Below are 57,671 nucleotides of genomic sequence, written 5' to 3'. Positions count from 1 at the left end.
TCCTGGTCGGGCCACTCGCCCTGGTCGCCGGGGTCTACGCCGCGGTCCGCCTGTCAGGCGGCCGCCCGATCGTCGCCGCCTGCGCGGCGCTCGCCCCCACCTTCCTCGGCCCGCTCTGGTACTCCGTGTCCACCGGGCGGATCCCGCAGCAGACGGGCCCGTGCATCGGCGTGGGTATCGCGGTGCTCGGCGCCCTCGCGCTGCGCGGCCCCCACCCGGTCCGGCTCGGCCTGCTCGCCGGGCTGGCCGGCGCCGGACTGGTGATGTCCCACACCTACGACGTGGTGGTCACGGCGGTGCTCACCGTCGGCCTGCTGGTGGTGATACGGCACTCGATGTCGCTCCGCGCCGCGGTCGGCGGCGCGGCCGCGGCCCTGGTCGGCGGAATCGCTGCGCTCATTCCGTTCCTCGGCCCGCTCACCAGCGCCAACGGCGAACGCGCGTCGAACGGGCCGGCTCTGCCCGGCCAGTGGAGCGAGGCGTTCGACTACTGGGTCACCGACCCGCAGCGGTACGTCCTGCTGGGCTTTCCCCCGCCGGGCGCGGCGCACCACGACGTCAGCCTGCCGACCATCCGGATCGGCCTGGCGATCACGGTCGTCTGCCTGATCGCGTCTCCCCTGTGCCTGCTCTTCCGCCAGCTGCGCTGGGCCCGGCCGTGGCTGTTGACCGGGGTCCTCTTCACGGCGATCGGTATCTGGACCACCAGCTCCGACTCCGCCGGGGCCATGCTGCTCTCGAGCCTCTGGTACGGCGTCCGGGAACGACTGCGGTCGATGATCCTGCCGGTCTACGGCCTGCTCGCGGTCGCCGGCGCGGTGGCGATCGGACTCGCCGTGCAGTGGCTCGCCGCCAGGCTGATGGCCCGAGCACGTACCCTGCGCGACTCGACCGTGCCAGCGGCGGTCGCCGCGTCCGTCCTGCTGCTGGTCCTCGGCGGGCTCGCCGCGGCGCCGGCGACCTGGCATCCGCTCCGGGGCGAGTTCAAGCGTCGCGCGCCCGTCGGGGCGCAGTACACCGACACGTACCGGTGGCTGGCCGCGAACACCCCGATCGGCAAGGTCGTCGCGTACGACCGGCACCGACAGTTCATGACCTGGTCCTACGTGGATCACGGTCCGCCAGCCCTGTTCGGCGTGCCCCCGCTGCCCGCCTTCGACCTCGACAACTACAAGCGCCGTTGGGCCGCGTGGAACTGGCTGGTGAACAACCCCGAGGCCCGGCCCGCCGGCTGCGAGGTCGCCCGGTTCGGCGTCGAGTACGTGGTGGTCGGGGGCGGACGCGCGATGCCCGGTGGCTGGCAGCAGCACTATTCGCAGGCGCGGCTCGACGCCACCGACCGGGTACGCCTCGTCCAGCAGTTCGACAGGGTCAGGATCTACCGGGTCACCGAGACGGGTCGCGCCTGCGGCACCCCGGGCGACTGAGCCGACCCGGGGCGGTGCTCCCGGTCAGCCGGTGGGACGGAAGCAGCGCATCGCGCCAGGTGCCTTGTGCCTCGCGAACTCCTCGAAGCCGAGCTCCACCGCGGCGGAGCGGGCCTTCCGGTTACCGGAGTAGACGCAGATGGTCGTGACGTCCAGCCGCTGCACGGCCGCCGCCACCTCCGGCAGCGGCACGTCCCTCGTACCGTCGGCGAACGCACCGAGCGTCAGTCGATCCTTGACGAAGTCGGAGTTGGGGTCGTACTCCACCAGGTAGCCGTCGCGGGGCATCACGACCCGGAGCCTGCTGCTGATGATGGGCGAGATCCGCATCAGGGTGGTGGGGGCGAGCAGCAGTCCGGACGGCCGATCCAGCCTTTCCATCCAGAGGACCAACTTCTGACGCTGCTGGGGCAGTTTCCAGATCGGATACGGCCGCACCTCGACGAAGCTTCCCGCCGACCACATCGGCACGCCGAAGAAGGCGAACGAGCCGACGAGAACTGCCGCGATCACCCCGCTGGCGAGCCGGCGCAGCGGCGGCACCTGAACGGTGCAGAGGATGCCGATCAGGCCGGGCAGGGCCAGGATCCAGGGCACCCGCCACAGCACCGCGGAGACGCCGCTGACCGTGCCGAGCAGCTCCAGCACACCGGGGACGAACAGGACGCTCATGGTCAGCGCGGCGCTGGCCGCGAGCAGCTGCGGGGTCCGCCGCCGGATCACCATCGGCCCGCACCAGAGGGCGAGCCCGCCGATGATGCCGAGCACGCCCACCAGCAGGGTACGCCGGTAGGTCCCCTCGGCATCGAAGAACTGCGTCTCGCCGCCGGCGCTGGAGACCGACCCGAGCAGCAGGCGCGCCACCACCACCGCGCCGACCGGGTAGGTCAGCGCCACCGCTGCCGCGAGCAGGGCGTCCCGCCAGCGACCCACCAGCAGCATCGCCAGCGCCGCCGCGCCCACCAGGATCGGCAGGATGATCGCGGAGGTCGAGCTGAGCCCGGTCGCGACCACCGAGAGCGCGCCGATGAGAAAGAGCTTCGCGCGGGAGCGGGACTCGAACCAGTCGGTCAGGTAGACCCACATCAGCGGGACCACCGCGGAGACGAACATGCCCTTGCCCTCGTAGAGCCGGGGCAGGTGGAAGGTGCCCAGCGCGGCGTCGCCGCCGACCACCAGGTACAGGTAGGCGATGGCGACCGTGAACGCCAGGACCGGCCGGCGCGGCGCCCAGCGGTGCACCAGTCGCCACAGGGCGAGGACCGCGAGGACGGCCAGGACGGGCAGCAGGACGTACCAGGTGGCCGAGGCGCCGTGGATGCCCAGGAGCCGACCGAGCGAACCGGCGAAGACCTCGATCGACGAGATCGGCGGCTGGGTGGTCAGCCCCGGGGCGACGCCCTCGGTGAAGAGGAAGTCCCGCACCGGGACGAGGTCGCGTTCCGCGACCCACACCGACTTGCCGACGTAGAAGACGTCGTCCCTCGAGTTGCGGGCCATGAAGAGCGAGGAGACGGCGACCAGCACCGAGAGGACCAGGGCGTAGACCGCCTGCGCGGCGCTCATGCCCCGGTACGTCGCCTCCCGCGCGACCAGCCAGGCCTGCCGGGTGAGCAGCACCGCCACGGCGGAGGCGACAAGGCCGAGAACGGCCGGCACCCACCACGGCACCGGGCCGTCCAGTCCGGCGGTGACCGCGGCCGGCACGGCCGCGGCCAACGCGACCCACCACCACCGTCGTGACCGGCCCCACCCCGTCGTTCCCTGCTCGACCGTGGTCGCGTGCTCGACCGCGTCCTGCTCCGGTCGCGACGCGGCCCGTGTCCGCCGGATGGCGATCGCCAGCCACAGTGCCCCGAGGACGACGCAGCACACCAGCCAGATCAGGAACGTCGCCGACGGCCGCAGGGCGAACAGGAACGCCGCGTGGTACAGGACCGTGTACAGCGCGAACGCCACCACCGCGGCATCCGTGAGCAGCCGCGGGAGGGCCGCGACGGCCGACCGCAGGCGATGCGTCACCCCGGCGGGACGTTCGGGCAGCGGGTCGGTGCGCTGCTCGTTCGCCACCACCGCGGAGTTTCCGGCTTTCGACACAGGGCTACCTTGCTCTCAGGTCCGACTGGAACAGGTCGGCGGAGGTGACCGGTCGGCGTCCGGCCACTCGCACCACGCAAGCTCTTCGCCGCGTCCGGCCCGCGGACGGCCGGGGAGGGACCCGCCCTCCTCGGCCGCCCCCGCGCCTCAGCGCTGGTTGTCCTCGATGACGCCCGCGACCGCGCGGTGCGCGGGCAGGATCCGCTGCCGCTCCTCGTCCAGGTCGATCCGCCCGGCGAGGATGTCGAGGAAGTGGTCGAGCTGGGCGGCCAACGGCTCGCGGTTGGAGACCAGCTCCGGCACCTCCATGATGCTCTGCTGCCGGTAGCCGCGACCGTCCGGCGTGGCGGCGTCCAGCGAGACGTGCCGGTAGATCGTCACGTCCTTGCGGATCAGGTCCGCCTCGATCAGCCGGTCCACCTCGCTGATCACCAGCGTACGGACCTTGCGCTGCCCGATCCGGCTCGCCGACACGTTGGCCAGCCCGCCGTCGCCGAAGGTCAGCACCGCCTCGGCGACGTCCTCCGCGCCGGGCAGCGAATCCGGGTGGAAGTGCCCCAGTGAGCCGCGCACCGTGGCCGGCTCCTGCCCGCCGAACACCTGGATCGCCAGGTCCACGTCGTGCACCAGCAGGTCCCAGGCGACACCGGTCTTGATCCGGGGCGCGTACGGCGAGTGCCGGGTGACGGTCAGGTGCACCGGCTTGTGGGCCAGCGCCAGCGCGGTGAGCACGGCCGGGTTGAAGCGCTCGAGCAGGCCGCAGAGCAGCGGCAGGCGCCGCTTCTCGGCGTTGGCCACGATCTCCTCGGTCTCGCTGAGGCTGCCGCAGACCGGCTTCTCGATCAGCAGCGGCTTGTCGGCGGCGAGCACCTCCTCGGCGAGCCCGTGGTGGAACTCCGTGGGCGCGGCGATGACCACGGCGTCCACGTCGGACAGGTCGTTGAGGTCGGGCGCCCAGGCGGCGCCGTACCGGTCGGCGATCTCCCGTCCCACCGTCTCCCGCGGCTCGACCACCAGCGCCAGCCGGGCGCGGGGCGACTGGGAGATCACCCGGGCGTGCAGCGAGCCCATGGCGCCGGTGCCGACCAGGGCGAAGCGCACCGGGGCGGTCATGCGCCGACCGCCTTGCGGACGGCCTCGATCACGCGCTCGACGTCGCCGTCGGCGAGGTGGTGGTGCACCGGCAGCGAGACGCACTGCCGGACCACCCGGTCGGCGACGGGCGCCGGGTCGGCGACCACCCGGGGGTGCTGCCGGTAGCAGTCGTAGTCGTAGACCGTCCTGGGGTAGTAGATGCCGCAGCCCACACCCTGCTCGGTGAGGCGGGCGATCACCTCGTCGCGCGAGACCGGGGCCTCGTCGGTGACCAGCACCGTGTACTGGTGCCAGACGTGCGAGCGGCCGGGCAGCTCGGTGGGGAGCCGCAGACCGGGCACGTCGGCCAGGCCGGCGGAGAGCCGGGCGGCGTTGTCCTTGCGCCGCTTGACGTTCTCGCCGTAGTTGGCGAGCTGCGGGATGCCGAGCGCGGCCTGGAGGTCGGTCAGCCGGTAGTTGTGCCCGGCGACCTCGTACTGGTAGCGCTGGCGCATGCCCTGGTTGCGCAGCACCCGGAGCCGATCGGCGAGAACCGCGTCGTTGGTCGTGATCATGCCGCCCTCACCGGTGGTGAGGTTCTTGGTGGCGTAGAGGGAGAAGGTGCCGAGACCGAAGCTGCCGGCGCCACGCCCCTCGACGGTGGCGCCCAGCGACTGGGCGGTGTCCTCCACCAGGCCCAGGCCGTGCCGCTGCACCAGCGGGACGATGGCGCCCATGTCGGCCGGCTGGCCGTACAGGTGCACCGGCATGACCACCCTGGTGCGCGGGCCGATGGCGGCGGCGAGCGCCTCCGGGTCGAGGCAGAAGTCGTCCTCACGGATGTCGGCGAACCGGGCGGTCGCGCCGGCCTCCAGGATCGCGTTCAGCGTCGCGACGAAGGTGAAGGGGCTGGTGATGACCTCGTCGCCGGGCTGCAGGTCGAGCACCTCGAGGGCCGCGACCAGGGCGGTCGTGCCGTTGTTGACCGCCACCGCATGGTCCACCCCGACCGTGTCGGCGAACTCTCGCTCCAGCCGGGCGACCATCGGGCCCTGGGCCAGCACTCCGGAGCGGATCACCTCGACCGCGAGCTGTTCGGCCGCCTCGTCCAGCTTGACGACGGAAATGGGGATCACAGCGTCTCTCCTCGGGGGTCGGTGGCAGCGGGGCAGACGTTAACAGCGGCGGACGCGGGGGTGTGAGAAGGTCGCCGCTCGGGGTGTCCGGCGCGGGCGCGCCGGGGTACGTACGGGCGCGGGGCCTCGGCTAGTGTAGTGCCTTGCTCTGTCAAGCCCATCCCCTGCATCAGATGAAACGCGACGCGGAGGCAGGTAACCCGTGGTAGATACGGCGGCCCGCGAGGGTGTCGACCAGACCTCCGGTGCCGACCCGGCATCCACCCCTGCCTCCGGGACCCGCCGGTGGTTGTCCCTCGGCGTCCGGGTCGTGGTCATCGCCGCCATCGTGGCCGGGATGACGTGGAGTGTGGTCGACCAGTGGCCGCAGGTCCGCTCGACGTGGGTCGGGCTGGCCTGGCAGTCCGTCGCGCTCTCCGTGCTCGCCGCCCTGCTCGGCATGGTCGCCAACACGATGGCCTGGCGGGCCGCGGTGGACGACCTCGAACACCGGGTGTCCGTCGCCGCCGCGCTGCGGATCTGCCTCGTCGGCCAGCTCGGCAAGTACATTCCGGGCAGTGTCTGGGCCTACGTGCTCCAGATCGAGCTGAGCAAGCGCGCCGGCCTGCCACGGGCTCGGGCCTTCCTCGCCTCGCTGGTCACCGTCGGACTGGGGGTCACCGCCGCGCTCGGCCTGGGCCTGCTGAGCCTGCCCTCCCTGCGCGAGGCCGCCGGGGGCGACGACTCGACCTATGCGGCGTCGGTCCGGGTGGCGCTCTGGATCGTGGCGCTGCTCTTCCCGATCGCACTCATCTGCGCCGTCCCCCGGGTGCTGACCGCCCTCGTCCAGCTCGCGCTTCGGCTGCTCCGCCGACCGCCGCTGGAGCACCGGCTGACCTGGCCGGGCGTGCTGCGGGTGGTCGGCTGGAGCGCGGTGGGCTACAGCCTGTTCGGCGTGCACCTCTGGCTGCTGGCGAACGCCCAGGCCGCGCCGGGCGCCGAGGGGCTGCTGCGCTGCGTCGGCTCGTTCGCCATCGCCATGACGGTCGGCATGTTCGCCTTCCTCTCCCCCTCCGGGCTGGGGGTGCGCGAGGCGGTGCTGGTCGCCGCGCTCGCCCCGTTCCTGCTCGACAGCGGCGGCGTCGGCGCGGCGATGGGCATCGCCCTGGCGTCCCGCCTCATCTTCACGATCGCGGACGTGATCGCCGCCGGCCTCGCGGCCCTCTCCGGCGTGCGCCAGCTGCGCGGCAGCGGGCCGGAGGTGGTCCGGGTCGCCTCCGGCGAGTCCGTCCCGGGCTGAGCGCCGGAACGACACGACAGGGCCGGTCACGCGATGGCGTGACCGGCCCTGTGCGCGTACGGGTCAGCGGGTGACGATGCTGGTGATCCTGGTGAACTCCCGCATCAGGTCGTAGCCGTCCCAGGTGGCGGCGAAGTTCAGCGCGTCGCCGATCGGGACGATCCGGTCCACGCCGCGCCCGGCGATCGCCCGGGCGAAGGAGGTGAGCTCCTGCGGCGTGAAGCCGAAGTGGGTGACCGTCTGGTCCCGCCGGACCACCAACGGGGCGAGGTCGGCCAGGGCGTCCACCCGCGACTGCGGGAAGGTGCCCACGCCGAGCCAGCGCCGCGGGATGTCGCCGGGGGCGGTCAGCTCCACGGTGGCGAGATCGTTGCCGTCGAACCGGATACCGGTCGCCGCTCCCTCGATCGCCAGCCCGTAGGTGGCCACCCGTTTCTCCACGGCCATCGCCGCGTCGATCTCCGGGCGCTTGCCGTCGAGGACCGTGCGCAACCGGCCGAGCAGGTCGGCGCGGGCCGTTTCGACCCCGTCCGCGTCGCCGACCCAGTAGACCGTCCGGGGTGAGGAGCAGGCGGCCTGGTCGAACCAGTAGGCGTCGTTGTAGAGGCCGAGCGCCGCGGCGTCCCGCTCCGCGGTGGAGGCGGCCAGCCAGCCGGCGACGCTGATCACGCTGAACGACGAGCGGTCCGGGAAGGTCACGTCCCGGGCGTGCGGCGCCAGCGGGTGCCGGCGGATCTCGGTGACCGACCGGTCGCCGCCCCAGATGACGCGCAGGTCGGCGGCGGCGGAGAGCGCCGCGGTGACCGCGTCGTCCCGGCCGTAGGTGACCATCCGCTGGGTCTGCCGGACCGCAGGATGCGCGTCGGCAAGCGTGTCGTTCAGAGCGTCGAGCACCGCGTCCGCCGCCCCCGCGGAGCGGGACGAGATGCGTACGACGTTGCTGTTGCCGGCGAGCGCCGCGAGAGCCCACGAGTAGACGAAGATGGTGTCGACGTTGGCCGGCGGCACGTGGAACACCAGTCCGCGCGGGAAGCGCAGCTGGCCCGGCTCGTCAGCGATCCGGGCGAGTGCCTTGCCGATCTCGCCGCGCCGCAGGAAGAAGCCCAGCGAGGCGAGTTCGGGGTGCCGGCGGGCCACGGCGGGCCGCAGCAGCCGGCGGGCGAACGCCACGAGGAACTCCACCACCCGCTCGTCCCCGACCGTGAGGGGCCCGTCGGTGGGGTCGGCCCGCAGGGCGGCGACCAGGTCGTCGACGGCGATGGCGCCGCCGGCCGGGAAACGTTCGATGGCCTTGCTCATGCCGCCTCCGCGAAGGTGTCGCTGCAGCCGCGCGCCTCGGCGCGCGGCAGCCGGCCGAGGATGGAGAACCGCTTGCCCGGCCAGACGCCGTCGTCGACGCCGTGCACGACGCCACGGTCCTCGGTGAGCAGTAGGTGCCCGGGGTACGACCGGGGCAGCGTGCTGATCACCTGGACCACGCCCGGGGTGCCGACCGGCACCTCCTCCCAGGTGCGCGGGTCGCGGATGATGATGTCGGAGAAGTCGGGGCAGTAGAGCCCGCCGCCGTCCGGGCCCTCCAGGAAGGTCAGTCCGATCTGCTCGACCATCCCGTAGAAGTTGTGGATGCGGGTGAGCCCGGTGTCCTCGGTGAAGCGGCGGCGGAACTCGGCGTTGTCGACCGCGCGGTCGACCAGCTTCTTCCAGCCGCCGCTGTGGATGAGGATGCCGTTGCTCAGGTCGAGCTTGTTGTCCCGAGCCAGCTCGTAGAGGTAGAGCCAGGTCATGAAGGTGAAGCCGAAGATGAGAAAGGGCTGCCCGCCGTGCTTGTCCAGGAAGGCGCGCACGGCCTCCAGGTCGGGCTGGTCGTGCTCGTCGAGCACGAAGGTGTGGTCCCGGCCGAAGTTCATCAGGCCGAGCACGCCCGCGCCGCGCGCGGAGAACGACTTCCGGTTCTTGAACAGGGCCCGGGTGTCGACCAGCAGCATCGGCAGCCGCTGTGGGCCGATCACCGTGCGCAGCGTCGCGGAGAGCATCTTCTGCTGCACCGACGCGGCGTCCTTGTCCAGGTAGATGCGGCTGACGTCGCCGGTGGTACCGGACGAGGTCAGCACCTTGAACACCTCGTCCTCGGGGATGCTCTTGAGCACATGGTGCTTGAAGAGCCGCACCGGCAGCCACGGCAGGTCGGCGACGCGCTCGTAGCGGCGGCCGGGCAGGTGCCCCAGCGAGGCGAGCAACCGGGCGTACTCCGGGCTGTTGGCCCGGTGGTGCTCGGTCAGCTCCACCAGCTCGGGCAGCAGGCGGGATTCCCGTTCGGCCTGGTCGAGGGTGAAGAGAGTCATACCTGCGCCTCCAGGGAGCGGTAATCGATCTTGCCGTTGGGCAACTGCGGCAACCGCTCGACGGCACGGACGTCGAAGCCGGACCGGTGCAGCTTGAGCCGCTCCGCCAGCCGGCCGGCCAGCGCCCTGCCGCCCTCGTCGTCGATCCCCTCGGCGAAGAGGACGACCTTGTCCGGACCGGAGACCGCGACGACCGGCCCCTGGTCACGGGCCATCTCCTCGATGTCGTGCAGGTTGACCCGGATGCCGAAGACCTTGCCGAAGCGCTTGAGCCGGCCGCGTAGCCAGACGAAACCGTCCTCGTCGAGCTGGCCGAGGTCACCGGTGCGCAGCACACCGCCCTGATCGTCGCCGCGGCTCAGGTCCGCCGCGCTCTCGGCGTAGCCCATCATCACGTTCGGGCCGCGGTAGACCAGCTCGCCCACCACGCCGGGCCGGTCGGTCTCGGCGCCGTCCTCGCCGAGCACCGTGAACGACCCGCCGTCCAGCGCCGGGCCGACGGAACCGACCCGCTCCGGCAGCGCGTCGGCCGGCAGCGTGCTCATCCGGGGCGCCGCCTCGGTGCAGCCCCACATCACGTGGAACCGGCCGCCGACGGCGGCGATCTTCTCGTGGAAGGCGAGGATCATCTCGTCGCGCAGCTTGCCGCCGGCCTGGGTCAGGGTCCGCAGGGACGGGTACTTCGCCGGGCTCCACCGGATCCGGTGCAGCATCTCGTAGTTGTACGGCACCCCGGCCAGCGAGGTGGCGCCGTGCTCCTGCACCGCCTGCCAGAACTCCCGGGCCAGCACGCCGCCGTCGACCACGAGCACGGTGGCGCCGGCGGCCAGGTGGCTGTTCAGCACGGACATGCCGAAGCTGTAGTACAGCGGCAGGCTGGTGGGGGCGATCTCGTCCGGGCCGATGGCCAGCGCGGCGCCGATCGCCGTCGCGTTGGCCAGCACCGCTTCACGGGAGAGCCGGACGAACTTCGGGTCCCCGGTGGAGCCGGAGGTGGCGAGCAGGACGGCGAGGTCCGGGTGCGGTTGGTCGGCCGAGGCGTGCTCGCGGACCCAGACCGGCCCCATCGTCGGGTCGTCGACCGCGCGGTACTGCTTGGGGCACTCGCCGGGGCTGGCGCCGGCACCGCCCTCGGCCAGGCCGACCACGGCGGCCGGCTCGAACCGGCGGACGAAGTCCGCCAGCACCGCCGGATCCAGCGCCGGGTCGAGCAGCGCCACCGGGCGCTCGGCGCGCAGCGCGCCGGTGTAGCGCAGGACCGCGGCGACCGAGGTGCCGCTGCGGGCGAAGACCACCCCGGGCGGGAACCCGGCGTACGCGGCGGCGTGTCGCTGCACCTCAGCCGCGAGGTCGGCGCCGCCGAGGACAGCCCCGGTGGTGGCGTCGATCAGGCGGGCGGACGGGGCGACCAGGTTCATGGGACGAGCCCTCCGTCGACACCGAGCACCTGACCCGTCACGTACCGGGCGGCGTCACCGGCGAGGAACCGGATCACGTCGGCCACCTCGTCGGGGTCGCCGAGGCGGCCGAGCGCGGCCGCCGACGCCTGCTTGGCCAGCACCTCGGCGGGCAGCGACGCGGTGAGGTCGGTCCGGATCACCCCGGGGGCGACCGCGTTGACCCGGATGCCCCGACTGCCCAACTCCCGCGCGGCGGACCGGGCGAGTGCGGCCACGGCTGCCTTCGAGGCGGCGTACACGGACTGGCCGGCCGCGCCGTACGTGCCGACCACCGAGGCGAGCAGCACGATGGACCCACCCCGCCGCTCGGTGCCGTCGGCGCCCTTGCGCTTGCGGGCCATCGCCCGACCGGCCGCCTGGACGGCCGCGACCGTCCCCGTGACGTTGACGTCGAGGATGCGGCGTACGTCGTCCGCGCGCATCATGCCGAGCAGGCCGCTCTCCATGATGCCGGCGTTGGCGACCAGCACGTCCAGGCCGCCGTGTTCGGCGGCGATCTGCTTGATCGTGGCGCCGACGGCGTCGAAGTCCGCCACGTCCAGGCCCATGCCGTGCGCGTGGAACCCCTTGGCGACCACCTTGGCCCGCTCGGCGTCGCGGCCGGTGATCACCACGGTGGCGCCGGCCTCGGCCAGGGCGCGGGCGGTGGCCAGACCGATACCGCGGGTGCCGCCGGTGACCACCGCCACCCGGCCGGTCAGCTCACTCATCGACGCCGAGGCCCCGCAGCATGTCCAGGGCGACCTTGAAGCTGCTCATGTCGATGACCTGCTCGGTCTCCAACTGGACGTCGAACTCGTCCTCGATCGCGGCGACGAGGGTCATGTGGCCGAGGGAGTCCCACTGCTCGATGCCGCGGTAGTTCAGGCTCTCCACGTCGGTGCCCTCGGGCAGCTCCAAGGCGTCCACGAAGACGCTACGCAGGCGGTCGTTGAGGGTCATGATCGCATTTTCTCCGTTGGTCGCTAAGGGTGGTCACTGCCCGTCGCGGCGCCTCGCGGGCGAGCCCCAGGCCGGGGCCTCCCCGCGCGCCTGCGCCTCGGCCCGCCGGGCGGCGTTCTCGGCGCGGACCCGCTCCGCCTCGGCCTTGATGTGCTCCTGGTCATAGCGTTGGAACACCCGGGCCGGGTTGCCCGACACCAGACTGTAGGCCGGAACGTCCTTGGTCACCACCGACAGGGGGCTGACCGTCGCGCAGTCACCGATGGTGACGCCCATCATGATCACGCTGTTGCCGCCGATGAAGCAACCCTTGCCGATCCGCACCGGCTTGCGCTCGATTAGGTCGCTGCCCGAGTGGTTCTCCAGCATCATGTTCGCCAGCCAGCTGGAGTGGGTGAACACCAGGCAGTTCAGCCCGATGCTGGTGTGGTCACCGATCTCCAGGCCGCCGCTGGCGTCCAGGACGGTGTTCTCCCCGATCCAGCAGTGCTCCCCCATCACCAGGTTCTCCGGGCTGACGATCTTAGTCCGCTCACGGATCCGGGTGGTGTCGGGCAGGCCGAGGTAGCGGGCCCGCTCCACGTCGTTGAGGAAATTGCCGACGAAGTCGTTGAGGATGCCGGTGCGCAGCCGGTTGCTGCGCTCGTCCTCGGCGAACATGCTCACGCCCGCTCACCGACCATCCGGGCGAAGACGTCCAGGTGCTTGCGGGTGACCACGTCCATGGTGAAGTGCGAGTGCACAAGGTCCCGCTGGCGCTTGGCGATCCACTCCCGCTCCTCCGGGTCGTCCAGCAACCGGATCACGGCGTCGGCCAGGTCGGCCGGGTCGTTCGGCCGGACCAGCACGAAGTTCTCCCAGTTGCGCAGGTGCACGGCGGGGAAGTTGGTCTCGGTGACCGTGCCGATGGTGGTCCGACCGGCGGCCATCGCCTCCAGGCTGGCCGTGCCGAAGCCGCCGCCCTGCAGGTCGTGGGCCACCACGTCGGCAGCGGCGAAGTACGCCGGCACGTCGGCCGGCGGCACCGCGCCGGTGGTGATGATCGCGTCGCTGACCCCGAGTTCGGCGGCCCGCTTGGCGAACGCGTCGTAGTAGACCCGACCGATGATCATCACCTTCGTGTCCGGGTGCTTGGCCAGGATGCTCGGCAACGCCTCGACCAGGGCGATCCGGTCCCGCAGCGGGATCACATGTCCCAGCGAGACGATCAGCGGGACGTCGCCGATGCCGTGCCGGGCGCGTACGTCGGTCTCCGGGGTCCCCTCGAACCGGCTCGGCTCGACCGCGACCGGGATGTACTCGAAGTCGTCCGTGGTCGCGCCGTACCGCTCGGCGCAGTAGCGGGCGGCCAGCTCGTCCATGATGACGTAGCGGGGACGGAACCGCCGGACGATCGGCTTGACCATGAGCCAGTCCAGCGTACGGAACAACGCCGCGTACTTCGGGTCCGGGCTCTCCAGGCGGGTGTGGATCGACAGCAGCACCGGCACCTTGTGGCGGCGCGCGTACCAGCCCGAGATCCAGCTCAGGTCGAAGAACTGACCGTGCTGGTGGATCACGTCCGGGGCGAACTCGGCCAGCAGCCGGGAGACCCGACGCAGATTGCCCGGCCGGGCCAGGGCGAAGGCCATGTCGAAGTCGATGGAGAGACCGAGCTTGGGCATCGCCATGGCGGGCAGTCGGACGACCCGGTACCCGTTTCGCTCCTCCTCCGCCGGCGCGCCCCGGTAGGCGGCCGTCAGGACCAGAACCTCGTGGCCTTCGGCGGCGTAGCGTTCCGCCAACGCGGCGGCGAGGTGGGAACTCCCGCCGGGCCGCGGCGGGAAGAAGTTGTTGACGACCGCGATCCGCACAGCGGTAACTCCTGTCGAGATCGGTGTGGGGGGCGGGGGTGGTGGACAGGCCCACCGGTCGATGGTACGGGCGCGCCGGAACATCCACCGGGAGGCGACGCCGGCCTACGCTACCGCAGCACGGCGGGGACAGGGGAATCCCTACCTGCGGTGTCGCCACCGCTACGGCACGCTCAGGTGGCCTGCGGCGGAACGGCCGACGGACCGTCGCGGGTCATCCGCCCGCCCGGAGCGTACCCCCCTATCCGGTAGGCTCTCCGACCGACGCCGGCCCGGGACGGTCGGCGGCCACCAGCCGGACACACGTTTCAGAGCGGACAAGCATGGCGAACAACATCCATCCGACCGCCGTCGTCGGGGCCGATGTGGAGCTCGGCGACGACAACACCATCGGACCGTACAGCGTGATCGTGGGGCCGACCCGGATCGGCAGCGGCAACTGGTTCGGCCCGCACGTGGTCATCGGTACGCCGGCCGAATACCGCGGCGGTCCGCACCCGACCGCGTGGGATCCCGAGGGCGGACGCGAGGGTGCTGGTGTCGTGATCGGCGACGGCAACGTCATCCGGGAGTTCGTCACGGTGAACCAGGGCACCCAGGAGACGACCCGGATCGGCGACGACTGCTACCTGCTCACCAGCAGCCACATCGGGCACGACTGCGTGCTCGGCAACGCGGTGACCATCACCGACGCGGTGCAGCTCGGGGGGCACACCCACGTCTGGTCCTGGGCCAACATCGGCTTGGGCACCGTGGTGCACCAGCGCGGTAACATCGGCCCCGGCGCGATGATCGGCATGGGCTCGGCGGTGCGTCGCACGGTGGACCCGTTCACCATCAGCCTGGGCAACCCGGCCCGGGTCAGCGGCGTGAACCGGGTCGGCCTGTCCCGGCGCGGCTGCGCCGACGAGGTGGTCGACGCCTTCGAGCAGTTCCTCAAGGGCCGCGCCGAACTGCCGGCGGGCCTGCCCGCCGAGGTCGCCGACGAGCTGGCCGCCTGGACCAAGTCCATTGCCTCGGAGAAGGAGTGACGATGTCACTGTCGGACCGCCTGCGTAGCGTCTTCGTGGACGCCTTGGAGCTGCCCGAGGGCACCGACGTGGAGAGCCTGAACTACCGCGGCATCGAGCAGTGGGACTCCCTCGGCCACATGACCCTCGTCGCCGCGATCGAGGACGAGTTCGACGTCCAGTTGGAGACCGAGCAGGTCATCGACATGAGCAGCTTCAAGGTCGCCCTGGACATGCTGCGGGGCCTCGGCGTCGACGAGTGAGCTGACCGGCCGGGTGGCGGTGGTCACCGTCAGCACCGGCCGCGACGCCGAACGGACCAAGCTGGGCGTCGCCGAGCTGGGCGCGACCGACCACCAGCTCGACGTGCCGAGTCGGCGTGGACGGCGGTCTCGTGCGCTGAACCAGGCGGACAACGCCTTTTCGCGGCCCCCGGCGGCACCACCGCCGGGGGCCGCGTCGTATCCGGGGGCGGACAGCCGACGGCGGGCACCGGCCGTGGCCGGGCCCGCCGTCGGGTCGTCGTCGGTGCTCAGGCGGCCGGGGTCGAGTTCCGCACCAGCTCGTTCATGCCCTCTTCGACCGTGATCCGGGGCTCCCAGCCGAGCACCTCGCGGGCCCGGGTGATGTCGGCGGCCCGCCGGCTGACCAGCACGTCGCGCGGGTTGAAGATGGGCTCCACGTCGGTGCCCACCGCCTGGATCAGGATCTTGGTCAGCTGGGCGATCGAGGTGTCCACGCCGGTGCCGATGTTGACCGGCATGTTGTCCCGCTCGGACTCGAGCGCGGCGACCACGCCCCGGGCCAGGTCGGTGACGTGGATGAAGTCCATCGACTGCTCGCCCTTGCCGTCGATGACCGGGGCCTGGCCGGCACGCAGCCGCTGGATGAAGGTGTTGATGACGCTGGTGTAGTACGCCTCGATCTTCTGACCCGGGCCGTAGACGTTGAAGAAGCGCAGCGCCATCCAGGACAGCCCCTTGCTGCGCTGGTAGAAGCCGAGCAGGTCCTCGCCGGCGCGCTTGGAGATGCAGTACGGGGTGAGCGGGTTCAGCTCGTCGTCCTCGTGCATCGGCAGCTTCTTCGGGTCGCCGTAGACCGACGCCGAGGAGGCGAAGACCAGCCGCTCCACCCCGTGGTCGGCGGCGGCGGCGAAGACGTTGTTGTTGCCGACCATGTTGATGTCGATCGACTCGTACGGGTCGGCCTGGCTCTTGTTGATCGAGACGGTCGCGAAGTGGATGACGTGGGTGCATCCCTTCATCGCGTTGTGCACCGCGCCGCCGTAGCGTACGTCCTGCTCGACCAGCTCCACCTTGCCGGTCTTGATCAGCTCGTTGACCCGGGCCCGGTCACCACGGGCCATGTTGTCGAAGATGCGGACCTCGTAGCCCTTCTCCAACAGCAGCGGGATGACGTGCAGACCGATGAAACCGGCACCGCCGGTGATGAAGACCTTCTTCGACATTCGGATAGTTCCCTTCTCAGGCTGTTCAGCGACTGGTGGCGACCGCGGTGACGACCTCGCGCACGGTCGCGGCGACCCGGTCGACCTGCTCGTCGGTCAGGTTGGCGTGCATCGGGATGGCGAGGTGCCGGGCGAAGACGTCCGCCGACACCGGGCAGCGGTGCGCCGGCTCGCCGTAGAGCGGCTGGACGTGCGAGGCGTACGTGCCGAAGTTGCACTGCACACCGCGCTCGCGCAGCCCCATCGCCACCGCGCCGCGGTCCACCGCCGGGTCGAGGGTGAGGATGTACGCCTGCCAGGGGTGCTCCCGGTCCGGCAGTTCGGTCGGCACGGTGACCAGCTCGAAGTCCTTGAGCAGCTCGCCGTAGCGGGCGGCGATGCGCCGCTTGGTGGCCATCAGGTCCGGCAGCCGGTCGAGCTGGGCCAGCATGATCGCGGCGGCGACGTCGGAGAGCCGGTAGTTGTAGCCCAGCTCGTCGAAGGTCGGGATCGGCAGGTCGGTGGAGGCGGCCCGGGTCAGCGCGCCCTCGATGCCGTACGTGTGCAACTTGCGGGCGTGGGAGATGAGGTCCTCCCGGTTCGAGGTGAGCGCGCCCCCCTCACCGGCGGTGATGCCCTTGCGGCCGTGGAAGCTGAACGCGGCGACATCGGCCAGGCTGCCGGCCGGGCGGCCCTTGTAGGTGGCACCCGCCGCGCACGCGGCGTCCTCGATCAGGAACAGCTTGTGCCGGTCGGCGATGGCCCGCAGTTCGTCGTAGTCGGCCGGCTGACCCGCGACGTCGACGGCGATGATGCCGGCGGTGCGGGGGGTGATCGCGGCCTCGACGGCGGCCGGGTCGACGGTCCAGATGTCCGGCCGGACGTCGGCGAAGACCGGCTTCGCGCCCGCCCACATCACCGAGTGGCCGGTCGCCGGGAAGGTGTAGTCACCCACGATGACCTCGTCGCCGGCACCCGCCCCCAGCGTGATCAGGGCCAGGTGCAGGGCGGAGCCGCAGTTGTTGGTGGCCAGCGCGTGGCCGGTGCCGGTGGCGGCGGCGAAGCGCTCCTCGAACTTCCGGCAGGTCGGTCCGGCGCCCGCGAGCCAGCCCGAGGCGAAGACCTCGGCGATGGCCGCCAGTTCCGCTTCACCGACCGTGGGCTGACCGAGCGCGATGACGTCTGACATGAGACTCCCTAGAAGACGGACCCGGTGCAGTGTAGGCCACCCGAGGTCGGCGGGGACGAATCGGGCGCGTCGGGGCTTGGCTACCATCACCCCGGACGCCGCCGGCAGGGGAGATGAAATGACAAGGTTCGTGGTCGTGGGTGGCGGCATCGTCGGTCTGGCGGTGGCGCACCGGCTGATGACCGACCGTCCCGGCGACTCCGTCACGGTGCTGGAGAAGGAGTCCGGCTGGGCCGCGCACCAGACCGGGCACAACTCGGGTGTCATCCACGCCGGCGTCTACTACAAGCCGGGTAGCCTCAAGGCCACTCTCTGCAAGGCCGGCAGCGCCTCGATGGTCGAGTTCTGCGCCGAGCACGGGCTGTCGTACGACATCTGCGGCAAGCTCATCGTCGCCACCGACGAGGCCGAGCTGCCCCGGCTGCACGCCCTGCACGAGCGGGCCGCGGCCAACGGCCTGCCGGTGCGGCTGATCGGGGCGGCCGAGGCCGCCGAGCACGAGCCGCACGTGGCGGCCGTCGCCGCGCTGCACGTCGCCTCCACCGGCATCGTCGACTTCGGCGCGGTCTGCCGCAAGCTCGCCGAACTGCTCGCCGCGGGCGGGGCGGACCTGCGCACCGGCACGGAGGTGACCGCGGTCGCCAACCGACCCGAGGGGGTGGTGGTCGGCACCACCGCCGGCGAGGTGGTCGGCGACATCCTGATCAACTGCGCCGGCCTGCACGCCGACCGGATCTCCCGGCTGGCCGGGGTGCCCACCCCGGTGCGGATCGTGCCGTTCCGGGGCGAGTACTACGAGCTCGTCCCCCAGCGACGCGACCTGGTCCGCGGGCTGATCTATCCGGTGCCGGACCCGCAGTTCCCGTTCCTCGGGGTGCACCTGACCAAGATGATCGACGGCAGCGTGCACGCCGGGCCGAACGCGGTGCTGGCCACCGCCCGGGAGGGCTACTCGTGGGGCCGGGTCAGCCCGCGCGACATCTGGGACGAGCTGTCCTACCGGGGCCTGTGGGCGCTGGGTCGCCGGCACTACCGGTACGGCCTGACCGAGGTGGCCCGGTCGCTGTCGAAGAAGAGGTTCGCCGCGAGCCTGGCCCGGCTGGTGCCGGAGCTGACCCCGACCGACATCGTCCGGGCCGGCGCCGGGGTGCGCGCCCAGGCGATCCTGCCCGACGGCGGCCTGGTCGACGACTTCCTGATCGTCGAGGCGGACCGGCAGGTGCACGTGCTCAACGCACCCTCCCCCGCCGCGACCAGCTCGCTGGAGATCGCCCGGCACATCGTCTCCCGGCTTCCGCTGGACGCCGCCCGCTGACCACCGGCCCGCCGGCCGCCTGCGACCGGGTCGCCCCCGCCGGACCGACGGCTCAGGCGGGGGCGGCCGGTAGGGCCGTGTCCCGCTGCCGGGGGACGGCCGGTACCGCGCCGAGGCCGGTCGCCACGGCCTCGACCAGCGCGTCGAGGTACGCCTCGGTCGGTGCGGTCCGGGCGATGGCGAACCGCCAGTAGAGCGGTCCGACGATCAGATCCACGGCCGCGTCGGCGTCGATGTCGGCGGGCAGTTCGCCGCGCTGCACGGCCCGGTCGACCAGCGACCCGCCGATCTCCTGCTGCTTGGCGCGGAGCAGTCGTTGCAGGGTCTGGTCGATGGTCGGGTTGCGGGCGGCCTCGGCGAGCAGATCGGGGATGATCTGCGAGGCCAGCGGGTGGCTCAGCGCGTGCGCCACCACCTGGAACAGGAGCGTCAGGTCACCGCGCAGGCTGCCGGTGTCCAGCGCGGGCAGCTTGTTGCCGGCGGCCGCGCTCACCGTCTCCAGGACCAGGTCCAGCTTCGCGCTCCAGCGACGGTAGATGGCCGTCTTGCTGACGCCGGCCCGGCGGGCCACCGCCTCGATGGAGAGCCGGCCGTAGCCGACCGCGGCGAGTTCCTGCATCAGCGCCCGCCGGATCGCCTTGGTGATGTCGCCCCGGAGCACCGCGGCGCCGGCCGGCGTACGCCTCTTTTCGCTGGTCATCGGGGACTCTCTGCACCTGTCACGGAAGCCAGGGTAGCGCAACGACGGTACGGTTGCGTCCCGACGTGTTTTGCACTACCGTCCACGCAGCGACGGGGGCGGCCGTCCGAGCCCAGCGCCCTCTAGGATTCCATCGTCGCGAGCATCCCCGACGGCACGAAAGATCGGAGCGCCCTTCCCATGGCCACCACCGCGCTGGTCGACCCCGAAACGGGCCTGACCCAGGCGCAGCTGGCCGCTCGGCACGGACTGCGGGTCGCCGGCGAGCGACCCTCTCTCGCCGAGTACAGCCGCCGACTGTGGGCCTACCGGCATTTCATCGCCGCGTACGCCAACGCCAAACTGGTCGCCTCGTACAGCAACGCCAAGCTGGGCCAGATCTGGCAGGTGCTCACCCCGCTGACCAACGCCGCGGTCTACTACCTGATCTTCGGCGTCGTGCTGGCGCAGAACAGCATGCCGAACTTCATCGCGTACCTGACCACCGGCTTGTTCATCTTCAACTTCACCCAGAGCGCGGTGCTGGCCGGCACCCAGTCGATCAGCAGCAACCTGGGGTTGATCCGGGCGCTGCACTTCCCCCGGGCCAGCCTGCCGCTGGCCGCCACCGTCACTCAGTTCCAGCAGCTGCTGGCCTCGATGGTGGTGCTGATCGGCATCGTGCTGGCCACCGGCGAGCCGATCACGTGGAAGTGGCTGATGCTGGTGCCGGCGCTGCTGCTCCAGGCGGTGTTCAACGCCGGCGTGGTGATGCTGGTGGCCCGGATGGGCTCGAAGGCCAGCGACCTGAAGCAGGTCATGCCGTTCATCCTGCGTACCTGGATGTACGGCTCCGGCGTCCTCTACAGCGTCACCCTCTTCGAGCGGCTGCCCGGCTGGGCGACCACCCTGGTCCAGTTCAACCCGCTGCTGGTCTACATCGAGCTGGCCCGGTACGCGCTGGTGGAGCAGGCGCCACTGCTCAACGAGTCGCTGACCCGGCTCTGGCTGGTCGGCGCGGCCTGGGCGCTGGTCGCCGGGATCGGCGGCTTCATCTACTTCTGGCGCGGCGAACAGGAGTACGGCCGTGGTTGATCACTGGGACACCTCGAACGACGCGACGGTGACGCTGCCCCGGATCACCGAGCGCGTCCCGACCGTGGTGGTGGACGACGCGCACATCATCTACCGGGTGCACAAGGGCGCCGCCGGGGGCAGCAGCCCGGTGGCGGCGCTGCGCCGGCTGGTCAAGCGCACCTCCGCGCCGAACGTCCGGGAGGTGCACGCGGTCAAGGGGATCTCCTTCACCGCGTACCGGGGCGAGGCGATCGGGCTGATCGGCACCAACGGCTCCGGCAAGTCCACCATCCTGCGGGCCATCGCCGGCCTGCTGCCGGTCAACCGCGGCGCGATCTACACCCAGGGGCAGCCCTCGCTGCTCGGCGTCAACGCAGCCCTGCTCAACGACCTGTCCGGGGAACGGAACGTCACCCTGGGCTGCCTGGCCATGGGCATGCACCCGGACGACGTGGCCCGACAGGCCCCGGAGATCATCGAGTTCTCCGGGATCAACGAGCGGGGTGACTTCGCCAGCCTGCCGATGCGCACGTACTCCTCCGGGATGGCGGCCCGGCTGCGGTTCTCCATCGCCGCCGCCAAGAAGCACGACGTGCTGCTGATCGACGAGGCGCTCGCCACCGGCGACAAGGGTTTCCGCAAGCGCAGCGAGGCGCGGGTCCGCGAACTGCGGGAGGGCGCCGGCACGGTGTTCCTGGTGAGCCACCAGCTCTCCTCGGTGCGGGACACCTGCGAGCGGACGATCTGGCTGGAGTCGGGCGTCCTGCGGATGGACGGGCCGACCGACGAGGTCATCCGGGCATACGAGGCGTACGCGAACAGCAAGTAGGATTCCGGCCAACGCGGGGCACGGACACGACGCCCGCGGACCGCGCCGTCCCGTTCGGACGGCGCGGTCCGCGCGTTAAGGTTCATCCCGTCGCCACGCGGGCGCCATCTTTCGTTCAGGCATTCCTGACCGTGCATCCCTGAGAGTGAGGATCGGCAATGACGCAGGACCACACCACTGCCCCGGACGCCACACCGGAGACCCCGGCCCCGTGGCGGCCCTCGCGGACGGTGGCGGTGGTGCTGGCCGGCGGCACCGGGACCCGGCTCGGCCTGGGCATCCCGAAGCAGCTGCTGAAGATCGCCGGCAAGCCGATCATCGAGCACACCCTGGCCGTCTTCGACGCCGCCCCGGAGATCGACGAGATCATCGTGCTGATGGCCACCGGGCACGTCGCCGACGCCCAGCAGATCGTCGACAAGGCCGGCTTCCGCAAGGTCAGCAAGGTGATCGAGGGCGGCGACACCCGCAACGCCACCACCCGCATCGCGCTCGACGCGGTCGGCGAGGGCGATGTCAACATCCTCTTCCACGACGCGGTCCGCCCGCTGGTCAGCGCCCGGATCGTCCGCGAGTGCGTCAACGCGCTCTGGACGTACGCCGCGGTCGACGTGGCGATCCCCTCGGCCGACACGATCATCCAGGTCGACGAGAACGAGTGCATCACCGACATCCCGGTGCGGGCCACGCTGCGCCGCGGCCAGACCCCGCAGGCGTTCCGGTCGGGCACCATCCGCGAGGCGTACCGGCGGGCCGAGGGCGACCCCAACTTCGCCGCCACCGACGACTGCGGCGTGGTGCTGCGCTACCTGCCCGGCACGCCGATCAAGGTGATCGACGGCTCGGACGAGAACATCAAGGTCACCCACCCGGTCGACGTGCACCTGGCGGACAAGCTCTTCCAGCTCGCCGCCGCCCAGGCGCCCCGGCTCACCGACCACCGCAGCTACACCGAGGAACTGGCCGGCCGGACGATCGTGATCTTCGGCGGCAGCTACGGCATCGGCCACGACCTGGCCGAGCTGGCCCGCCGCTACGGCGCCCAGGTCTTCCCGTTCAGCCGCTCCAGCACCGGCACCCACGTCGAGCGCGCCGGGGACGTCGAGGCGGCGCTGAAGACCGCCTTCGAGGCCACCGGCCGGATCGACCACGTGGTGGTCACCGCCGGCATCCTGGAGAAGGGCTCGCTGGCCGAGATGGACCAGGAGACCATGGACCGGGTGCTCCAGGTCAACTTCGTCGGCCCGGTCATCGCCGCCCGGCAGTCCCTGCCGTACCTCCAGCAGACCAAGGGTCAGCTGCTGCTCTACACCTCCAGCTCCTACACCCGGGGCCGGGCCCAGTACGCCCTCTACTCCTCCACCAAGGCCGCCCTGGTCAACCTGACGCAGGCGCTGGCCGACGAGTGGGCCGAGTTCGGGGTACGGGTCAACTGCATCAACCCGGAGCGCACCGCCACCCCGATGCGGACGAAGGCCTTCGGCGAGGAGCCGGAGCACACCCTGCTCGCCGCCGAGACGGTCGCCCAGTCCTCGCTCGACGTGCTCATCTCCGACCTCACCGGTCAGGTGATCGACGTGCGGCGGGCGCCGGGCGAGCCGGTCCCGGTGCCGGCGCAGCCGACGGCGGCCGGGCAGGGCCGGCTCGGTACCGGCGTCGACGCGGGCTGATCCGGGGCGGGGACAGCGACTCATGCGTGGTGACCTGGTCAGGAAGCTGATCGCGCGGTGCTTGACCACCGGGCTGGCCGTCCTGGCGTTCCTCGTGGTGGCGCTGACCGGCGCCACCGGCTGGGGGTTGGCGCTGGCGGTCGCCGCGCTGGTCGCGGCCGCCGTCGAGCGCCGGGTCCGGCCCGGCGCCGACATCATCGCCGAGTCGGTGCTGCTCGCGGCCGGGATCCTGGTGGGGTACGCCCGCCGGCTCGACGCCGGCTTCGACCCCGCGCTGACCCTCACCGCCCTGGTGCTGCTCGGCCTGGTGCTGCTGGTCGGCCCGCTGCGCGACGCCGGCAACCTGGAGCTGCGGGCGGCGAACCTGCCGGTCCGTTCCTGGACCCCGCTGGTCGCCGCCCAGCTCGGCAACGCGCTGCTGGTGCTGCTCGGACTGGTCGCGGTGGCCGCCGCGCTCACCCTGCCCGCCCTCGTCGCGCTGGCCGCCGCCCTGGTGGTGGCCGGCGCGTGCGGGGCGGTCGGGCTGGACCTGGCCCGCCGGCGGTTCCGTCCGCCGACCGGTGGCGGGGCGGTGGCCCGGGCGCTGCGCGCGCACCAGCCGGAGTTCCTGCTCTACTTCTCCGCCCCGCCCGGGTCGGAGTACCAGGTCACCATGTGGCTGCCGTACCTGGAGCGGATCGGCCGGCCGTTCCTGGTGCTGCTGCGGGAGCCGGAGTTCCTGCCCGCCGTCGCGGCCGCCACGAGCGCCCCGGTGGTCTACTGCCCGACGCTCAAGGCCATGGACGAGGCGCTGGTGCCGAGCCTGCGGGTGGCGTTCTACGTCAACCACGGCGCGAAGAACAGCCACTGCATCCGCTTCAACCAGCTCACCCACGTGCAGCTGCACCACGGCGACAGCGACAAGGCGCCCAGCGCCAACCCGGTCTCGGCGATCTTCGACCGGATCTTCGTGGCCGGTCCCGCCGCGATCGAGCGGTACGCCCGGGCCGGTGTGGAGATCCCGGCGGAGAAGTTCGTGGTGGTCGGCCGCCCCCAGGTCGAGTCGATCGAGGTGCGTACCGCACCGACCCGGGGCCTGCCGAACCCGACGGTGCTGTACACCCCGACCTGGACCGGGCACCACGCCGACGCCAACTACTGCTCGTTGCCGGTGGCCGAGACGCTGCTGCGTCGGCTGCTGGAGCGGGGCGCCACGGTCATCCTGCGGGCGCACCCGTACACCTCGCAGAACCCGACCTCGGCTCGGCAGCTGGCGCGGCTGACCGACCTGCTGGCTGCGGAGAAGGCGCGGACCGGGCGGCCGCACCTGTGGGGCGCGGCGGCGAGCCGTGAGCTCAGCCTGACCGAGTGCGTCAACCGGTCCGACGCGCTGATCTCCGACGTCTCCGGGGTCATCTCCGACTACCTGTACTCGGGCAAGCCGTACGCGGTGACCGACATGGGCGTCGACGGCGACGACTTCGTGGCCCGGTTCCCCCTCGCCGGCTCCGGTTACGTGCTGCGGCGGGACATGGCCGACGTGGACGAGGTGCTGGACCGGCTGCTGGTCACCGATCCGCTGGCCTCGGCCCGGTGGGAGACCCGCCGCCGCTACCTGGGCGACTTCCCGGCCGACGCCTACGCCGACGGCTTCCTCGACGCCGCGCGGTGGGAGCTGGACCGGGGCTGGAACCCGCCCGCGCCGCGCGCCTCGGAGGCCGTCGCACCCGCGGACGCCCCCGCCTGACCGACACCGCTCCCCCGCCCCGCACCGGCCTCGGCAGGTGCGGGGCGGAGCTGTCTCCCGGGACCGGCGACGGGGCACGGGAACGGGCCGCGCGGCGGTCCGGCACGGCGAAACTTCTTTACAAGTTCTCACCATTGTAAATATTTATCTTCATCAGCATACTGGCTGCCGGACGCGCGATCGACCGGCGGCGGCACCGCCACCGGCGCCCGCGCGCCGGCGACGCGGCGCGCCCCGACGCCGCTCGCCTCCCTCCGTCCCCCGGGAGTGCGCCATGCATCCAACAGTCCGCCGGGCCGTCAGCTGGCTCGGCGCGGCGTCCCTCGCCGTCCTCGCCGTGCTCGCCGCACCGGTCGCGGCCCACGCGGCCACCCCCAACTGGCCGACGCTGGGCACCGGCACCAGCGGCGCCAACGTCGCCACCGCCCAGTTCCTGCTCCGCCACCACGGCCGGACCCTCACCGTCGACGGCTGGTACAGCTCCGGCACCGCGACGGCGGTCAGCTCCTTCCAGTCCGCCAACGGGCTGGCCGCCGACGGCGTGGTCGGACCGCTGACCTGGGCGAAGCTGGTGGTCACCCTGGACCCCGGCGCGAACAGCAACGCCGTGCGGGCCCTGCAGACCTCGCTCAACAAGTACGGCTACGGCCTCACCGTCGACGGCGTCTGGGGCGGCTCCACCACCACCGCGGTGACCAACTTCAAGACCGGCCGCGGGCTCACCGGCGGGAGCACGGTCGGCGCCACCACCTGGCAGTGGCTGGTCGGCGCCGGCGGGGGCGGGGGCGGCGGCAACTACGCCCCGGTCATCGACCGCTCGGTGCTGCCTCGCAGCGAGTACGACGACCCGCACCACGACTACCCCGCGATCGACCTGCCCACGGTCACCGGCGTCACCACGTACGCGATCACCGCCGGCACGGTCGGCCACGCCGGGGGCGGCTGCGGCACCGGCATCGGCATCACCGCCGACGACGGCGCGTACTACCTGTTCTGCCACCTGTCGTCGCGCTCGGTCGCCGCCGGAGCCCGGGTCTCCGCCGGCCAGGTGATCGGCTACACCGGCGCCACCGGCAACGTCACCGGCCCACACCTGCACATCGAGATCCGGGTCAACGGCGTCAACCGCTGCCCGCAGCGGCTGCTGCTGGCGATCTACGACGGCGCCACCGTGCCGGCCCCGGCGTCGCTGCCCACCACCGGCTGCGCCTACTGACCGTCCGGCCCATCCGCAGGCGGCGGACGGCCGGGCCGGAGCCCGACCGTCCGCCGCGCTCACAGGTACGGGTCGAGCAGCCCCAGCACCGCCGCCGGGTCCTCCACGTGCGCGTTGTGACCGAGGCCGGGCAGCGTCACCACCGGCGCCCCGTACGCGGCGAGCTGGGTCTCGCTGACCATCGGGTCGTGCTCGCCCCGGGCCAGCACCACGGGCACGTCGGTTGCCGCCAGCAGGGCCGCCAGGTCCGGGGCGCCGACGGCGAACGCGGCCGGGTCCATGGCGAGTCGCCAGCGGCCGTCCTCGACGCGCAGGCCGGCGTCGACGACCGGGTGGTCCGGGGCGAAGAGCCCGGTGAGGCCGGCGACCTTCAGGTAGCGCCGCGCCGCCTCGTCCCGGCCGGCGAACCAGGTCACCGGGCGCTGCGCCAGCTCGCCCGACTTCACCAGCTCGGCCGGCGACCAGACCGCCTTGATGCCGAGGCCGACCACGGCGTCGACCGGCAGCCCGGCGTCGCGGGCGGCGAGGGCCAGGGCGACCACGCCGCCGAGGGAGTGCCCGAGGATCACCAACCGGTCGCCGGGGCGGGAGCCGTCCGCGGCCGGCCCGAGCCCCTCGGCGACCCGGCCGGCGAGCCCGGCGAAGGAGTAGCCGGACAGCGGCGGGGAGAAGCCGTGCCCGGCCAGGTCCGGTGCCAGCCAGCGCCCCGGCCAACGGTGCTCGAGCAGCGGCGCCCAGGGCAGCCAGACGTCGCCGGTGGCGCCCATCCCGTGCAGCAGCAGGAGGTGCCGGGTACCCGTGTGGTCGGTCATGGGGCGCAGTCTCCCACCGTCGGCGCCGGCACCGCGAGACCCACGGACGGCGACGGGCGCCGGCCCCCCCCGAGGGGAGCCGGCGCCCGTTCGCGTACGAGGTGGATCAGGCGGAGTAGCCGCGGGTGGCGATCCAGTTCGCCAGCTCGATCGTGCTCATCCAGTACTGCGGCAGGCTCGGGTCCGCCGAGTCGGCGATCTGGACGGTCCGGCCGTCGTTCTTGTAGCCGACCACGGCGACGTAGTGCCCACCCGGGAAGGAGTGCCAGCCCCCGGCGGTGTCGGTGGCGCTGCCGGCCACGTTGACCACCACGCCGCGCTTGTCGGTGATCGCCTCGACCACGTCGGCCTGGAGCTGGTCGATCTGCTTCCGGCTCGGGGTGCTGTCGAACAGCCGGGTCCGGTACGGGTCGCCCTTGACCATCCGGTTGAGCACCCGGGTGGTGTCGCGGACCGAGTTGGTGCCCACCTCGGTGGTGCCGAGCGGGCCGGCCAGCTCGTCCTGGGTGCTCTCCACGCCGGCCGCGCTGAGCGCGTTGCGCACCGCCGCCGGACCGCAGTTGTAGTAGGTGGTCTGGGCCTGGTAGTCGTACGAGAGGACCTTGGTCGACGGCGGCTTCGGTGCCGCCCTGCGGGTCAGGTCCGGGTCCGGCTTGCCCCTGGTGCGCTCGCCGGAGTTGTGGTCGGTCATGGGGGCGGCGAGGCGGGCCTGGCCGCGGGTGGCGACCTCGTTGAGGCGCGGTGCCGACTCGGCCACGGCGGCCGAGGCCTGCTGCGGCGCCGGAACGTGCCGTTCGTTGCCGGCCAGGGCGACGGTCCCCGTGGCGAACACGAGGGCCGCGGCCGAACCGACGACGACCTGGTACGGCCGCTCGGTGACCAGTCGGCGCAGCTGCCGCTTCAGGTGGTACGGGAACAACCGGGAAGTGGGATCGTGCTGCACGAAGTGGAGCTCCTTCCGACACCGCCGACCGGGTTAGCTGACGGATTCGGGCGGGAAGAACGCCCTACCACGGGCCGTGGCCCGCGGATTCACCCCACAACACAAATTGGGTCCCCGGTTCGTGGTCACCCACGATTGAGCGGGTCGGCGCGGCGTCGCCTTATGCGATCGGAAACCGCACCGGACGGGGGCGACACTACTGGCCGGGCGCCGACCTCGCCAAGCGCTCTCACCTGCTCAAACATGACCGGGCCCACAAATTTCCCGTGCATTGCGGCACTGACGTCACTCAATGGGACGTGAGGCTTTGGCTGTTCCTTTCGGGCAACAACCGGACAGCTCGGCGACAATCGCCAGGCACCGTCGCGACGGCTGTCACCACCCGTGGCCGGATGACCGATTCCCCATTGAAGTGACGCAGCTCACCGGGATTTGGTAACGATTCCGTCGCGTTCCGGCCGGTCAACCCACCCGAGCCGGACGCCAGCGGGCCGCAGGCGCGGTCCGCGCCGCCACGGCCACCGCCCGGGGCGCGGGGACCCGGCCCGGCCGCAGCCGCTGCGCCGCCGCGTACGCCTCGGCCGCCAGCGACCGGGCCGCCTCGGCGGCCAGCTCGGCGTCCCGCCACGCCGTCCGCTCCCGCTCGGCGGCCGAGGTGTACGCGTCCCGCCGGCCGTCCCGTACCGCGCGGGCGAGCAGCACCTCCTGCTCCACCGGGTGCCGGCGGGGATCCCAGCCGTCCCGGTGGGCGAAGACGTCCCGCAGCCGCTCCACCGGCAACTCGCCCCGCCAGTGCGCCGCCACCGCGGCCTGGTGCAGCCAGCGCTCCCGGCCGGCGTACTCGGCGGGGGTACGGGGGGTGCGCGGGGTGGGCAGCGCCGCGGCGCCGGCGAAGCGGCGGGCCGCCGTCTCCGCCTCGTCGTAAGCCGCCCAGGCCCGGTCGACCTCTTCGTGGGCGGCCTCCCACGCCGCCCGCCGGCGCTGCGCGGTACGGGCCGCCCGGGCGGCGGCGACCGCCACCTCCTCGGCGTACCGGCGCAGGTCGGCCAGCTCGACGGCCGGGGACGGCTCGGCGGGCGTCGCCTCGTCGACGGGGCGGTCCCGCTCGGGGCGGGCCACCAGGACGGTGAGCACGGTGAGGGCGAGCACCAGCAGGGCGGACCAGATGGCGGCGGCGGTGGGGACCTCGGTCAGGAACTCGTGGAGCACGGTGTTCATGAGCGGCACCTCCCGGGAGCGGGATGCGGAAGAGGGATCCGGCACGGGCCGGACGGGCGCGCGCGGCACAGGCGGCGGCGGGCCTTCGTCAGGCGGGTGCGGCGGTGAGGTTCGACGAGACGGTGGTCGCGGGACGCCCCCGCGCGGCGGTCAGCCGGCCGGCGGCGCGCGGGGCCCGGTGACGGTCGGGGCGAGCCCCGTGAACGTCGCTGCCGCGGCGACGAGCGCGCCGGCGGGGCGGGCGGAGCCGTCCGCGACAGCCGGCCGGGCCGGCCGGCCGACCGGGTCGTGCGCGTCGGCGCCGTACCCGGCGGTGTCCCGGCCGGCCGCGGCGTACCCGGTGAGGTCGCCGGCGACGGTGTCGGCGCGGCCGGTCGGCGCGGCGCCGGCGGCGCGTCGGCCGGCGACCGCCGCCGAGGCGGCGGGAGCGGTGACGGCGGGAAAGAACTGCGACGGCGCGGCGGTCACCGCCAGCGGCGCGGTGCTCGGCAGCTCCACCGCGCCGCTCGGCGCGGAGCCGCCGAGCGAGAGGGCGACCGCCACGGCGACGCCGGTCAGCAGGCGGGAACTCCAGCGCGCCACCCACCACAGGGGACTGGTGAGCGCGACCGGGAGCACAGGGCCACGCTACCGCCGACGGCGGGCGGACCGCAGCGTGGCCGGGCGTGTCGCCGCGCCCGGCCGGTCCACCGTGGTCCGATCCGCCGCGCCGCCCGGAGCGGTCCCCGCCCGGCGGTCGACGCGGGCGGTCCCGGCGGGCCGGTACGGCCGGTTCAGCGGGTGGCGGTCCCGACCGACGGCCGCGCGTCGTCGTGGGCGTCGGCCGGCGACCCGGGTGCCACCGGGGGCGTCGACGGGCGGCCCGCGCCGGCGCGGCGGCGGGGGCTGAGGCGGCGCATCATCGGCGTCTCCACCCAACGGTGCAGCAGGGCGGCCAGCGCCAGGTTCACCGCCAGGAAGCCGACCACGACCAGCGGGCCCCACCAGCCGGGCAGCCCGACCCCGAGCTGCCCGGCCAGCCGGAGCACCGTCACCATCACCAGCACGTGCACCAGGTAGAAGGCGAACGAGACCTCGCCGAGCCAGACCAGCGTGCGGTGCCGCCACGGCGACGGGCGGCCGTGCACGTCCGCGCCGGCCGCGGCGGTGATGACCAGGATGTACGCCGCCGACAGGATCGCCGCCCAGAGCTCGGCGCGGATCCACTGCGCGGCGACCACCCAGGTCACCACGAAGATCAGGCTGGCCAGGGGCAGGCCCGGCCCGCGCCACCGGCCGCGCCGCATCAGCTCGGCGGCGGCCACGCCCAGCCAGAACTCGGTGGAGCGGACCACCGGGAAGATCTGGTTGAACCACCAGGTGCTCCCCTCAGGCAGCAGCGACTGGCCGGGCCAGAGGGCCACGATGAGCAGCGGCACCGCGACCACCACCGCCCAGAGGACGCCGGCGCGGGCCCGCCGGATAGCGGGCAGCACCAGCGGCAGGCAGAGGTAGAAGAACAGCTCGCAGGAGAGCGACCAGCTCACCGAGTTGATGCTGTAGAAGTAGCCGGGCGTGGGGTCCCACGCCTGGACCAGCAGCAGGCTCTCCAGCGCCGCGCGCGGCACCACCGGGTCGGCGAACCACCACATCACCAGCAGCGCCGCGGCCCAGGTCAGCACGTGGTTCGGGTAGATCTTCGCCAGCCGCCGCCGCCAGAAGTCCCGACGGCGGTCGGTGTCCCGGGCCGACCAGACCAGCACGAATCCACTGAGGATGAAGAAGAACTGCACCCCGGACAGGCCCAGCGTGAAGGTCCAGTTCAGGACGGCCTTGACGTCCGGTTGGCCGACGATCCCCATCGTGCCGGCGTGATAGCCGAAGACCAGCATCGCGGCGACCCAGCGCAGGCCGGTCAGCGACGGCAGCCGGCGCGTCCGCGCGGCGGTGGTCTCCGGTGCGCTCGTCATGCCGGGCACCCGACCGTCGCCACGCTGACCCGCACGTACCTCTCCTCCCGGCCGGGACGCCGGTGCCCTCCGGCAGCGGCACCGGTCGGTCCCGCCGCCGGGCACCCTACCGGCTGCCCCGGCCGCCGCGTCCCGGCCGGGGCGTGGCGGGTGACATGCGCGTGTGCGGACGGCATCGGTTGTCCTAATATTCCGGGGCCCCGGTCGAGTCGTGCCCGGTCCGGGCGCGCAGCGGGCGTCGCCCCGGCACGGACGAACGAGGGATGGAGCGGACATGCACCAGCGGATCCTGATGCGAGCGAAGAAGGGCCCGTTCGACGTCCGTTCCCCGGAGGAGGCCTTCGAAGGGGACTGGATCGGGGTCAACAACGGCAACCTGGTCTTCAGCCACGCCGCGCACAAGCTGCTCAGCACCGCGACCGCGGAGATCACCCCGACCGAGTTCAAGGTCAACCCGCGGGACGCCGACGAGATCAACGAGCGGTACGACGTCTACGTCATCCCGCTCGCCAACGCCTTCCGGCGCAGCTACGCCCACCGCATCGAGCTGATGACGCGGCTGGTCGAGCGGCTGCGGATCCCGGTGGTCGTCCTCGGGGTGGGTGCCCAGACCAACCTGGCCGGCGACCGGGAGTACCTGCGCCCGATCGACGACGTGGTGAGCCGTTTCGTCCGGGCGGTGCTCGACCGCTCCCCCAGCATCGGCGTCCGGGGCGAGATCACCGAGGGCTACCTGCGTTCCCTGGGCTTCTCGGCGGTCGACGTGATCGGCTGCCCGTCGATGTTCCTGCACGGCGACCGGCTCGGGGTGGAGAAGGGCAAGCCGACCCTGGAGCCGGACGCCCGGGTGGCGCTGACCATCTCGCCGTACGTCAAGTCGATGGCGAAGATCATCGAGTCGCACCACCGGCGCTACCCGAACCTGCGCTACCTGCCGCAGGACCTGAAGACCCTGGGCGTCCTGCTGCACGGCGACGACCCCGCCGACCGGGGAAAGCGCAGCGACATCCCGATCCACACCTCCCACCCGCTGTTCACCGAGGACAAGGTGCGGATGTTCCTGGACCCGTGGACCTGGATGGAGTACCTCTCCGGCTTCGACTTCGCCTTCGGCACCCGGATCCACGGCACCATCACGGCGCTGGTCTCCGGCACGCCCGGCTACCTCTTCGCGCACGACTCCCGCACCCTCGAACTGGCCCGCTACTTCGACATCCCGCACCGGGCGATGCCGGAGGTGCCGGCCGACGTCGACGCGGCGCAGCTCTACGCCGAGGCGGACTACACCGCCCTCAACGCCGGCCACCGGGCCCGCTACGAGGTGATGAGCGCGTTCCTCGCCCGGCACGACCTCGGCAACGCCTTCACCGACGGTGACAGCGCGGCCCGCTTCGACGAGCGGGTCCGGGCCACCACCTTCCCGCCCGCGGTCCGGGCCGCCACCGCCACCGACCGGGAGGAGCTGCTGACCCGGATCCAGTGGCTGCGCGACCAGAACGCCGAGCTGCGCGCCCGGGTGACGGCGCTGGAGGAGCAGCGGTTGCGGACCCGGGTCAGGCGCGCCGTCGGGGCGCCGGTGCGGCGGCTGCTGAGCCGTTAACCCGCCGCTGGGCCGCTGTTCAGGAACTTCATCTCCGCCGGATACGTGAGGTTCCGGGGCCGTCCATCCGGATGGATCAGGGTGACGGCGTGGTCAATCAGCCCGCGCACCCCCCGCTGCTGAGCGTCGTCGTACCCGTGCACCGGGTGGAGTCGTACCTGCACCAGTGCCTCGACTCGATCCGGACGGACGTCCCGGCCGGCGACGAGGCCGCCGTCGAGATCATCGCCGTCGACGACGCCTCGCCGGACCGGTGCGGGGAGCTGCTGCGGGCGTACGCCGCCGCCCACCCCGCGGTGCGGACGGTGCACCTGACCCGCAACGTCGGCCTGGGCCCGGCCCGCAACGCCGGCCTGGACGTGGCGACCGGCACGTACGTCTGGTTCGTCGACAGCGACGACTGGCTGCCCCCGGGCACCGTCCCCGCCGTGCTGGACCGGCTCCGCGCCCACCGCCCCGACGTGCTGGTCCTCGACCACCTGCGGGTGCGGGAGGACGGCGGGCGGGAGGTCGACGCCAGCAGCCCGCTGCTGCGCGGAGTGCCCGGCGTGGTCCGGCTGGCCGACCGGCCGCAGCTGCTGCGGGTGCAGCACACCGCCTGGAACAAGGTGGTCCGGCGGGCCTTCCTGGACGAGCTGGGGCTGCGCTTCCACGCCGGCTGGTACGAGGACATCCCGTTCAGCCACCCGCTGCTGATCGGCGCCGAGCGGATCTCGGTGCTCGACCGGGTCTGCTACCTCTACCGGCAGGGCCGGCAGGGCGCGATCACCTCGACCCGCAGCGGCCGGCACTTCGACGCCTTCGACCAGTACGAGCGGCTCTTCGACTGGGTGGCGCGGAGATCGTCGGACGAGCGGCTGCGCGCCGACCTGTTCGCGCTGATGGTCGGTCACCTGCTGGTGGTGGTGGGCAACGACCACCGGATGGACCCGCGACTGCGCCACGCCTTCTTCCGCCGGGTGGCCCGGCACTACCGCCGGTACCTGCCCGCCGGCGGCTACCCCCGGCCCGCCGGGGCGGCCGGGCTCAAGCACCGCCTGGTGGCCGGGGACGCCTACCTGGCGTACACCCTGCTGCGCACGGCGCACCGGGCGGCCGGCCGGCTGCGGGGCGCCCGTCCGGTCGCACCGGCCGCGACGGCGGCGGCCACCCCCGCCGCTCCGGTGCCGGCCGCCGACCTGCCCTCGGACCAGCCCACGGCGCTCACGGGTCGCGGATGACGGGGCTGCTGCGCCCGGCCGGGGAGGCCGACCTCGACCGGATCCGGCGCTGGCGCAACCATCCCCGGGTACGCGCGGTCAGCCTGACCCGGCACGAGATCGGCGCCGCCGAGCATCTCGCCTGGTGGACGGCGGTACGCGCCGACCCGGACCGCCGGGTGCTCGTCCACCTGCACGACGGCACCCCGGCCGGGGTGGTCACCTTCGCCGGCGTCGCCTCGCCGGATCGGGCCCTCACCTGGGGGTTCTTTCTCGACGTCGCCAGGTTGGACGCCTCCGGCGGGCTGTTGCCGGCCTGGATGTCCCTGGAACGGGCGGCGATCGCGTACGCGTTCGAGGTGCTCGGCGCGCGGACCCTCGGCGGGGAGACGCTCGCCGACAACACGCCGGTGCTGGCCCTGCACCGGCGCTTCGGATTTCGGGTGGTCCGCCGGTACGAGCGGACCATCGACGGTGAGCCGCACCAGGTGGTGTGGACGGAGATGAGCAGAGGAACATGACGGCGACAGTGAAGATCGGGCCGCACGCGGTCGGCACCGGTGAGCGACCCTTCGTGGTCGCGGAGATGTCCGGCAACCACAACGGCAGCCTGGACCGGGCGCTGGCCATCGTGGACGCGGTGGCCGCCAGCGGGGCGCACGCGCTCAAGCTCCAGACGTACACCCCGGACACCATCACCATCGACGTCGACACGCCCGCCTTCCGCATCTCCGACGGCCACGGGCTGTGGGGTGGCGAGAACCTCTACCGGCTCTTCGCGCGGGCGCACACCCCGTACGAGTGGCACGAGCCGATCTTCGAGCGGGCCCGGCGGCACGGCCTGACGGTCTTCTCGTCGCCCTTCGACGCCACCGCGGTGACGCTGCTGGAGGAGTTGGACGCGCCGGCGTACAAGATCGCCTCGTCGGAGCTGGTGGACCTGCCGCTGATCCGGCTGGTGGCCGGCACCGGGAAGCCGATGATCATCTCGACCGGGATGGCGACGGTCGGCGAGATCGACGCCGCGGTCCGGGCCGCCCGGGACGGTGGTGCGGCCGGCATCGTGCTGCTGGCCTGCACGGCGTCCTACCCGGCGCCGCCGCGGGACAGCAACCTGCGCCGCCTGCCGGTGCTGGCCGACGTCTTCGACGTGCCGGTCGGGCTCTCCGACCACACTCCCGGGATCGGCGTACCGGTCGCCGCGGTCGCGCTGGGCGCCTGCCTCATCGAGAAGCACGTGACGCTGCGGCGCTCCGACGGCGGGGTCGACGCGGACTTCTCACTGGAGCCGGCGGAACTGGCCGCGCTCCGCGTCGAGACCGAGCGGGCGTGGGCGGCGCTGGGCGAACCGGCCATCGGCCCCACCCCGACGGAGCGGGAGGGGCTGCGGTTCCGTCGCTCCCTGCACGTGGTGGCCGACGTCCGCGCCGGCGACCCGGTGACCGAGGCCAACGTCCGCTCGATCCGGCCGGCCGGGGGCCTGCCCCCGGCCGACCTGGACCGGGTGCGCGGGCGCGTCTTCACCCGGGACGTGCCGCGCGGCACCCCGCTCGACTGGGACCTGGTCTGAGCCGACCGACGCGACCGGCGCCGGTCGGAACGGCCGGCCGTCCACCCGGAATTCGTCCGGCATTCCCCGGGCCGCCCGGAACACTTCCCAGACTCTTCGCAATTCGCAAAGCAGGGACTCGACCTGCCCAAATGCGTTTCCTCGATGGGCGTGGGGCATTCACCCGACCAGTGACCCGCGTTCACCGCCGGGCGTCGGGACGTTAACCAGCCGGGCCTAGCGTCTCGATCCGGCCGACCGGCTTGCAGGCCGCGACCGATCAACGACGACCATGGGAGCACCAGTTGAGTGAATTGAATGGTTCGTCCATTCTCATCACCGGGGGGACGGGTTCCTTCGGAAAGACCTTCCTCCGGCACGTTCTCACCGAGGCCGACCCGGCCCGGGTGGTGGTGTTCTCCAGGGACGAACTCAAGCAGTACGAACTGCGCCAGCAGTTCGGCGACGACCCCCGGCTGCGCTGGTTCATCGGCGACGTCCGGGACCGGCACCGGCTCACCCGGGCGATGCACGGGGTGGACCACGTGGTGCACGCCGCGGCGCTCAAGCAGGTGGACACCGCCGAGTACAACCCTTCGGAGTTCATCGCCACCAACATCACCGGTTGCCAGCACGTGGTGGACGCCGCGATCGAGGCCGGCGTCCGGAAGGTCATCGCGCTCTCGACCGACAAGGCGTCCAGCCCGATCAACCTGTACGGGGCGACCAAGCTGGTCGGCGACAAGCTGTTCATCTCCGCCAACCACTACGCCGCCCACCACCCGACCCGGTTCGCCGTGGTGCGCTACGGCAACGTGGTGGGCAGCCGCGGCTCCGTCGTCCCGCTGTTCCGCCGGCTCGCCGCCGAGGGGAGGAGCCTGCCCGTCACCGACAAGCGGATGACCCGGTTCTGGATCACCCTCGACCAGGCGGTGCGGTTCGTCATGGACTCGTTCGACCAGATGCAGGGCGGGGAGCTGTTCGTCCCGCGGATCCCCAGCATGCGGATCCTGGACCTGGTCGAGGCGGTCGCCCCGGACGCCACCACGCACGAGGTGGGCATCCGACCGGGCGAGAAGCTGCACGAGGAGATGATCGCCCCCGACGACAGCCGACGGACGCTGCGCGCGGCGGACCGGTTCATCGTCCAGCCGACCATCGCCACCTGGGGCTACCAGCCGCCGGCCGGCTGCGAGCCGGTCCCCGACGGCTTCGCCTACCAGTCGGACGGCAACGACCAGTGGCTCGGCGTGCAGGAGCTGCGCGACATGCTCGAGGTCTCCGCGTGACGGCGCTGCTGCCGTACGGCCGGCATTCGGTGACCGAGGACGACGTGGCCGCCGTGGCCGCCGCGCTGCGCAGCGACTGGCTGACCACCGGCCCCCAGGTGGACGCCTTCGAGGCCGACCTCGCCGGCTGGACCGGCGGGGTCGGCTGCGCGGCGGTCGCCAACGGCACGGCCGCCCTGCACGTGGCGTACGCGGCGGCCGGCATCGGCCCCGGCGACGAGGTCGTGGTGCCGCCGATGACCTTCGCCGCCACCGCCAGCACCGCCGTCGCGCTGGGCGCCCGGGTGGTCTTCGCCGACGTCGAGGAGGAGACGTACACCCTCGACCCGGCGGCGGTGGCCGCGGCCGTCACCAGCCGGACCCGGGTGGTGTCGGCGGTGGACTACGCGGGACACCCGGCCGACCACGACGCCCTGCGCGGCGTGCTCGCCGGCACCGGCGCGCTGCTGCTCGCCGACGCCGCACACTCCATCGGCGCCACCTACCACGGCCGGCCGGTCGGCTCGCTGGCCGACCTGACCACGTTCTCGTTCTTCCCCACCAAGAACCTCACCACCGCCGAGGGCGGCGCGGTCGCCGCCCTCGATCCGGCGCTGCTGGAGCGGGCCCGCCGGTTCCGCAACCACGGCCTGGTCCGCGACCGCGCCGAGCAACGGTGGCCGGACGAGGGCGGCTGGCACCAGGAGGTGCACGAGTTCGGGCTCAACTACCGACTGCCCGACGTGCTCTGCGCGCTGGGCCGCAGCCAGCTGCGCCGGCTCGGCGACTTCCTCGCCGCCCGGGAACGGCTGGTGCGACGGTACGACGAGGCCCTGGCCGACCTGCCCGGGGTGCGCACGCCCGGACGCCGGTCCTGGGCCCGACCCGCCTGGCACCTCTATCCGGTCCGCGTGCTCGACGGACGGCGCCGGGAGGTGTACGACCGGATGCGCGCCGCCGGGATCGGCGTGCAGGTCAACTACATCCCGGTGCACTGGCATCCGGCCTTCGCCGACCTCGGCTACCGGCGCGGCTCCTGCCCCGTCGCCGAGGGGTTCTACGCCGAGCAGCTCTCCCTGCCGCTGTACCCGGGCCTCACCGAGGCCGACCAGGAGCGGGTCGTCGACGCCCTCGGCGCGGCGCTGCGGACCAGCACGGCGCGCGCCGCCGCCTGATTGGAAACCGATGCACCACGCGAACCACTTCTACGGCCACGCGCACGTGCTCGCCCGCTACTGCGGGCTGGGCGACGGGCACCCGCCCCGGATCAACGGGTACGTCCAGCACGGCTGGAACATCGGCGACGGGCTCGCCCCGGGACACCCCTACGTCCAGGGAACGCCGAGCCTGCTCTGGTCCGACCAGACGCGGCGCCGGGCCTGGTCGGTGGGGCGGCGCAACCTCGTGGTCACCGGCGCGCCCTTCGGCTACCTGCTCGCCATGCAGCCGCACGCCGCCGAGCAGGAGCGCGAGGGCACCATCTGGTACCCGTTCCACGGCTGGGAGGGCCAGCACGTCCGCGGCGACCACAGGGAGCTGATCGCCGAGATCCGGGACACCGAGCCCGGCCCGGTGACCGTCTGCCTCTACTGGCACGAGTACGGCATGCGCCGGGTGCGCCGGCTCTACGAGCGGGCCGGCTTCCGGGTGATCTGCCACGGCTACCGCGGCCACTGGTGGCGGCAGACGGACCCGCTCTTCCTCGACAGGCAGCTGGCCGAGCTGCGCCGGCACCGGCGGGTGGCGTCCAACCGGCTGACCAGCGCGGTGTTCTACGGCATCGCCGCCGGCTGCGAGGCGGCCGTCTACGGCAACCCGATGGTGCTCGCCGACGAGGACCCGACCTTCGGCGGGACCGCCCGGATCCGTCGACAGTGGCCGGAGCTGCACGGCGCGCGGACCGACCAGCGCACCGCCACCGAGATCGCCCGCGCCGAGCTGGGCACCGATCACCGCTGCACGCCGGCCGCCCTGCGCGAGCTGCTCGGGTGGGCGAACCTCCAGGAGGACCGAGTTGACCACTGACACCGCGCCCGCCGAGCGGATCGCACTGCCCGGCGGGGAGATGCTCGCCTGGTCGGACCTGCGCGCCGACGTGCCCGCCGGGGGCGGGCCACTGGCCGCGCTCGCCGCCCGGATCGTGCCGGTCGGCGCCCGGGTGCTGCTGGCCGGACCGCACGACCCGGCCCTGCTCGACCGGCTGGCGCACGCCGAGGTGACCTGCCTGCTGCGCAGCCACCTGGACGGGGTGGCGCTGGCCGACCTGGCCGGCGACCGGCCGGTCCGGGTCGTTGTCGGCGGGCCGGGCGGACTGCCCGCCGACGAGGCGTACGACGTGGTGATCGCCGGTTCGGGGCTGGACGCGGTCGAGTCCGTGGAGGGCGCCCGGCTCGGCTGGGGCGGGGTGCTGGACCGGTTGGTCACGGCGCTCCGGCCGGGCGGCGCCCTGCTGCTGCGGCTGGACAACCCCGTCGGCCTGCACCGGATGGTCGCCGCCTCCCCGTGGTACGCCGACCGGGACGACGCCGCCTGGGCGATCGGCGGGGTGCTCGACGCCGGCCGGCCGGTCAACCCCGACCAGCTGCGCGCCCGGCTGGCCGACTCGGGGCTGCGGCCCGGCGCCTGCTTCGCCGCGTACCCCGACCCGGGTGCGGCCACCGCGCTGCTGGCGACCGACCAGCTCGACCGGCGGACGACCGCCGGGCTGTTCGACGCGGTGCTGCACGGTGCCTGCGCGGGTGGTCCCGCCGGTCGCCTCCTGCTGCAGGACCCGGCCCGGCTCGCCGTCGACGCGCTGCACGCCGGGCTCGGCGCCGCGCTGGCCCCCGGCTGGGTGCTGCTGGCGCACCGCCCGACCGACGCGGGACCGTTGCCGCCGGAGCTGCCGGTGGCGCTGGTGCAGACCGGGCCCCCCGAGATCGGCGTGGTCGAGGTGGTCGCCGACGCGGACGGCTGGCGGTGGCGACCTCCCGCACCGGCGGCGCGCGCCGAGCTGGCCGCCCCCTTCGCCAGCCGGGAGGCGGCGTACCGCGACCCGGAGGCGCTCACCGGCCCGGTGGCCGACGGGCGGCTGCTGCGGAGCCTGCTGCTCGACGCCTGCCTGCGCCGCGACCTCGACGCGCTGCGCCGGCTGCTGACCGGTTACGCCGACTGGCTCGCCGGGCACGCCGGGGACGGCCGGTTGACGGGGGCGGTCGCGCTCGCCGGGATGGACAACGTCGTGGTGGCCGGCGAAGACTTCGCGGTGCTCGACCCGAGCTGGCGGGCGGCCGAGCCGCTCGCCCTGGAGGTGGCGCTGGCCCGGAGCCTGTGGCGGTTCGCCGCCGGGCTGCTGACCGGCGGATACGCCCACCCGTGGTCCTCGACCCTGGACGTCGCGGGCCTGACCGTGGTGCTCGGCGGGGTGGCCGGTCGGGAACTCGACCGGCCGACCGTGGCGGCCGCGATCGAGGCCGAGGCGGCGGTCACGGCCGCGATGCGCGGGCTCGACGCCCGCGAACGGCTCGACCTCGTCGGCGAGCTGCGCGCGGTCGAGCCGACCGATCCCGCCGTCGGCCCGGACAGCTACCAGCAGCTGCGCGAGGCGTGGCTGCGTCAGCGGGAGGAGCTGAGTCGGCTCCGGGCCCTGCTGCGCTGGACCGAGGACCTGCTCACCTCCCGGGAACGGGCGCTGCGCCGGTCCGACGCGACGATCAACCTGCTCAGCGGGTCGGTCAGCTACCGGGTCGGGCGGCTGGCGATCTTCCCGGCCCGGCTGGCCAGACGGCTGGCCCGGGGCGTGAAGCGGCGGCTCCGCACCGCGCTGCGCCGGCGCCCGGTCCGGCAGGAGCAGCAGTGACCCGGATCGTGGGCGTCGTGCAGGCCCGGATGGGCTCCTCCCGGCTGCCCGGCAAGGTGCTGCGCACCCTCGCCGGCCGGTCGGTCCTCGGCCGGGTGGTACGCGCCGCCGGGGACAGCGGCGCCCTGGCCGACCTGGTCGTCGCCACCAGCACCGAGGGGGTCGACGACGCGGTGGCGACCGAGTGCGCCCGGCTGGGCGTGCGCTGCCACCGCGGCCCGGTGGACGACGTCCTCGACCGGTTCGTCGGCGCGCTGGACGGCCGTCCCGGCGACGCGGTGATGCGGTTCACCGCCGACTGCCCCCTGCTCGACCCGGAGATCATCCGGCTGGTCGCCGACGTCTACCGGGCGGCACCCGGGCTGGACTACGTGAGCACGTCGATCACCCGGACCCTCCCCCGCGGCCTGGACGTCGAGATCATCGACGTCGGCGCGCTGCGAACCCTGCACCGCGTCGCGACCGGCCACCACCGGGTCCACGTCACCTCCTACGCCTACACCCACCCGGAGCTGTTCCGGGTGCTCGGCGTGACGCTCACCCCGGACCGGTCCGACCTGCGGCTCACCCTCGACACCGAGGAGGACTGGGCGTTGCTGCGGGCCGTCACCGACCACTTCGGCGACGTCAGCGTGCCGCTGGCCGAGCTCGCCGGCTGGCTGGCCGGTCGACCGGCCCTGCGCGCCCTCAACGCCGGGGTACGCCAGAAGCGCCTGGAGGAGTCCTGAGCACGGTACGGATCGGGCTGCGCTGCGACGCCGGGCCGGCCCGTGGCGTCGGCCACCTGGTCCGCTGCCTCGCCCTGGGCGAGGAGTTCCTCGCCCGGGGCGCCCACGTCCGGCTCCTCGGCGAGGTGGACCGGGTCGACTGGGCGGCGCGGCAGCTCGCGTCGCGGGGGATCCCACTGTCCCCCGGCCCGGACACCCCGGACGGCCTCGTCGAGGCGGCCCGCCGGTACGCGCTGGACGTGCTGGTCCTCGACTCGTACACGCTGGACCCGGCCGGCGCGGGCGCCCTACGGGCCGCGGGCGTGTTCACCCTGGCCGTCGTCGACGGCGACAGCCGGGGACAGGATGCCGACCTCTACCTGGACCAGAACCTCGGCGCCGACCCCGCCGCGCCGGCCGGCCGGCTGCTGGCCGGCGCCGCGTACACCCTGCTGCGCGACGACGTGGTGGCGGCGCGGCCCCCGGCGCCCCGGCCCGCGACGCCGGTCGGCCGTCCCCGGGTGCTCGCCTTCTTCGGCGGCACCGACGCGCTCGGCGCGGCGCCGGTGCTGACCCGGGTGCTGCTCTCGACGGGTCACCCGATGGAGCTGACCGTCGTGGTGGCGCGCCCCGACGTCGAGGCGGAGCTGGATACGCTGAGGCCGGGCCCTGGGCAACGGCTCCGGCTGGTGCCGCCCACCGACCGACTGCCCGCCCTGATCGGCGCGGCCGACCTGGTGGTCAGCGCCGCAGGCACCTCCACCTGGGAGCTCTGCTGCCTGGGCGTGCCGGCCGCGCTGGTCTGCGTGGTCGACAACCAGCGGGAGTCCTACCACCGGGTGGTACGGCACGGCATCGCCGCCGGCCTGGGCGAGCTGCCCGCACTGGCCGCCCCCGGGACGGCCGGGCGGACGGCCCGGGCGACGGCGGTCCGGACCCTGCGGGAGCTGCTCGCCTCCGCCGACCGGCGCGCCGGGCTCTCCGCCCGCGCCTGGTCGACCGTGGACGGGCGGGGCCGCGCGCGGGTCGCCGACGCCGTGCTCGGCGCGGTCCGCCCGACCGTACCCGGCTGACCGAGGCCGCCCGCCTGGCCGGCCTGACGTTTGCGGCCCGGCGGGCCTGACGTTTGCGGCCCGGCGGGCCGGGCGACCGGTCAGCGCAGCCGGTGCAGGCTGACCCGGTCGCGCAGCTCGGGGTGCTCGGCGAGCAGCCGCTCGACGACCGCGACCGCGTCGTCGTCCCCCGCCAGGAACCGGATCCGACCCGGCACCGCCGCCACCACGGCCGCGGAGCGTGCCGGTTCCGCCAGCGGCAGCTGGTAGACCGCCGGCGCCGACGCCCCGGCCGTGCCCCGCAGTGTCGAGAGGAAGAGCGTGGACAGGTAGCCCTCACGCCGGTGCCCGCTGACCACGACGTCGACCGTGTCCAGGCGCACCGGCGCCTGGGCCAGCGCCCGGGCGGTCACCGCCGCCGGCCGGGGCCGGGCCGGGGTCCCCGACCACCAGGCCGCCGCCCAGGTGGTGCTGCGCGCGCCGAACGGCTGGGCGAAGATCCCGCCGCCCCGGGGCAGCCCGGCCACCCCGACCGCCGCCGCGACCACCGCCACCGCCACCAGGAACCGCCCGGCGGCGCCCGGCCGCGTACCGGCGGTCCGCCACGGCGGGGGCAGCAGCAGGGCCAGCGCGCCCAGACCGACGAGCAGCACCACCAGCAGCAGGTGCAGAGCCTTCCCGTAGTAGTAGCGCGGATCGGTGCCGAGCACCCGGAAGTAGGCGTGGAAGCCGACCGCGAAGACCAGCGCGGCGGCGAGCGCGCCCGCGTACCGGCGCCACACCGGCAGCCGCAGGCCGCCGGCGAGCAGGCCGGCGCCGACCAGCGCGGAGAGCGCCAGGAACGCGTCGTACCGCGGGTCGACCCCGCCGCCGGTGGCGACGTTCTCCACCTGTCGGGTGAAGAGCAGGCCGGCCACGCTCGGCAGCGGGGTCAGCGGCACGGTCACCAGCGCCACCGCGACCAGCAGCACCGGCCGGTGCCGCACAGACCGGCGGTGCCGCACCAGCCAGGCCAGCACCAGCACGCCCACCACCGGCAGGAACATCAGGTACGCGAACCCCACCCCGACGCAGAGCGCCCCGAGCAGGCAGAGCTGGGTGCCCGTACGGGCCACCGGCCGGCACACCAGCGCGATCAGGATCGCGGTCAACGCCAGGCCGAGGGTCTCGCCCGGGTAGCCGTACACGACGAAGCGGGCCAGCTCGGAGCCGAGACAGAGCGCGGTCACCGCGCCGGTCAGGGCGAGTGACCGAGCCAGGTCGAGCTGCCGGCCGGCGATCCAACCGGCGGCCCACGCCACCGAGAGCAGCAGCAGCGCGTACGCGCCGAGCGTCCAGCCGAGGTAGTGGTCCAACCCGTCCACCGGGTCGCCGGCCGCGGTCGACGAGCGCAGGAAGGTGTCCAGCAGCGCCGCGGTGACGTGGAAGCCCTGCGGGTACCAGACCATGCCCTCCGGCGCGATCCGGGCCGCCGCGTCCGGATCGGTGAAGAGGTAGCCGCCGACGGCGCGGATGCCCTCGACGGTGGCGAGGTGCCGGCTGTTGTCCTCCCCGGCCATCGCGTACGCCAGCCGCCCGGTGACCCCGTCGGCGCGCAGGTACGGCCAGCCGAGCGCCACCGTCGCCGCCACGGCCGCCCCGACCGGCACGAGGTCGGCCACGGCCACCCGGGGCAACCGGGGGCGGCGTCCGGTGCGGGCGGCGATCCCGAGCAGCACGGTCAGCGCCGTACCGGCCACCGGCACCGGGTGCAGGCCCCAGGGCCAGATCGAGAAGACCAGCGCGGCGGCGCAGAGCGCGCCCACCAGCAGCGCCACGGCCAGCACCAGCCGGTCCAGCAGGGTGCGCCCGGCCCGGAGCAGCCCGGCGGTGAGCCCGAGCACGACCAGCGGGAGCAGCCCGGCAAGCCCCAGCGCGTACGCCAGCAGTGGGCCGAGCCAGGCGGCGGCGAGCAGCACCAGCGCCCGGCCGACCGGGATGGCGCGGCGACTCGCCGTCGGTCTCACCTGCCGCCGCGACGTCGCCGGTGCCGTGCTCGGCTCGCTCGGCACGGTGGGCCTCCTCTGCACGTCGCGGCGCGCCCCAGGTCGGTGGGGCGGGACAACGGTAGGCAAGTGCCGGCGACGGACGGCGAAGGACGCGTGTCCCGCAGGTGACCGACGGGTGACGGGACACCGTTGTCGCACGGGTGTACTAAACCGTGGCTAGGATGGGCGCATGTCCGGGACCGCCTATCAGCCGTCGATGCTCGACCTCGCCGAGGCCGGGCCGTCCCTCGCCCCGCTCGACGGGCTACGCCGGCACGTACTGCCCCGGGGCGCCTGGGTCGACCACCTGCCCGGCTGGGTGCGCGGCTCCGACGCGGTGCTGGACACCCTGCTCGCCGAGGTGCCCTGGCGCGCCGAGCGCCGCACCATGTACGACACCGAGGTCGACGTCCCCCGCCTGCTCTGCTGGTACGCCGGCGACCGGCGGCTGCCGCACCCGGTGCTGACCGAGGCGCGGACGGCGTTGACCCGGCACTACGCGGCCGAGCTGGGCGAGCCGTTCGTCACCGCCGGCATGTGCCTCTACCGGGACGGCCGGGACAGCGTGGCCTGGCACGGCGACACCCAGGGCCGCTCGGCGCACACCGACACCATGGTCGCGATCGTCTCGTTCGGCTCGCCCCGGCCGCTGCTGCTGCGCCCGAGGGGCGGCGGTGGTGACAGCCTGCGCTTCCCGCTCGGCCACGGCGATCTCGTGGTGATGGGCGGCTCCTGCCAGCGCACCTGGGAGCACGCCGTGCCCAAGACCGCCCGCCCGGTCGGCCCCCGCGTCAGCGTCCAGTTCCGCCCCACCGGCGTCGCCTGACCCCACCCGGCGCCGCCCCGGTCTCCGCGCCGCTCCCGGCCCGCCCGCCCCCGACCCTTGTCTGCCGCCGCGGCCTCCGCCGGCCCGGGAATTACCATCCGGGCAGAGCAGCGGCCGGGCACCGGTCGGGTCCGGTCGTCGGAAGCCGGCACCTGACGAGCGCGATACCTGTCAGGTATCGGCATACCTCACAGGTATCGCATCCAAGAGCAGCAGGCTTCCAAGGCCTGAGCGACGCGAGCCCGACCAAGCGACGCGAGCCGACGACCGGCCGAGCGGCCTGAGCGGCGCGAGCCGACCAAGCGACGCGAGCCGACGACCGGCCTGAGCGGCGCGAGCCGACCAAGCGACGCGAACTCATCGCGCACCTCCGCCAGCCGCGCACCGAGCCGACAGAGCCGACCGAGCGGCCCGCTGACTCGCTTACGTCATCAGCTCCAAAGGCTCCGACACCCGATCTGCCAACCCAACGGAGGCGCACGGCCAGCCGCCAGGAGGGCAGGCCCCGAGCAAGCCGGGCGGTGACCTGCTCGTTTCAAATCCGTACCTGCTGCGGTGATCAAGAAGTTTGCGTCTCAGAACCGGGCCCGGACGACGCAAACCTCTTGATCACCGCTGCTTGCGAGGGCCAGGGGCGGGCGAGGGCGGGGGCGAGGGCGGGGCGGGGGCGAGGGGGAGGTCGGCGGGGGTGGCGTGCTAGAAACGACTCTCAGGGTCGATCGCGCCCCCGTCAGCCGACGACGCGGAGGGCCGCGATGACCCAGTCCCCCACTTCCCGCTGGTCACCGTGGACGGTGCACGGCGACGGCCGGTCCGTCACCCCCGGCGACGTGGTCCACCCCGGTGAGCGGCTCTCCTGGCCCCGGACGCTGGGCGTCGGCGTGCAGCACGTGGTGGCGATGTTCGGCGCCACCTTCACCGTGCCGCTGATCACCGGCTTCCCGCCGGCCACCACGCTCTTCTTCTCCGGGCTGGGCACGCTGCTGTTCCTGCTGATCACCGGCAACCGGCTGCCGTCGTACCTCGGCTCGTCGTTCGCCTTCATCGCGCCGGTGCTGGCCGCGAAGGCCGGCGGCGACATCGGCCCGGCCCTCGGCGGGATCGTCGTCGCCGGGGTCGCGCTGGCGCTGGTCGGCCTGGTGGTGCAGCTGGCCGGCGCGCGTTGGATCGACGCGCTGATGCCGCCGGTGGTCACCGGGGCGATCGTGGCGCTGATCGGGCTCAACCTCGCCCCGGTGGCCTGGGACGGCGGCGGCAGCGGCACCGGCTTCCTGGCGCAGCCGCTGATCGCGCTGGTCACCCTGGCCGCGATCCTGCTCGCCACGGTCGCCTTCCGCGGTTTCCTGGCCCGACTGTCCATCCTGCTCGGCGTGGTCGTCGGCTGGACGCTCGCCGCGCTCCTCGGCGACCTGGACCCGCGCTCGGTCGACGGGCTGCGCGACGCCGCCTGGGTGGGGCTGCCGCAGTTCCACACGCCGAGTTTCAGCCTGCGCGCGGTGGTGCTGGTGATCCCGGTGATCCTGGTGCTGGTGGCGGAGAACGCCGGGCACGTCAAGGCGGTCGCGGCGATGACCGGCCGCAACCTCGACAAGGACATGGGCCGGGCGTTCCTCGGCGACGGCCTGGCCACCGTGCTCGCCGGCTCCGGCGGCGGCTCCGGCACCACCACGTACGCGGAGAACATCGGCGTGATGGCGGCGACCCGGGTCTACTCCACCGCCGCGTACTGGGTGGCCGGGCTGGCGGCGGTGCTGCTCGGGCTGAGCCCGAAGTTCGGGGCGCTGATCCTCACCGTGCCGGCCGGGGTGCTCGGCGGCGCCACCACCGCCCTGTACGGCCTGATCGCCATCCTCGGCGCCCGGATCTGGATCGAGAACCGGGTGGACTTCCACGACCCGGTGAACCTGATGACCGCCGCCGTCGCGGTGGTCGTCGGCGCCGCCAACTACACCCTCACCGCCGGCGACCTGTCGTTCAACGGCATCGCTCTGGGCACCGCCGCCGCGCTGCTCATCTACCACGGCATGCGCCTGGTCGCCCACCTGCGCGGCACCACCCCGCCCACCCCCGCCCCGCCGCCGGTTCAGTGATCATGAAGTTGTTGCCATGAAACGCCGGTGGGCCGGGCAACAACTTCATGATCGACGCGGGGACGCGGAAGGGCCCGGGGGCGTAGCCGCCGGGCCCTTCCGCGTGCGGGTCAGTCGCGTTCGACCAGGTGGCCGACGACCGTGGGGCCGAGCATCACGGCGAAGCCGGAGCCGTCCCGGCGGGGATCCGCCGGGGGCAGCTCCACCGGGTCGCCAACCGCCGTCGCGCCGACCGGTCGCGGCCCGACCCAGGCCACCACCAGATCCGTCTCGCCCTTGAGGAACCGCTGCGCGCGCACGCCGCCGGTCGCCCTCCCCTTCGCCGGGTACGACCCGAACGGCGTCACCTTCACCGTCGCGCCCGTCGAGGTGACCACCATCGGCTCGCCGTGCACGGGATCGTCGGTGCGGACCGCGCCGAAGAAGACCACCCGGGTCCCGGCCGGCAGGTTGACCCCGGCCATGCCGCCGCCCTTGAGCCCCTGCGGGCGGACCAGCGACGCGGCGAAGCGCAGCAGCGACGCCTCCGAGGTGATGAAGGTCAACGACTCGGCGCCGTCGGTCAGCCAGGTCGCCCCGACCACCTCGTCGCCCTCCCGCAGCCCGATCACCTCGAACTCGTCGGAGCGGACCGGCCACTCCGGGGCGCAGACCTTCACCACGCCCTGCCGGGTGCCGAGGGCCAGACCGGGCGAACCCTCGGCGGTCGGGCCGAGCGGCGCCAGGCCGACCACCGTCTCCCCCGGCTGCAACGGCACCAGCTCGGCGGCGGCCATCCCCCCGCGCAGCGACACCGTGCCGGCCTGCTCGGGCAGCACCGGCAGCGGCAGCACGTCGACCTTGAAGGCCCGACCGGCGCTGGTCACCAGGAGCACCCGACCGCGGGCCGTGGTGTGCACCACCGCGCGTACCGTGTCGTGCTTGACCCGGCCGTTGCGCCGGCGCCCCTCGGAGGCCTCCTCCGACTCGGCCGCGGTGCGGGCCACCAGCCCGGTGGCCGACAGGATCACCTGGCACGGGTCGTCGGCCACCTCCAGCGGGCCGGCCGGCACGGACGCCGCGAGGACCTCCTTGAGGTCACCGTCGACCAGCGTGGTGCGGCGCGGGCTGCCGAACTGCTTCATCACCGCGGACAGCTCGTCGGAGACGACCTTCTTGAGCACCTTGTCGTCGTCGAGGATCTTCGACAGCTCGGCGATCTCGCCGCGGAGCTTCTCCTGCTCGGCCTCCAGCTCGATCCGGTCGTACTTCGTCAACCGGCGCAGCGGGGTGTCCAGGATGTAGGTGGCCTGGATCTCGGAGAGCTTGAACTTCTGCATCAGGCCGTCCCTGGCCGCCTGGGCGTCCTCGCTGGCCCGGATCAGCTTGACCACCTTGTCGATGTCCAGCAGGGCGATCAGCAGACCGTCGACCAGGTGCAGCCGCTCCTCGCGCTTGCGCCGGCGGTACGCGCTGCGCCGGGTCACCACCTCGTAGCGGTGGGACAGGAAGACCTCCAGCAGCGGCTTCAGCCCGAGGGTACGCGGCTGGCCGTCCACCAGGACCAGGTTGTTGACGCCGAAGGACTGCTCCAGCGGGGTGAGCCGGTAGAGGTCGGCGAGCAGCGCCTGCGGGTTGACCCCGACCTTGCACTCGATGACCAGGCGGGTGCCGCTCTCCCGGTCGGTGAGGTCCTTGACGTCGGCGATGCCGGTCAGCCGCTTGGTCTTGGTGACCTCGTTGGTGATGGCCGCGATCACCTTCTCCGCGCCGACGCCGTACGGCAGCTCCACCACGGTGATCGCCTGCCGCCCCCGGCTGCCCTCCAGCGGGCCGATCTCGACCCGGCCGCGCATCCGAACCACCCCGCGCCCGGTCTCGTACGCCCGGCGCACCTCGTCCAGGCCCAGCAGCAGACCGCCGGTGGGCAGGTCGGGGCCGGGGACGAATTCCATCAGCTTGTCGAGGTCGGCGTCCGGGTGGTTGATCAGCCAGCGCGCGGCGGAGACCACCTCGCCGAGGTTGTGCGGGATCATGTTGGTCGCCATCCCGACCGCGATCCCGGACGCGCCGTTGACCAGCAGGTTGGGGAAGGCGGCCGGCAGCACGGTCGGCTGGGTCAGCGAGCCGTCGTAGTTGGGCTCGACGTCGACGGTGTCCTCGCCCAGCTCGCCGACGAGCAGCATCGCCTCCCGGGAGAGCCGCGCCTCGGTGTAGCGGGCGGCGGCCGGGCCGTCGTCCGGGGAGCCGAAGTTGCCGTGCCCGTCGATCAGCGGCACGTTCAGGGAGAAGTCCTGGGCCAGCCGGACCATCGCGTCGTAGATCGCGGTGTCGCCGTGCGGGTGGTACTTGCCCATCACGTCGCCGACGACCCGGGCGGACTTCACGTGCCCCCGGTCCGGCCGGTGGCCGGCCTCGTGCATGGACCACAGGATGCGCCGGTGCACCGGCTTGAGCCCGTCGCGCGCGTCGGGCAGGGCGCGGGAGTGGATGACCGAGAAGGCGTACTCCAGGTAGGAGTCGGAGACCTCGGTGACCAGCGGGTTGTCGAAGACCCGCGCGCCGGCCTGGTCGAAGGCGGAGAAGTCCACCTTGGTGCGGTCGTCCTTGCGGCGTGCCATCGTTCAGCTCTCTCCCGTGACAGGCGTGCTCATGCGTCGATCGCCTCGCGGTCGACCCGGTCGGAGGAGTCGATCAGCCAGTTGCGGCGCGGCTCGACCTTCTCCCCCATCAGCAGTTCGAGGATCCGCTCGGCGGCGTCGACGTCGTCGAGGGTGATCCGGCGGACCGCGCGGGTGGCCGGGTTCATCGTGGTCTCCCACAGCTCGTCGGCGTCCATCTCACCGAGGCCCTTGAAGCGCGGGATCGGGGTGACGATCTGCTTGCCGGACTTCTCCAGCTTGCGGACCGTCGCCTCCATCTCCGCCTGGGTGTAGGTGTAGATGGTCTGCGGGTTGCGCCCCTTCGTGGTGATCTTGTGCAGGGGCGGCATCGCGGCGAAGAGCCGCCCGGCCTCGATCAACGGCCGCATGTAACGGGCGAAGAGCGTGATCAGCAGGGTACGGATGTGCGCGCCGTCCACGTCGGCGTCCGCCATGATCAGTACGCGGCCGTACCGCAGGGCCGACAGGTCGAAGGTGCGCCCCGAGCCGGCGCCGAGCACCTGCACGATGGCGGCGCACTCGGCGTTGTCCAGCACCTGCTGGAGGTTCGCCTTCTGCACGTTGAGGATCTTGCCCCGGATCGGCAGCAGCGCCTGGTACTCCGCGGAGCGGGCGAGCCGGCCCGTGCCGAGGGCGCTGTCGCCCTCCACGATGAACAGCTCGCTGCGGTCGATGCCCGCCGCGCGGCAGTCGACCAGCTTGGCGGGCATCGACGCGCCCTCGAGGGCGGTCTTGCGCCGAGCGGCGTCCTTCTGCTGCTTCTGGGTGAGCCGCACCCGGGCCGCGTCGACGATCTTCTGGAGGACGGTGCGCGCCTCGGCCTTCGTCCGCCGGTCCTCCAGCCAGGACTTGAGGTGCTGCTCGACCAGCGTCTGGATGACCTTGGTGATGCCGGCGGTGGAGAGCTCGTCCTTGGTCTGCGAGGTGAACTGCGGTTCGGGGATCCGCACGTGCACCACGGCGGTCATCCCCTCCAGGACGTCGTCCAGGGTGGGCGGGTCCTCCTTGGCCTTGAGCAGGCCGCGGGTGTTGCGGATCGCGTCGGCGAGGGTCCGGACCAGGGCCCGCTCGAAGCCCTTGCGGTGGGTGCCGCCGTGCGCGTTGCGGATGGTGTTGGTGAAGCACTCCACGGTGCGCTCGTAGCCGGTGCCCCAGCGCAACGCCACCTCGACCTCGGCCCGGCGCTGCACGTTCGACTGCATCACGCCGTTGGCGTCGGCGGCGTTCTCCCGGTACTGCCCCTCGCCGGTGACCAGCAGGGTGCCGGAGACCGGACGGTCGCCCGACGGGGCCAGGAACTCCACCATGTCGGTCAGGCCGTCGGGGAAGTGGAAGCGCTCCTCGACGGGCTCCTCGCCGGTCTCGTCGCGAAGCCGGTAGTCCACGCCGGGCACCAGGAAGGCGGTGTTGCGCAGCTTCATCCGGACGGCGTCGACGTCGAGTGTCGCGCCGGTCTCGAAGTAGCGGGCGTCGTGCCAGTAGCGGATCGAGGTGCCGGTGCGCTGACCGCGCTTCATCCCGCCGACGATCTGGAGACCGGGGCCGGGGGTGAAGGGGGCGTCCGGGCCGTCGCCGTCGAAGATCCCGGGTACGCCGTGCCGGAACGACATCGCGTGGATCTTGCCGGCGCGCCGGACGGTGACGTCGAACCGCCGGGACAGGGCGTTGACCGCCGACGCGCCGACCCCGTGCAGGCCGCCGGAGGTCTTGTAGCCGGAGCCGCCGAACTTGCCACCGGCGTGCAGCCGGGTGAGCACCAGCTCGACGCCGGAGATGCCGGACTTGGCGTGCACGTCGGTGGGGATGCCGCGACCGTCGTCGTCGACCTGCACCGAGCCGTCGGCGTGCAGGATCACCGCCACCTGGGTGGCGTGACCGGCGACGCCCTCGTCGGTGGAGTTGTCGAGGATCTCGTTGACGAGGTGACCCACGCCACGGCTGTCGGTCGAGCCGATGTACATGCCGGGACGCTTGCGGACGGCGTCCAGGCCCTCCAGGTGGGTGAGGTCGTCTGCCCCGTAGAGGGTCTCAGGCTGTGCGGTCAACTGGTCGTACTCCCAGGTCTCTGCGGTGTGGTGCCGGTCACCGTCCCGATCACCACGCGCGGCGCGCCGCAGCGAGCCTAGCCCGACGCTCCGACAAGCCGGCCACCTCCCGACGCGGCGCGCCGCCGGCGCCCCGCCCGAAGGTGAGGCGGGGCACAGCCGCCCGGCTCCCCCGAGCCGCTCCAGGTGATCGACGAACCCGGTGTCCGACCGTTGACGGGCCGGTGACGAACGTGATCTGATCGCGCTCCCAGAGAATCTCTCACATTTCCATCCATGGATGGGGAGGGAGTGCCGATGTCCGTACTCCGACGGGCCGGGCTGGCGGCGGCGCTGGCCGTCACCGCGGCCGCGCTGTCCACCGCCGTCGCGCCGGCCGCGCCCGCGGGGGCCGTGCTGCCCACCGCCGCGGTGGCGCTGGGCGACAGCTTCATCAGCGGCGAGGGCGCCGGGGCGTACTCCCCGGTGGTCGACGTCAGCGGCGTCGCGCAGCCCTTCCCGGGCTGGTCCGCGCCGAACAGCAACGCCTACTTCTGCCACCGTTCGCCGAACGCGTCGCTGCACCGGGCGGAGCTGCCGGGCATCGCCGCGCGGTTCAACCTGGCCTGCTCCGGCGGTCAGCCGTACGACATCGCCAACGCCTCGGCCAGTCGGGCCAGTGGGCGGCAGGTGGCCGCGCAGCTGGACCAGCTCCGCGCGGTCGGGCAGAGCCACGACATCGACCTGGTGCTGCTCGGCATCGGGTCGAACAACAGCTCGTTCACCTTCGGCAGCGTGGCGGAGAAGTGCGCCAACCGGTTCATCGCCGACGCGTGGACCGGCTGGTGGGAGTTCTGGGCGTACCTGGGCGGGCCGGTCGAGCAGGAACCCTGCGACGACGCCGACCTGGCCACCGCCGCCCAGTTCAGCGCCGCGACCGCGGAGACCACCGCGGCGGTACGCCAGATCCTCACCACCCTCGACCAGATCGACGCCGACGGCCAGCACCGGATCGTGTTCCAGGACTACACGAACCCGCTGCCGCCGGAGCTGGCCCCCGGCTACTGGACCGAGGACGACCGGGACGACACCCGGGACAAGTTCCGCGCCCTGGGCGCCGAGCGGTACGCGGCCGGCTGCCCGATCCACCGGGGCAGCCTCGCCCCCGGCCACCGCTTCTCCCAGGGCCTCAGCACCCTGGTCAGCTCGGTCCGCACCACCCTCGCCGGCGAGTTCCCCACGGCGGACCTGGTCTACCTGAACGTGCAGCGGGCCTTCGACGGCGCCCGGCTCTGCGAGGCGGCCGGCAGCCCGGCGAACAGCCTGGCCACCCCCATCCGGCTCCAGGACGGCCCGACCGGCGTCTTCGTCACCAGCCTCTCCGGCTACGACAAGTTGGCCATCCAGCGCATCGCCAACGCCTGCGGCACGTACTTCCAGACGTGCCAGGAGTCCTGGCACCCGAACGCCGCCGGGCACCAGGTGCTCGGACGGTGCCTAACCGGCGCGGCGGCCACCAGCGCCCGCGCGGTCTCCTGCGTACGGGCTCCCGACGGCACCGTCACCGTCAGCTGAACCACCGGTGCGGGAGGGGGCGACCCGGATGGGTCGCCCCCTCCCGTGCTGTCGCCCACCCGGAGGCGTCGGCCAGGTTCACGGCAGCGGCCGCCCGCCGGCAGTGCGCTGCGGCCGGCAGTGCGTGCCGCTGGCAGTGCGTGCCGCTGGCAGTGCGCTGCGGGCTGGCAGTGCGCTGCGGGCTGGCAGTGCGCTGCGGGCTGGCAGTGCGCTGCGCCTGGCAGTGCGCTGCGCCTGGCAGGGACCAGTTCGGCGCCGAAGCCGGTCACCGGCTCGCAGGCAGTGCGCGGCAGCACGAGCCGAGACGCTGACAGCACCTGCGTCGCGCCTGCGACCGCCTCGACAGGGGTGCGGAACCTTTAGAGCTGATAGCACAAACGGATCGGCACCAGCGGCCGGTGAGTCGTCTGCGTCATCAGCCCTAAAGGACGCGAATGGCAGACGGCCCGCCGGAACGGGCGGCGCGTGCCGCCTGCGACCGACGGATGTCGGGGCGGTCAGGCACCGTGGCGGATGTCGAAAGGGCGGAGCGCCCGGCCACCGACGGCGGGGCCGAGCGCGCGGAGGCGACCGGCCAACGCCGGCGGATGCCGTCGAGGGCGCGCGACGGTCGTTGGCGGGCGCGGATGTCGGACGTGCCGAACGCCCGGCCAATGACGGCGGGGTGCCGGCCGTACGGAGGCGACCGACCACCGGCGGCGGATGCCGTCGAGGGCGCGGAGGCCGGTCGGTGGCGGGAATGCCGTCGAGGGCGCGCAGGCCGGTCGGCGGCGGGTGTCGGGTGGGGTGGAGGTGGCCGGGATCAGGGGCGGGTCGCGGTGCCGAGCACGTGCGGTGACGCGGGCATCGCCAGCCCCTCGGGCGGGAAGCGGAACCGGTCGAGCGCTACCACGCTGAAGCCGGCCGCGGCGATCGCGCCCACCGTGTCCCGGGCGGTGTGGCAGCCGCCGCAGAACAGCGGCCAGCAGGTGGCGTCGGCCCAGCGCTGCGCCCGGCGCAGGCCGGGCGTGCCCGCCACCACGTGCTCGTAGAAGCGCAGCTGGCCGCCGGGGCGCAGCACCCGGTACGCCTCCCGCAGCGCGACGGACTGGTCGCGGACCGAGCAGAGCACCAGCGACAGCACCACCGCGTCGGCGGCGGCGTCGGGGACCGGCAGCGCCTCGGCCAGGCCGTCGGTGACCGTGACCGGCACCGGCGCCCCGTCGGCGGCGGTACGGGCGTCGGCGCGCAGCCGCGGCTCGGGCTCCACCGCCAGCACGGCCGTCACCGCAGGCGGATAGTGCGCGAACATCCGGCCGTTACCGGCGCCCACCTCCACCACCTGGCCGTGCAGGCCGGCCACCAGCCGATGCCGGTGCTCGGCCATGCCGGCCTGGTCCAACGCGACGCTGGCCCGCGCGAAGAGCCGGGCGAAGATCGGATGGGAGACCCTGGTCGTGGACATCGCACCGCCTCGCCTAGGCGTCAACCGATCCACCGCAGGCTACCGCCCCGCCGCCACCCGGACCGGAGATCCAGCCGGGTCGGCCACCCACCGGGTCGGCCACCGGGCTCACGTCCCGATCCGGGTGGCGGCACGACCATGACCTGCCCGAGGCCGGGCCGATGGGGAAAGCGCCGGCGCCGCCGACGGCGTGGGAGGCGGCCGACGGCCGGGCGCGAATCTCCAGCGTGGAGATTCCCGCCTCTGCGGCGAAGTCGATGATCTGCAGGTTAGGAGGCGAAGGCAGGGGTAGGGAGCCCTGCATGCGCGTCCTCGGTATCAATGCGATCTTCCACGATCCGGCCGCCGCCCTGGTGGTCGACGGTGAGGTGGTGGCAGCCGCCGAAGAGGAGCGGTTCAGCCGCCGCAAGCACGGCAAGCGGCCGGTGCCCTTCTCCGCCTGGGAACTCCCCGAACTCTCCGCCGCCTGGTGTCTGGCCAGCGCCGGCGTCGACGTCGGCAGCCTCGACGCGGTCGCGTACTCCTTCGACCCCGGCATGTGCCGGGACGCGGCCAGCCTGGGCCTGACCGACCCGTGGGACTGGCTGCGCGTCGACTACGCCGAGCGGGCCCCGCAGTTCCTGGCCGCCGCCCTGCCCGGCCTCGACCCGGAGAAGGTGCGGTTCGTGCCGCACCACGTGGCGCACGCCGCCTCCGCCGGGCTGGCCGCGCCGACGGCCGGCGACGACACCGCCGTGCTGGTGCTCGACGGCCGGGGCGAGGTCGCCAGCCACCTGGCCGGCGTCTACCGGGACGGTGAGCTGACCCCGCTGTACTCGCAGGAGCTGCCGCACTCACTCGGCCTGCTCTACGAAGACCTCACCCGACACCTCGGCTTCCTGCACTCCAGCGACGAGTACAAGGTGATGGCGCTCGCGTCTTACGGCGAGCCGAAGCACCTCGGCCTGTTGCGGGAGCTGGTGCGGGTCACGCCCGAGGGCGGCTTCCACGTCGACCGGATCGACTGGGCGAGCATGGCGAAGGCCCGCGCCGCCGACGGGGAGATGACCGACGAACACGCCGACCTGGCCGCCAGCGTGCAGGCCCGGCTGGAGGAGGTCGTCCTCGACCTGGCCCGCTGGCTGCACGACGCGGCCGGCGGCCCGGCCACCCTGGCGATGGCCGGCGGGGTGGCGTTGAACTGCGTGGCCAACGCCCGGATCGCGGCCGAGGGGCCGTACCGGAACGTGTGGGTCCAGCCGGCCGCCGGTGACTCGGGCACGGCACTGGGCGCCGCGCTGCACGTCGCCGGGGCGCTCGGTGACCGGTCCGCACCGATGAGCGGGGCGGACCTCGGGCGCGGCTGGTCCGACGAGGAGCTGGAGGCGGAGCTGCGCCGGGCCGCGCTGCCCTACCACCGTCCCGAGTCGATCGCCGCCGAGGCGGCGCGGGTCCTCGCCGGCAACGGCATCGTCGCCTGGTACCAGGGGCGCAGCGAGTACGGCCCCCGCGCACTGGGCCACCGCTCGCTGCTGGCCCACCCCGGCGACCCGGCCACCACGGCCCGGATGAACGACGTGAAGGGCCGCGAGCAGTTCCGCCCCATCGCGCCGATGGTCCGCGCCGAACGCTTCGCCGACATCTTCCAGGGCGTCTTCCCCAGCCGCTACATGCTCTTCGTGCACCGGGTGAAGCCGGAGTGGCGGGACCGCATCCCGGCGGTCACCCACGTCGACGGCACCGCCCGGGTGCAGACCGTGCACCCCGACACCGAACCCCTCGTTGCCGCACTGCTGGCCGAGTTCGAACAGCTCACCGGCCTGCCGGTGGTGGTGAACACGTCGCTGAACACGGCCGGCCGGCCGATGGTCGACACCCCCCGGGAGGCGATGGAGCTCTTCGGCTCCGCCCCGGTGGACCTGCTCGCCCTCGGCCCGTTCGCGGTCCACCGGCACGCGCTCGGCGCGGACCGTGGGCGGGACGGTGGCCGGTGATCAGCATCGTGGTGCCGACCGTCGGCCGGCCCAGCCTCGGCACGCTGCTCGACGCCCTCGCCCCACAACTGGCCGACCTGCCCGACGTGGAGCTGCTGCTGGTCGACGACCGGCGGGACACCACGGACGAGCTGCCGCTGCCGGCGACGCTGTCGGCGTACCCGAAGGTGTTGACCGGGCGGGGCGCGGGCCCGGCGGCGGCGCGGAACACCGGTTGGCGGGCGGCCCGCCAGCCGTGGGTGGTCTTCCTCGACGACGACGTGGTCCCCGACTCCGACTGGTCGCGGCGGCTGGTCGGCGACCTGGCCGTCGGGCCCCGGGTCGGCGGGGTGCAGGGCACGCTGCGGGTGCCGCTGCCACCCGACCGCCGCCCCACCGACTGGGAACGCGGCACGGCGGGGCTGGCCGACGGCGAGTGGATCACCGCGGACATGGCGTACCGGCGGGCGGCGCTGGCGGACGTCGGTGGCTTCGACGAACGGTTCCCCCGGGCCTACCGGGAGGACGCCGAGCTGGCCCACCGGGTCCGCCTCGCCGGGTGGGAACTCGTCCGCGGCCGACGGGTGGTCAGCCACCCGGTGCGCCCGGAGGACCGCTGGGTCAGCCTGCGGGTGCAGCGCGGCAACGCCGACGACGCGCTGCTGCGCCGGCTCTACGGTCCGAACTGGCGGGCCGAGCTGGGGTTGCCGCCCGGCCGCCGGCCCCGGCACCTGGCGGTGACCGCCGCCGGAGCCCTCGCGCTTGCCGCCACCGCGCTGCGGGCCGGCCTGCGACCCGGCTCGGCGCCGCGGCGCCCGCTCGGCGTCGCCGCCGCCGTCGCCGCCCTCGGCTGGGCGGCGGGCACCGCCGAGTTCGCCCGGACGCGGATCGCGCCCGGCCCGCGCACCCGCGACGAGGTGCTCACCATGCTCGCCACCAGCGCGCTCATCCCGCCGGTCGCGGTCACCCACTGGGTACGCGGCTGGTGGCGCAGCCGTCCGTCCGCGACGGACAGTCGCGGACCCGGAGCGCAGAGTTGATGTTTACCCCTCCTGCCCGGGGCAACTGGTTGCCCATGAACGGGGGGACGACGCCACCCGGCCTCTTCGACGCGGTGCTGCTGGACCGCGACGGCACGCTGGTCGAGGACGTGCCGTACAACGGCGACCCGGAGAAGGTACGCCCGAT

Annotated in this window: 47 protein-coding genes and 1 riboswitch (1 of these 48 running past the window's edge); of the genes, 25 read left to right on the top strand and 22 right to left on the bottom strand. The window is 73.4% G+C overall.

Going from position 1 to position 57,671, the window contains the following annotated elements; genetic code table 11:
- On the top strand, positions 1-1,427 hold the 3' portion of the coding sequence (locus AC5L3Z_RS25105) for a DUF6541 family protein (protein ID WP_494845484.1). It extends 685 nt beyond the left edge of the window; only the last 1,427 of its 2,112 coding nucleotides appear in the window; the start codon falls outside the window, past its left edge; the stop codon is at positions 1,425-1,427.
- Between the two features lie 24 nt (positions 1,428-1,451).
- On the opposite strand, the gene AC5L3Z_RS25100 is transcribed toward AC5L3Z_RS25105, so the two are convergent.
- From AC5L3Z_RS25100 to AC5L3Z_RS25090, 3 genes are all read right to left on the bottom strand, one after another.
- Positions 1,452-3,524: a DUF6077 domain-containing protein gene (locus tag AC5L3Z_RS25100; protein ID WP_494845483.1), complete on the bottom strand. Its 2,073-nt coding sequence runs from the start codon at positions 3,522-3,524 to the stop codon at positions 1,452-1,454.
- A 147-nt stretch (positions 3,525-3,671) separates the two neighbouring features.
- Positions 3,672-4,637 (bottom strand): Gfo/Idh/MocA family protein, encoded by a 966-nt coding sequence (locus AC5L3Z_RS25095; RefSeq protein WP_494845482.1) that lies wholly within the window; start codon positions 4,635-4,637, stop codon positions 3,672-3,674.
- Positions 4,634-5,734, bottom strand: a complete 1,101-nt coding sequence (locus tag AC5L3Z_RS25090; RefSeq protein ID WP_494845480.1) for a DegT/DnrJ/EryC1/StrS family aminotransferase — start codon at positions 5,732-5,734, stop codon at positions 4,634-4,636. Before AC5L3Z_RS25090 ends, AC5L3Z_RS25095 begins: the two co-directional genes overlap by 4 nt.
- Before the next feature lie 202 nt (positions 5,735-5,936).
- Between AC5L3Z_RS25090 and AC5L3Z_RS25085 the strand changes: the two genes are divergently transcribed.
- Positions 5,937-7,013, top strand: coding sequence for a lysylphosphatidylglycerol synthase transmembrane domain-containing protein (locus AC5L3Z_RS25085; protein WP_494845479.1), 1,077 nt, complete (start codon positions 5,937-5,939; stop codon positions 7,011-7,013).
- A 63-nt stretch (positions 7,014-7,076) separates the two neighbouring features.
- On the opposite strand, the gene AC5L3Z_RS25080 is transcribed toward AC5L3Z_RS25085, so the two are convergent.
- The 7 genes from AC5L3Z_RS25080 to AC5L3Z_RS25050 are packed head-to-tail and all read right to left on the bottom strand — an operon-like array spanning position 7,077 to position 13,610.
- Positions 7,077-8,312: an acyl-CoA reductase gene (locus tag AC5L3Z_RS25080; protein WP_494845477.1), complete on the bottom strand. Its 1,236-nt coding sequence runs from the start codon at positions 8,310-8,312 to the stop codon at positions 7,077-7,079.
- A complete protein-coding gene (locus tag AC5L3Z_RS25075; RefSeq protein ID WP_494845476.1) occupies positions 8,309-9,355 on the bottom strand; it encodes a LuxE/PaaK family acyltransferase in 1,047 nt (348 codons plus the stop codon). The genes AC5L3Z_RS25080 and AC5L3Z_RS25075 overlap by 4 nt, the downstream gene beginning before the upstream one ends.
- Positions 9,352-10,773 (bottom strand): AMP-binding protein, encoded by a 1,422-nt coding sequence (locus AC5L3Z_RS25070; protein ID WP_494845475.1) that lies wholly within the window; start codon positions 10,771-10,773, stop codon positions 9,352-9,354. The genes AC5L3Z_RS25075 and AC5L3Z_RS25070 overlap by 4 nt, the downstream gene beginning before the upstream one ends.
- The gene (locus AC5L3Z_RS25065) at positions 10,770-11,525 is read right to left on the bottom strand and encodes an SDR family NAD(P)-dependent oxidoreductase (RefSeq protein WP_494845473.1); all 756 of its coding nucleotides are present in this window, start codon (positions 11,523-11,525) and stop codon (positions 10,770-10,772) included. The genes AC5L3Z_RS25070 and AC5L3Z_RS25065 overlap by 4 nt, the downstream gene beginning before the upstream one ends.
- Complete coding sequence (locus AC5L3Z_RS25060; protein WP_494845472.1) at positions 11,518-11,757, bottom strand: acyl carrier protein; 240 nt, start codon at positions 11,755-11,757, stop codon at positions 11,518-11,520. The genes AC5L3Z_RS25065 and AC5L3Z_RS25060 overlap by 8 nt, the downstream gene beginning before the upstream one ends.
- A gap of 33 nt (positions 11,758-11,790) precedes the next feature.
- Complete coding sequence (locus AC5L3Z_RS25055; protein WP_494845640.1) at positions 11,791-12,417, bottom strand: acyltransferase; 627 nt, start codon at positions 12,415-12,417, stop codon at positions 11,791-11,793.
- A gap of 2 nt (positions 12,418-12,419) precedes the next feature.
- Positions 12,420-13,610 (bottom strand): glycosyltransferase family 4 protein, encoded by a 1,191-nt coding sequence (locus AC5L3Z_RS25050; protein ID WP_494845471.1) that lies wholly within the window; start codon positions 13,608-13,610, stop codon positions 12,420-12,422.
- Positions 13,611-13,933: 323 nt separating this feature from the next.
- Between AC5L3Z_RS25050 and AC5L3Z_RS25045 the strand changes: the two genes are divergently transcribed.
- Together AC5L3Z_RS25045 and AC5L3Z_RS25040 are read left to right on the top strand one after the other, a co-directional pair.
- On the top strand, positions 13,934-14,641 hold the full coding sequence (locus AC5L3Z_RS25045; protein ID WP_494845469.1) for a UDP-N-acetylglucosamine acyltransferase: 708 nt from the start codon (positions 13,934-13,936) through the stop codon (positions 14,639-14,641).
- 2 nt (positions 14,642-14,643) lie between these two features.
- Positions 14,644-14,883: an acyl carrier protein gene (locus AC5L3Z_RS25040; protein ID WP_494845467.1), complete on the top strand. Its 240-nt coding sequence runs from the start codon at positions 14,644-14,646 to the stop codon at positions 14,881-14,883.
- Positions 14,884-15,152: 269 nt separating this feature from the next.
- Here AC5L3Z_RS25040 and AC5L3Z_RS25035 read toward each other — a convergent pair whose 3' ends face one another.
- Entirely contained in the window at positions 15,153-16,088 is a 936-nt protein-coding gene (locus tag AC5L3Z_RS25035) for an NAD-dependent epimerase/dehydratase family protein (protein WP_494845466.1), read from the bottom strand.
- A 25-nt stretch (positions 16,089-16,113) separates the two neighbouring features.
- Positions 16,114-17,256, bottom strand: coding sequence for a DegT/DnrJ/EryC1/StrS family aminotransferase (locus AC5L3Z_RS25030; protein WP_494845464.1), 1,143 nt, complete (start codon positions 17,254-17,256; stop codon positions 16,114-16,116).
- Between the two features lie 118 nt (positions 17,257-17,374).
- On the opposite strand from AC5L3Z_RS25030, the gene lhgO reads away from it, so the two are divergent.
- Positions 17,375-18,571: an L-2-hydroxyglutarate oxidase gene (lhgO, locus tag AC5L3Z_RS25025; protein WP_494845462.1), complete on the top strand. Its 1,197-nt coding sequence runs from the start codon at positions 17,375-17,377 to the stop codon at positions 18,569-18,571.
- Positions 18,572-18,623: 52 nt separating this feature from the next.
- On the opposite strand, the gene AC5L3Z_RS25020 is transcribed toward lhgO, so the two are convergent.
- Positions 18,624-19,232 carry a TetR/AcrR family transcriptional regulator gene (locus AC5L3Z_RS25020; RefSeq protein ID WP_494845639.1) on the bottom strand — a complete coding sequence of 203 codons (609 nt, stop codon included), beginning with the start codon at positions 19,230-19,232 and terminating at the stop codon, positions 18,624-18,626.
- A gap of 219 nt (positions 19,233-19,451) precedes the next feature.
- Here AC5L3Z_RS25020 and AC5L3Z_RS25015 point away from each other — a divergent pair, with 219 nt between their 5' ends.
- The 5 genes from AC5L3Z_RS25015 (at position 19,452) to AC5L3Z_RS24995 (ending at position 25,768) form a co-directional block, all read left to right on the top strand.
- A complete protein-coding gene (locus AC5L3Z_RS25015) occupies positions 19,452-20,345 on the top strand; it encodes an ABC transporter permease (protein ID WP_334526185.1) in 894 nt (297 codons plus the stop codon).
- Positions 20,338-21,156, top strand: a complete 819-nt coding sequence (locus AC5L3Z_RS25010; protein WP_334526182.1) for an ABC transporter ATP-binding protein — start codon at positions 20,338-20,340, stop codon at positions 21,154-21,156. The genes AC5L3Z_RS25015 and AC5L3Z_RS25010 overlap by 8 nt, the downstream gene beginning before the upstream one ends.
- Positions 21,157-21,314: 158 nt before the next feature.
- Positions 21,315-22,826 (top strand): D-ribitol-5-phosphate cytidylyltransferase, encoded by a 1,512-nt coding sequence (locus AC5L3Z_RS25005; protein WP_494845460.1) that lies wholly within the window; start codon positions 21,315-21,317, stop codon positions 22,824-22,826.
- 22 nt (positions 22,827-22,848) lie between these two features.
- Positions 22,849-24,552, top strand: coding sequence for a CDP-glycerol glycerophosphotransferase family protein (locus tag AC5L3Z_RS25000; protein WP_494845458.1), 1,704 nt, complete (start codon positions 22,849-22,851; stop codon positions 24,550-24,552).
- A gap of 274 nt (positions 24,553-24,826) precedes the next feature.
- Positions 24,827-25,768 (top strand): peptidoglycan-binding protein, encoded by a 942-nt coding sequence (locus AC5L3Z_RS24995; protein WP_494845456.1) that lies wholly within the window; start codon positions 24,827-24,829, stop codon positions 25,766-25,768.
- A 59-nt stretch (positions 25,769-25,827) separates the two neighbouring features.
- Here the strand turns inward: AC5L3Z_RS24995 and AC5L3Z_RS24990 are convergent, their stop codons facing one another.
- From AC5L3Z_RS24990 to AC5L3Z_RS24970, 5 genes are all read right to left on the bottom strand, one after another.
- A complete protein-coding gene (locus AC5L3Z_RS24990) occupies positions 25,828-26,580 on the bottom strand; it encodes an alpha/beta fold hydrolase (RefSeq protein ID WP_494845455.1) in 753 nt (250 codons plus the stop codon).
- A 106-nt stretch (positions 26,581-26,686) separates the two neighbouring features.
- A complete protein-coding gene (locus AC5L3Z_RS24985) occupies positions 26,687-27,523 on the bottom strand; it encodes a C39 family peptidase (RefSeq protein ID WP_494845453.1) in 837 nt (278 codons plus the stop codon).
- A gap of 7 nt (positions 27,524-27,530) precedes the next feature.
- Positions 27,531-27,675: riboswitch (cyclic di-AMP (ydaO/yuaA leader) on the bottom strand.
- A 310-nt stretch (positions 27,676-27,985) separates the two neighbouring features.
- Positions 27,986-28,741, bottom strand: coding sequence for a hypothetical protein (locus AC5L3Z_RS24980; protein ID WP_494845452.1), 756 nt, complete (start codon positions 28,739-28,741; stop codon positions 27,986-27,988).
- A gap of 150 nt (positions 28,742-28,891) precedes the next feature.
- A complete protein-coding gene (locus tag AC5L3Z_RS24975; RefSeq protein WP_494845451.1) occupies positions 28,892-29,359 on the bottom strand; it encodes a hypothetical protein in 468 nt (155 codons plus the stop codon).
- Positions 29,360-29,514: 155 nt separating this feature from the next.
- A complete protein-coding gene (locus tag AC5L3Z_RS24970; RefSeq protein WP_494845450.1) occupies positions 29,515-30,690 on the bottom strand; it encodes an acyltransferase family protein in 1,176 nt (391 codons plus the stop codon).
- A gap of 274 nt (positions 30,691-30,964) precedes the next feature.
- On the opposite strand from AC5L3Z_RS24970, the gene AC5L3Z_RS24965 reads away from it, so the two are divergent.
- The 10 genes from AC5L3Z_RS24965 to AC5L3Z_RS24920 all read left to right on the top strand — a co-directional run bounded on the left by AC5L3Z_RS24965 (position 30,965) and on the right by AC5L3Z_RS24920 (position 41,924).
- Positions 30,965-32,290, top strand: a complete 1,326-nt coding sequence (locus AC5L3Z_RS24965) for a polysaccharide pyruvyl transferase family protein (protein ID WP_494845448.1) — start codon at positions 30,965-30,967, stop codon at positions 32,288-32,290.
- An 89-nt stretch (positions 32,291-32,379) separates the two neighbouring features.
- On the top strand, positions 32,380-33,510 hold the full coding sequence (locus AC5L3Z_RS24960) for a glycosyltransferase family 2 protein (RefSeq protein ID WP_494845447.1): 1,131 nt from the start codon (positions 32,380-32,382) through the stop codon (positions 33,508-33,510).
- Complete coding sequence (locus AC5L3Z_RS24955; RefSeq protein WP_494845445.1) at positions 33,507-34,010, top strand: GNAT family N-acetyltransferase; 504 nt, start codon at positions 33,507-33,509, stop codon at positions 34,008-34,010. Before AC5L3Z_RS24960 ends, AC5L3Z_RS24955 begins: the two co-directional genes overlap by 4 nt.
- Entirely contained in the window at positions 34,007-35,059 is a 1,053-nt protein-coding gene (gene pseI, locus AC5L3Z_RS24950) for a pseudaminic acid synthase (protein ID WP_494845443.1), read from the top strand. The genes AC5L3Z_RS24955 and pseI overlap by 4 nt, the downstream gene beginning before the upstream one ends.
- Positions 35,060-35,343: 284 nt before the next feature.
- On the top strand, positions 35,344-36,327 hold the full coding sequence (gene pseB, locus AC5L3Z_RS24945) for a UDP-N-acetylglucosamine 4,6-dehydratase (inverting) (protein ID WP_334614985.1): 984 nt from the start codon (positions 35,344-35,346) through the stop codon (positions 36,325-36,327).
- Positions 36,324-37,481, top strand: coding sequence for a DegT/DnrJ/EryC1/StrS family aminotransferase (locus AC5L3Z_RS24940; RefSeq protein ID WP_494845442.1), 1,158 nt, complete (start codon positions 36,324-36,326; stop codon positions 37,479-37,481). Before pseB ends, AC5L3Z_RS24940 begins: the two co-directional genes overlap by 4 nt.
- A gap of 10 nt (positions 37,482-37,491) precedes the next feature.
- Positions 37,492-38,331, top strand: a complete 840-nt coding sequence (locus AC5L3Z_RS24935) for a hypothetical protein (RefSeq protein WP_494845441.1) — start codon at positions 37,492-37,494, stop codon at positions 38,329-38,331.
- Positions 38,321-40,144: a class I SAM-dependent methyltransferase gene (locus AC5L3Z_RS24930; RefSeq protein WP_494845439.1), complete on the top strand. Its 1,824-nt coding sequence runs from the start codon at positions 38,321-38,323 to the stop codon at positions 40,142-40,144. Before AC5L3Z_RS24935 ends, AC5L3Z_RS24930 begins: the two co-directional genes overlap by 11 nt.
- The gene (locus tag AC5L3Z_RS24925) at positions 40,141-40,872 is read left to right on the top strand and encodes a cytidylyltransferase domain-containing protein (protein WP_494845438.1); all 732 of its coding nucleotides are present in this window, start codon (positions 40,141-40,143) and stop codon (positions 40,870-40,872) included. The genes AC5L3Z_RS24930 and AC5L3Z_RS24925 overlap by 4 nt, the downstream gene beginning before the upstream one ends.
- Complete coding sequence (locus AC5L3Z_RS24920; RefSeq protein WP_494845638.1) at positions 40,869-41,924, top strand: PseG/SpsG family protein; 1,056 nt, start codon at positions 40,869-40,871, stop codon at positions 41,922-41,924. The genes AC5L3Z_RS24925 and AC5L3Z_RS24920 overlap by 4 nt, the downstream gene beginning before the upstream one ends.
- An 80-nt stretch (positions 41,925-42,004) precedes the next feature.
- Here the strand turns inward: AC5L3Z_RS24920 and AC5L3Z_RS24915 are convergent, their stop codons facing one another.
- Positions 42,005-43,954 carry a hypothetical protein gene (locus AC5L3Z_RS24915; RefSeq protein ID WP_494845437.1) on the bottom strand — a complete coding sequence of 650 codons (1,950 nt, stop codon included), beginning with the start codon at positions 43,952-43,954 and terminating at the stop codon, positions 42,005-42,007.
- 166 nt (positions 43,955-44,120) lie between these two features.
- Here AC5L3Z_RS24915 and AC5L3Z_RS24910 point away from each other — a divergent pair, with 166 nt between their 5' ends.
- Entirely contained in the window at positions 44,121-44,756 is a 636-nt protein-coding gene (locus AC5L3Z_RS24910) for an alpha-ketoglutarate-dependent dioxygenase AlkB (protein WP_494845436.1), read from the top strand.
- Between the two features lie 755 nt (positions 44,757-45,511).
- Positions 45,512-46,846: a uracil-xanthine permease family protein gene (locus tag AC5L3Z_RS24905; protein WP_494845434.1), complete on the top strand. Its 1,335-nt coding sequence runs from the start codon at positions 45,512-45,514 to the stop codon at positions 46,844-46,846.
- Between the two features lie 110 nt (positions 46,847-46,956).
- On the opposite strand, the gene AC5L3Z_RS24900 is transcribed toward AC5L3Z_RS24905, so the two are convergent.
- Complete coding sequence (locus AC5L3Z_RS24900) at positions 46,957-49,446, bottom strand: DNA gyrase/topoisomerase IV subunit A (protein WP_494845432.1); 2,490 nt, start codon at positions 49,444-49,446, stop codon at positions 46,957-46,959.
- 29 nt (positions 49,447-49,475) lie between these two features.
- Positions 49,476-51,533, bottom strand: a complete 2,058-nt coding sequence (locus AC5L3Z_RS24895; protein WP_494845431.1) for a DNA gyrase/topoisomerase IV subunit B — start codon at positions 51,531-51,533, stop codon at positions 49,476-49,478.
- A gap of 297 nt (positions 51,534-51,830) precedes the next feature.
- Between AC5L3Z_RS24895 and AC5L3Z_RS24890 the strand changes: the two genes are divergently transcribed.
- Entirely contained in the window at positions 51,831-53,087 is a 1,257-nt protein-coding gene (locus AC5L3Z_RS24890) for an SGNH/GDSL hydrolase family protein (RefSeq protein WP_494845430.1), read from the top strand.
- A gap of 802 nt (positions 53,088-53,889) precedes the next feature.
- Here the strand turns inward: AC5L3Z_RS24890 and AC5L3Z_RS24885 are convergent.
- Complete coding sequence (locus tag AC5L3Z_RS24885) at positions 53,890-54,531, bottom strand: class I SAM-dependent methyltransferase (protein WP_494845429.1); 642 nt, start codon at positions 54,529-54,531, stop codon at positions 53,890-53,892.
- 302 nt (positions 54,532-54,833) lie between these two features.
- Between AC5L3Z_RS24885 and AC5L3Z_RS24880 the strand changes: the two genes are divergently transcribed.
- Positions 54,834-56,504 (top strand): carbamoyltransferase family protein, encoded by a 1,671-nt coding sequence (locus AC5L3Z_RS24880; protein WP_494845427.1) that lies wholly within the window; start codon positions 54,834-54,836, stop codon positions 56,502-56,504.
- On the top strand, positions 56,501-57,523 hold the full coding sequence (locus AC5L3Z_RS24875; RefSeq protein WP_494845425.1) for a glycosyltransferase family 2 protein: 1,023 nt from the start codon (positions 56,501-56,503) through the stop codon (positions 57,521-57,523). The genes AC5L3Z_RS24880 and AC5L3Z_RS24875 overlap by 4 nt, the downstream gene beginning before the upstream one ends.
- Positions 57,524-57,671 lie beyond the last annotated feature (148 nt).

Source organism: Micromonospora sp. LZ37, assembly GCF_059359015.1.
Note: the sequence above shows the minus strand (reverse complement) of the source record. Positions and strands in the feature narration are given on the sequence as shown.

Bases quoted from the DNA above. Each gene is read 5' to 3' on its own strand.
- AC5L3Z_RS24990 (WP_494845455.1), bottom strand. From the start codon at position 26,580: ATGACCGACCACACGGGTACCCGGCACCTCCTGCTGCTGCACGGGATG.
- AC5L3Z_RS25070 (WP_494845475.1), bottom strand. From the start codon at position 10,773: ATGAACCTGGTCGCCCCGTCCGCCCGCCTGATCGACGCCACCACCGGG.
- AC5L3Z_RS25080 (WP_494845477.1), bottom strand. From the start codon at position 8,312: ATGAGCAAGGCCATCGAACGTTTCCCGGCCGGCGGCGCCATCGCCGTC.
- AC5L3Z_RS24890 (WP_494845430.1), top strand. From the start codon at position 51,831: ATGTCCGTACTCCGACGGGCCGGGCTGGCGGCGGCGCTGGCCGTCACC.
- AC5L3Z_RS24995 (WP_494845456.1), top strand. From the start codon at position 24,827: ATGCATCCAACAGTCCGCCGGGCCGTCAGCTGGCTCGGCGCGGCGTCC.
- AC5L3Z_RS25065 (WP_494845473.1), bottom strand. From the start codon at position 11,525: ATGAGTGAGCTGACCGGCCGGGTGGCGGTGGTCACCGGCGGCACCCGC.
- AC5L3Z_RS25095 (WP_494845482.1), bottom strand. From the start codon at position 4,637: ATGACCGCCCCGGTGCGCTTCGCCCTGGTCGGCACCGGCGCCATGGGC.
- AC5L3Z_RS25040 (WP_494845467.1), top strand. From the start codon at position 14,644: ATGTCACTGTCGGACCGCCTGCGTAGCGTCTTCGTGGACGCCTTGGAG.
- AC5L3Z_RS24970 (WP_494845450.1), bottom strand. From the start codon at position 30,690: ATGACGAGCGCACCGGAGACCACCGCCGCGCGGACGCGCCGGCTGCCG.
- AC5L3Z_RS25060 (WP_494845472.1), bottom strand. From the start codon at position 11,757: ATGACCCTCAACGACCGCCTGCGTAGCGTCTTCGTGGACGCCTTGGAG.
- AC5L3Z_RS24880 (WP_494845427.1), top strand. From the start codon at position 54,834: ATGCGCGTCCTCGGTATCAATGCGATCTTCCACGATCCGGCCGCCGCC.
- AC5L3Z_RS25045 (WP_494845469.1), top strand. From the start codon at position 13,934: ATGGCGAACAACATCCATCCGACCGCCGTCGTCGGGGCCGATGTGGAG.
- AC5L3Z_RS25055 (WP_494845640.1), bottom strand. From the start codon at position 12,417: ATGTTCGCCGAGGACGAGCGCAGCAACCGGCTGCGCACCGGCATCCTC.
- AC5L3Z_RS24900 (WP_494845432.1), bottom strand. From the start codon at position 49,446: ATGGCACGCCGCAAGGACGACCGCACCAAGGTGGACTTCTCCGCCTTC.
- AC5L3Z_RS24965 (WP_494845448.1), top strand. From the start codon at position 30,965: ATGCACCAGCGGATCCTGATGCGAGCGAAGAAGGGCCCGTTCGACGTC.
- AC5L3Z_RS25035 (WP_494845466.1), bottom strand. From the start codon at position 16,088: ATGTCGAAGAAGGTCTTCATCACCGGCGGTGCCGGTTTCATCGGTCTG.
- pseI (WP_494845443.1), top strand. From the start codon at position 34,007: ATGACGGCGACAGTGAAGATCGGGCCGCACGCGGTCGGCACCGGTGAG.
- lhgO (WP_494845462.1), top strand. From the start codon at position 17,375: ATGACAAGGTTCGTGGTCGTGGGTGGCGGCATCGTCGGTCTGGCGGTG.
- AC5L3Z_RS24935 (WP_494845441.1), top strand. From the start codon at position 37,492: ATGCACCACGCGAACCACTTCTACGGCCACGCGCACGTGCTCGCCCGC.
- AC5L3Z_RS25000 (WP_494845458.1), top strand. From the start codon at position 22,849: ATGCGTGGTGACCTGGTCAGGAAGCTGATCGCGCGGTGCTTGACCACC.
- AC5L3Z_RS24910 (WP_494845436.1), top strand. From the start codon at position 44,121: ATGTCCGGGACCGCCTATCAGCCGTCGATGCTCGACCTCGCCGAGGCC.
- AC5L3Z_RS24885 (WP_494845429.1), bottom strand. From the start codon at position 54,531: ATGTCCACGACCAGGGTCTCCCATCCGATCTTCGCCCGGCTCTTCGCG.
- AC5L3Z_RS25030 (WP_494845464.1), bottom strand. From the start codon at position 17,256: ATGTCAGACGTCATCGCGCTCGGTCAGCCCACGGTCGGTGAAGCGGAA.
- AC5L3Z_RS25015 (WP_334526185.1), top strand. From the start codon at position 19,452: ATGGCCACCACCGCGCTGGTCGACCCCGAAACGGGCCTGACCCAGGCG.
- AC5L3Z_RS25075 (WP_494845476.1), bottom strand. From the start codon at position 9,355: ATGACTCTCTTCACCCTCGACCAGGCCGAACGGGAATCCCGCCTGCTG.
- AC5L3Z_RS24955 (WP_494845445.1), top strand. From the start codon at position 33,507: ATGACGGGGCTGCTGCGCCCGGCCGGGGAGGCCGACCTCGACCGGATC.
- AC5L3Z_RS25005 (WP_494845460.1), top strand. From the start codon at position 21,315: ATGACGCAGGACCACACCACTGCCCCGGACGCCACACCGGAGACCCCG.
- AC5L3Z_RS24980 (WP_494845452.1), bottom strand. From the start codon at position 28,741: ATGAACACCGTGCTCCACGAGTTCCTGACCGAGGTCCCCACCGCCGCC.
- AC5L3Z_RS24905 (WP_494845434.1), top strand. From the start codon at position 45,512: ATGACCCAGTCCCCCACTTCCCGCTGGTCACCGTGGACGGTGCACGGC.